The organism is Allobosea sp. OAE752 (assembly GCF_050433265.1).
Taxonomy (GTDB): domain Bacteria; phylum Pseudomonadota; class Alphaproteobacteria; order Rhizobiales; family Beijerinckiaceae; genus Allobosea; species Allobosea spartocytisi.
Map to the genome: position 1 here is coordinate 1 of NZ_JBNPXO010000001.1, position 56,593 is coordinate 56,593.

The 56,593-nt window shown below is 66.1% G+C and carries 53 protein-coding genes (1 of these 53 cut by a window edge); 36 read left to right on the forward strand and 17 right to left on the reverse strand.

Features of this window, described 5'->3' with window-relative positions:
- Both GGC47_RS00005 and GGC47_RS00010 read right to left on the reverse strand, forming a co-directional pair.
- Positions 1–560, reverse strand: a 560-nt coding sequence (locus GGC47_RS00005) for a Crp/Fnr family transcriptional regulator (protein WP_429066353.1), incomplete at its 3' end; no start/stop codon positions are given.
- An 87-nt stretch (positions 561–647) separates the two neighbouring features.
- On the reverse strand, positions 648–815 hold the full coding sequence (locus GGC47_RS00010; RefSeq protein ID WP_185748087.1) for a hypothetical protein: 168 nt from the start codon (positions 813–815) through the stop codon (positions 648–650).
- 108 nt (positions 816–923) lie between these two features.
- On the opposite strand from GGC47_RS00010, the gene GGC47_RS00015 reads away from it, so the two are divergent.
- The 3 genes from GGC47_RS00015 (at position 924) to GGC47_RS00025 (ending at position 3,186) form a co-directional block, all read left to right on the forward strand.
- Positions 924–1,844 (forward strand): DUF72 domain-containing protein, encoded by a 921-nt coding sequence (locus tag GGC47_RS00015; protein ID WP_429066357.1) that lies wholly within the window; start codon positions 924–926, stop codon positions 1,842–1,844.
- A 295-nt stretch (positions 1,845–2,139) separates the two neighbouring features.
- Positions 2,140–2,442, forward strand: coding sequence for a DUF1236 domain-containing protein (locus GGC47_RS00020; RefSeq protein ID WP_142023489.1), 303 nt, complete (start codon positions 2,140–2,142; stop codon positions 2,440–2,442).
- A gap of 135 nt (positions 2,443–2,577) precedes the next feature.
- A complete protein-coding gene (locus GGC47_RS00025) occupies positions 2,578–3,186 on the forward strand; it encodes a cysteine hydrolase family protein (protein WP_191123340.1) in 609 nt (202 codons plus the stop codon).
- Between the two features lie 199 nt (positions 3,187–3,385).
- On the opposite strand, the gene GGC47_RS00030 is transcribed toward GGC47_RS00025, so the two are convergent.
- On the reverse strand, positions 3,386–5,203 hold the full coding sequence (locus tag GGC47_RS00030; RefSeq protein ID WP_113252409.1) for an ABC transporter ATP-binding protein/permease: 1,818 nt from the start codon (positions 5,201–5,203) through the stop codon (positions 3,386–3,388).
- A 280-nt stretch (positions 5,204–5,483) separates the two neighbouring features.
- Positions 5,484–5,783: a hypothetical protein gene (locus GGC47_RS00035; protein WP_142020529.1), complete on the reverse strand. Its 300-nt coding sequence runs from the start codon at positions 5,781–5,783 to the stop codon at positions 5,484–5,486.
- A 231-nt stretch (positions 5,784–6,014) separates the two neighbouring features.
- Here GGC47_RS00035 and GGC47_RS00040 point away from each other — a divergent pair, with 231 nt between their 5' ends.
- Positions 6,015–6,281: a hypothetical protein gene (locus GGC47_RS00040; RefSeq protein ID WP_142020528.1), complete on the forward strand. Its 267-nt coding sequence runs from the start codon at positions 6,015–6,017 to the stop codon at positions 6,279–6,281.
- A 639-nt stretch (positions 6,282–6,920) separates the two neighbouring features.
- Here GGC47_RS00040 and GGC47_RS00045 read toward each other — a convergent pair.
- Entirely contained in the window at positions 6,921–7,394 is a 474-nt protein-coding gene (locus GGC47_RS00045; protein WP_142020527.1) for a DUF3558 domain-containing protein, read from the reverse strand.
- Positions 7,395–8,058: 664 nt separating this feature from the next.
- On the opposite strand from GGC47_RS00045, the gene GGC47_RS00050 reads away from it, so the two are divergent.
- Both GGC47_RS00050 and GGC47_RS00055 read left to right on the forward strand, forming a co-directional pair.
- Positions 8,059–9,045 carry a PAS domain S-box protein gene (locus GGC47_RS00050; protein WP_185747803.1) on the forward strand — a complete coding sequence of 329 codons (987 nt, stop codon included), beginning with the start codon at positions 8,059–8,061 and terminating at the stop codon, positions 9,043–9,045.
- Between the two features lie 232 nt (positions 9,046–9,277).
- Complete coding sequence (locus GGC47_RS00055) at positions 9,278–9,526, forward strand: LysR family transcriptional regulator (protein WP_142020571.1); 249 nt, start codon at positions 9,278–9,280, stop codon at positions 9,524–9,526.
- Positions 9,527–9,559: 33 nt separating this feature from the next.
- Here the strand turns inward: GGC47_RS00055 and GGC47_RS00060 are convergent, their stop codons facing one another.
- Complete coding sequence (locus tag GGC47_RS00060) at positions 9,560–10,600, reverse strand: glycosyltransferase family 2 protein (protein ID WP_142020525.1); 1,041 nt, start codon at positions 10,598–10,600, stop codon at positions 9,560–9,562.
- A gap of 148 nt (positions 10,601–10,748) precedes the next feature.
- On the opposite strand from GGC47_RS00060, the gene GGC47_RS00065 reads away from it, so the two are divergent.
- Positions 10,749–11,918 (forward strand): glycosyltransferase, encoded by a 1,170-nt coding sequence (locus tag GGC47_RS00065; RefSeq protein ID WP_142020524.1) that lies wholly within the window; start codon positions 10,749–10,751, stop codon positions 11,916–11,918.
- 110 nt (positions 11,919–12,028) lie between these two features.
- Here GGC47_RS00065 and GGC47_RS00070 read toward each other — a convergent pair whose 3' ends face one another.
- Together GGC47_RS00070 and GGC47_RS00075 are read right to left on the reverse strand one after the other, a co-directional pair.
- Entirely contained in the window at positions 12,029–12,793 is a 765-nt protein-coding gene (locus tag GGC47_RS00070) for a hypothetical protein (protein ID WP_142020523.1), read from the reverse strand.
- 131 nt (positions 12,794–12,924) lie between these two features.
- Positions 12,925–13,152, reverse strand: coding sequence for a hypothetical protein (locus GGC47_RS00075; protein ID WP_142020522.1), 228 nt, complete (start codon positions 13,150–13,152; stop codon positions 12,925–12,927).
- Positions 13,153–13,343: 191 nt separating this feature from the next.
- Between GGC47_RS00075 and GGC47_RS00080 the strand changes: the two genes are divergently transcribed.
- The 8 genes from GGC47_RS00080 to GGC47_RS00115 all read left to right on the forward strand — a co-directional run bounded on the left by GGC47_RS00080 (position 13,344) and on the right by GGC47_RS00115 (position 23,453).
- Positions 13,344–14,681 carry a polysaccharide biosynthesis/export family protein gene (locus tag GGC47_RS00080; protein WP_185747802.1) on the forward strand — a complete coding sequence of 446 codons (1,338 nt, stop codon included), beginning with the start codon at positions 13,344–13,346 and terminating at the stop codon, positions 14,679–14,681.
- A 70-nt stretch (positions 14,682–14,751) separates the two neighbouring features.
- Complete coding sequence (locus GGC47_RS00085; RefSeq protein ID WP_185747801.1) at positions 14,752–15,384, forward strand: LuxR C-terminal-related transcriptional regulator; 633 nt, start codon at positions 14,752–14,754, stop codon at positions 15,382–15,384.
- Between the two features lie 285 nt (positions 15,385–15,669).
- Positions 15,670–16,362 carry a sugar transferase gene (locus tag GGC47_RS00090; RefSeq protein WP_142020519.1) on the forward strand — a complete coding sequence of 231 codons (693 nt, stop codon included), beginning with the start codon at positions 15,670–15,672 and terminating at the stop codon, positions 16,360–16,362.
- 71 nt (positions 16,363–16,433) lie between these two features.
- Positions 16,434–17,591 carry a glycosyltransferase gene (locus GGC47_RS00095; RefSeq protein ID WP_051987807.1) on the forward strand — a complete coding sequence of 386 codons (1,158 nt, stop codon included), beginning with the start codon at positions 16,434–16,436 and terminating at the stop codon, positions 17,589–17,591.
- A 37-nt stretch (positions 17,592–17,628) separates the two neighbouring features.
- Complete coding sequence (locus GGC47_RS00100) at positions 17,629–18,321, forward strand: class I SAM-dependent methyltransferase (protein WP_112764196.1); 693 nt, start codon at positions 17,629–17,631, stop codon at positions 18,319–18,321.
- Positions 18,322–18,385: 64 nt separating this feature from the next.
- Positions 18,386–19,789: a hypothetical protein gene (locus tag GGC47_RS00105; protein ID WP_051987805.1), complete on the forward strand. Its 1,404-nt coding sequence runs from the start codon at positions 18,386–18,388 to the stop codon at positions 19,787–19,789.
- Positions 19,786–21,789 (forward strand): glycosyltransferase, encoded by a 2,004-nt coding sequence (locus GGC47_RS00110; RefSeq protein WP_038362099.1) that lies wholly within the window; start codon positions 19,786–19,788, stop codon positions 21,787–21,789. The genes GGC47_RS00105 and GGC47_RS00110 overlap by 4 nt, the downstream gene beginning before the upstream one ends.
- Entirely contained in the window at positions 21,786–23,453 is a 1,668-nt protein-coding gene (locus GGC47_RS00115; RefSeq protein ID WP_142020518.1) for an exopolysaccharide biosynthesis protein, read from the forward strand. The genes GGC47_RS00110 and GGC47_RS00115 overlap by 4 nt, the downstream gene beginning before the upstream one ends.
- Positions 23,454–23,458: 5 nt before the next feature.
- Here the strand turns inward: GGC47_RS00115 and GGC47_RS00120 are convergent, their stop codons facing one another.
- The 3 genes from GGC47_RS00120 to GGC47_RS00130 all read right to left on the reverse strand — a co-directional run bounded on the left by GGC47_RS00120 (position 23,459) and on the right by GGC47_RS00130 (position 28,144).
- Positions 23,459–24,601, reverse strand: coding sequence for an acyltransferase family protein (locus tag GGC47_RS00120; protein WP_429066369.1), 1,143 nt, complete (start codon positions 24,599–24,601; stop codon positions 23,459–23,461).
- Positions 24,598–26,079 (reverse strand): lipopolysaccharide biosynthesis protein, encoded by a 1,482-nt coding sequence (locus GGC47_RS00125; protein WP_429066372.1) that lies wholly within the window; start codon positions 26,077–26,079, stop codon positions 24,598–24,600. Before GGC47_RS00125 ends, GGC47_RS00120 begins: the two co-directional genes overlap by 4 nt.
- A gap of 88 nt (positions 26,080–26,167) precedes the next feature.
- The gene (locus tag GGC47_RS00130; RefSeq protein ID WP_429066375.1) at positions 26,168–28,144 is read right to left on the reverse strand and encodes a hydrolase; all 1,977 of its coding nucleotides are present in this window, start codon (positions 28,142–28,144) and stop codon (positions 26,168–26,170) included.
- 263 nt (positions 28,145–28,407) lie between these two features.
- Between GGC47_RS00130 and GGC47_RS00135 the strand changes: the two genes are divergently transcribed.
- The 7 genes from GGC47_RS00135 to GGC47_RS00165 all read left to right on the forward strand — a co-directional run bounded on the left by GGC47_RS00135 (position 28,408) and on the right by GGC47_RS00165 (position 36,788).
- Positions 28,408–29,757 carry an FAD-dependent oxidoreductase gene (locus tag GGC47_RS00135; protein ID WP_429066378.1) on the forward strand — a complete coding sequence of 450 codons (1,350 nt, stop codon included), beginning with the start codon at positions 28,408–28,410 and terminating at the stop codon, positions 29,755–29,757.
- 77 nt (positions 29,758–29,834) lie between these two features.
- Positions 29,835–30,929, forward strand: a complete 1,095-nt coding sequence (locus GGC47_RS00140) for a glycosyltransferase family 4 protein (protein ID WP_142020513.1) — start codon at positions 29,835–29,837, stop codon at positions 30,927–30,929.
- Between the two features lie 37 nt (positions 30,930–30,966).
- A complete protein-coding gene (locus GGC47_RS00145; protein ID WP_113254974.1) occupies positions 30,967–31,899 on the forward strand; it encodes a LamG domain-containing protein in 933 nt (310 codons plus the stop codon).
- 185 nt (positions 31,900–32,084) lie between these two features.
- Complete coding sequence (locus GGC47_RS00150) at positions 32,085–33,605, forward strand: ABC transporter substrate-binding protein (RefSeq protein ID WP_142020512.1); 1,521 nt, start codon at positions 32,085–32,087, stop codon at positions 33,603–33,605.
- Positions 33,602–34,519, forward strand: a complete 918-nt coding sequence (locus GGC47_RS00155) for an ABC transporter permease (protein ID WP_133561518.1) — start codon at positions 33,602–33,604, stop codon at positions 34,517–34,519. Before GGC47_RS00150 ends, GGC47_RS00155 begins: the two co-directional genes overlap by 4 nt.
- Before the next feature lie 15 nt (positions 34,520–34,534).
- The gene (locus GGC47_RS00160; protein ID WP_142020511.1) at positions 34,535–35,419 is read left to right on the forward strand and encodes an ABC transporter permease; all 885 of its coding nucleotides are present in this window, start codon (positions 34,535–34,537) and stop codon (positions 35,417–35,419) included.
- 40 nt (positions 35,420–35,459) lie between these two features.
- Positions 35,460–36,788: an LLM class flavin-dependent oxidoreductase gene (locus GGC47_RS00165; protein ID WP_142020510.1), complete on the forward strand. Its 1,329-nt coding sequence runs from the start codon at positions 35,460–35,462 to the stop codon at positions 36,786–36,788.
- Positions 36,789–36,823: 35 nt separating this feature from the next.
- Here GGC47_RS00165 and GGC47_RS00170 read toward each other — a convergent pair whose 3' ends face one another.
- Genes GGC47_RS00170 through GGC47_RS00180 form a run of 3 tightly spaced genes read right to left on the reverse strand, consistent with a single transcriptional unit; the run spans position 36,824 to position 39,778 of the window.
- Positions 36,824–38,116 (reverse strand): LLM class flavin-dependent oxidoreductase, encoded by a 1,293-nt coding sequence (locus GGC47_RS00170; RefSeq protein ID WP_429066384.1) that lies wholly within the window; start codon positions 38,114–38,116, stop codon positions 36,824–36,826.
- A gap of 15 nt (positions 38,117–38,131) precedes the next feature.
- Entirely contained in the window at positions 38,132–39,127 is a 996-nt protein-coding gene (locus GGC47_RS00175) for an LLM class flavin-dependent oxidoreductase (protein WP_142020508.1), read from the reverse strand.
- 24 nt (positions 39,128–39,151) lie between these two features.
- On the reverse strand, positions 39,152–39,778 hold the full coding sequence (locus GGC47_RS00180; protein ID WP_113254968.1) for a GNAT family N-acetyltransferase: 627 nt from the start codon (positions 39,776–39,778) through the stop codon (positions 39,152–39,154).
- A gap of 113 nt (positions 39,779–39,891) precedes the next feature.
- Between GGC47_RS00180 and GGC47_RS00185 the strand changes: the two genes are divergently transcribed.
- From GGC47_RS00185 to GGC47_RS00245, 14 genes are all read left to right on the forward strand, one after another.
- A complete protein-coding gene (locus GGC47_RS00185; RefSeq protein WP_142020507.1) occupies positions 39,892–40,896 on the forward strand; it encodes an MsnO8 family LLM class oxidoreductase in 1,005 nt (334 codons plus the stop codon).
- Between the two features lie 129 nt (positions 40,897–41,025).
- Positions 41,026–41,142, forward strand: coding sequence for an ABC transporter ATP-binding protein (locus GGC47_RS27565; RefSeq protein WP_465247161.1), 117 nt, complete (start codon positions 41,026–41,028; stop codon positions 41,140–41,142).
- A 66-nt stretch (positions 41,143–41,208) separates the two neighbouring features.
- Positions 41,209–42,525, forward strand: a complete 1,317-nt coding sequence (locus GGC47_RS00190) for an NtaA/DmoA family FMN-dependent monooxygenase (protein ID WP_142020506.1) — start codon at positions 41,209–41,211, stop codon at positions 42,523–42,525.
- Positions 42,526–42,673: 148 nt separating this feature from the next.
- Entirely contained in the window at positions 42,674–43,126 is a 453-nt protein-coding gene (locus GGC47_RS00195; protein ID WP_142020505.1) for an RrF2 family transcriptional regulator, read from the forward strand.
- An 86-nt stretch (positions 43,127–43,212) separates the two neighbouring features.
- On the forward strand, positions 43,213–43,752 hold the full coding sequence (locus tag GGC47_RS00200; protein WP_133561532.1) for a flavin reductase family protein: 540 nt from the start codon (positions 43,213–43,215) through the stop codon (positions 43,750–43,752).
- 169 nt (positions 43,753–43,921) lie between these two features.
- Positions 43,922–44,509: an RBBP9/YdeN family alpha/beta hydrolase gene (locus GGC47_RS00205; protein WP_185747799.1), complete on the forward strand. Its 588-nt coding sequence runs from the start codon at positions 43,922–43,924 to the stop codon at positions 44,507–44,509.
- A gap of 201 nt (positions 44,510–44,710) precedes the next feature.
- Positions 44,711–46,042 carry an LLM class flavin-dependent oxidoreductase gene (locus GGC47_RS00210; RefSeq protein ID WP_142020503.1) on the forward strand — a complete coding sequence of 444 codons (1,332 nt, stop codon included), beginning with the start codon at positions 44,711–44,713 and terminating at the stop codon, positions 46,040–46,042.
- A gap of 610 nt (positions 46,043–46,652) precedes the next feature.
- Complete coding sequence (locus GGC47_RS00215; RefSeq protein WP_429066392.1) at positions 46,653–48,233, forward strand: ABC transporter substrate-binding protein; 1,581 nt, start codon at positions 46,653–46,655, stop codon at positions 48,231–48,233.
- On the forward strand, positions 48,214–49,164 hold the full coding sequence (locus tag GGC47_RS00220) for an ABC transporter permease (protein ID WP_142020501.1): 951 nt from the start codon (positions 48,214–48,216) through the stop codon (positions 49,162–49,164). The genes GGC47_RS00215 and GGC47_RS00220 overlap by 20 nt, the downstream gene beginning before the upstream one ends.
- A complete protein-coding gene (locus tag GGC47_RS00225; RefSeq protein WP_051987794.1) occupies positions 49,161–50,027 on the forward strand; it encodes an ABC transporter permease in 867 nt (288 codons plus the stop codon). Before GGC47_RS00220 ends, GGC47_RS00225 begins: the two co-directional genes overlap by 4 nt.
- The gene (locus GGC47_RS00230; protein ID WP_429066396.1) at positions 50,024–51,703 is read left to right on the forward strand and encodes a dipeptide ABC transporter ATP-binding protein; all 1,680 of its coding nucleotides are present in this window, start codon (positions 50,024–50,026) and stop codon (positions 51,701–51,703) included. Before GGC47_RS00225 ends, GGC47_RS00230 begins: the two co-directional genes overlap by 4 nt.
- Positions 51,704–51,983: 280 nt before the next feature.
- Positions 51,984–52,946, forward strand: a complete 963-nt coding sequence (locus GGC47_RS00235; protein ID WP_370954049.1) for an ABC transporter substrate-binding protein — start codon at positions 51,984–51,986, stop codon at positions 52,944–52,946.
- Between the two features lie 6 nt (positions 52,947–52,952).
- Positions 52,953–53,849 carry an ABC transporter ATP-binding protein gene (locus tag GGC47_RS00240; RefSeq protein WP_142020498.1) on the forward strand — a complete coding sequence of 299 codons (897 nt, stop codon included), beginning with the start codon at positions 52,953–52,955 and terminating at the stop codon, positions 53,847–53,849.
- The gene (locus tag GGC47_RS00245) at positions 53,846–54,715 is read left to right on the forward strand and encodes an ABC transporter permease (RefSeq protein WP_142020497.1); all 870 of its coding nucleotides are present in this window, start codon (positions 53,846–53,848) and stop codon (positions 54,713–54,715) included. The genes GGC47_RS00240 and GGC47_RS00245 overlap by 4 nt, the downstream gene beginning before the upstream one ends.
- Before the next feature lie 100 nt (positions 54,716–54,815).
- Here the strand turns inward: GGC47_RS00245 and GGC47_RS00250 are convergent, their stop codons facing one another.
- The 3 genes in view from GGC47_RS00250 to GGC47_RS00260 are tightly spaced (at most 16 nt apart) and all read right to left on the reverse strand, a layout consistent with a single transcriptional unit that may run on beyond the window.
- On the reverse strand, positions 54,816–55,418 hold the full coding sequence (locus GGC47_RS00250) for an alkylhydroperoxidase domain protein (RefSeq protein ID WP_112764168.1): 603 nt from the start codon (positions 55,416–55,418) through the stop codon (positions 54,816–54,818).
- 16 nt (positions 55,419–55,434) lie between these two features.
- On the reverse strand, positions 55,435–56,046 hold the full coding sequence (locus tag GGC47_RS00255; RefSeq protein ID WP_142020496.1) for a CMD domain protein: 612 nt from the start codon (positions 56,044–56,046) through the stop codon (positions 55,435–55,437).
- A gap of 10 nt (positions 56,047–56,056) precedes the next feature.
- Positions 56,057–56,593 carry the 3' portion of a putative FMN-dependent luciferase-like monooxygenase gene (locus GGC47_RS00260; RefSeq protein WP_038362052.1) on the reverse strand. 510 nt of this gene lie beyond the right edge of the window, so 537 of the gene's 1,047 nt are visible here — the last part of the coding sequence; its start codon lies off the right edge, out of view; the stop codon is at positions 56,057–56,059.

Sequence of the window (56,593 nt, forward strand, 5' to 3'; positions counted from 1 at the left end):
AGCGCGACCGTCACACCGGACCGGCGCACGCCCAGCGTATGGGCGAGATCGTGATGAGTGATCGGAATGATGTCGCTGGCCAGGGTCTCGCCGCAGCGGTTGATCCAATGCGCCACGCGCCGCTCCAGCGACAGCGCCACCGTGCGAGCCGCTTCGTCGAGGTAACGGCCAGCGGCGCGCAGGGCATGAAACATCAACCGTGCGCGTAACCCGCCATCCTCGCGCAGGAGACGCCGCAAGGTCTGGGGAGCCACACAGATGAAGTTGCCGGATTTCAGGACCTTCGCGGACATATCCGCGAACTCCGGAACGAACAGCCTCTGGATGCCGATAGCATCGCCGCGGCTGCCGAAGCCGATCTGAAATCTCGTCTGCCCGCGCTGAAGCATCAGGGTCGTGATGCCGTCGATCGGGAAATAGATGGCATCGTCGAGCGGAAGCTCAGCACCAGCCTCGAAGCGGACACGTCGCGCCACCGGCGCCAGCAGAACATCCAGGCTTCGTTGCCGCGTCTCATCGATCTCGGCGCTTCGGGAGCTTTCCCGATCGCGGGCATTCATAGGCGCCTCCGTTGGGAAGCGGCAGCGTCACCGGAACGAGACCCGATGGCACTCACATGGGTTAGGTAGCAAAACCGGTTCGGCCGCTCATCCCGGCGGCTTCGCGATGCAGAATAAACGCGGCGCGAAACGAATAGGTTCAATCGTCCGGTCTAAGCTTTCGGACAGGCCCAGGCGAAGCGCATAGACAGTCTTTCCGTGCGGGTTGCGGACCGAGACGCCGATCGGCCGGCTGCCGCCATCATCCCGGATCATGTCGCGAACCGCCTTCACAGGGTGCCGGCATCCAGTCCCTGATTGGCCGCGAACGAAACCGTCGCCGCGACGTTGGCTGGAAACCAGCACCAGCGGGAGCAGCGTTCGATGCGGAAGAAGGACCGGCAGGAGAAGTATATCCGGATCGGGCTATCCGGCTGGACCTATGCTCCCTGGCGCGGGCATTTCTATCCGAAGGGACTGGTGCAGAAGCGGGAGCTGTCCTTCGCGGCCGATCGGTTTCCGGCGCTGGAGGTCAACGGCACCTTCTACGGTCTGCAGAAGCCTGAGGTGTTCGAGCGTTGGGCGCAGGCCGTACCGGACGATTTCCTGTTCGCGATCAAAGGCTCACGCTACATCACCCATGTCCTGCGCCTGAGACAGATCGCAACGCCGCTGAGCAACTTCATGGCATCCGGCCTGCTTCGTCTCGGCCCCAAACTCGGGCCGCTACTCTGGCAATTCCCGCCAAGCTTTGGTTTCGACGCCGCAGTCATGGAGGATTTCCTGCAGCTGCTCCCGAAGAACACACAGGAAGCAGCCGCGCTCGCCCGTCGGCACGACACGCATCTCGATGGCCGAGCCTGGGTCGAAACCGATGCGAAACGTCCGCTGCGACATGCGATCGAGATCAGGCATGACAGCTTTCGCGATCCCGCCTTCGTCGATCTGTTGCGCCGCTACGGGGTTGCGCTGGTCTGCGCGGACACGGCCGACTGGCCGCGCCTCATGGATCTGACCGCTGATTTCGTCTATTGCCGACTGCACGGCTCCAAGGAACTCTATCGATCCCGTTACGACGAACCTGACCTTGAGCGCTGGGCTGCGCGCATTCGGGCCTGGCGTTCAGGACAAGCGATGCGAGACGGTGATTTCGTGGGCGATCCGAAAAACGCCACCGATGAGCCGCGCGACGTCTTTCTGTTCTTCGACAACACCGACAAACGTCATGCGCCGCAGGACGCCGCCACTTTGATGCACATGCTGAAGCTCACCTGGCCGGAAGGGGCAAAACGCGATGCGGCGTGACAGCGATGAGCTGCCCGCCGCTTATAGAATCGCAGCACTCCCGACGCGGCTACCGCCTTGGACGGAATATGCTCTGGCAACCAGATCGACGATGTTGCCGGGCTGGCGGTTGCTCCGAGGGGTTTCCTGCCGCGGCACGCCGGCTTCGCAGATTCAATCGCGACCTTCCCAACGCGCAGCGCGGCGATCCGTACGGGTGAATTCCCGACCTGGCCAAGCCTGTCACAGCGAGCCGGAACAAGTGAGACGCAGCGAGGTTAGCGGACCAGCGGGGGGACCAAAGGGGAGAACCTCAATGCGCACTCTTATCGCAACATCGCTCGCTGCATGCCTCGTCTGCTCAACGGCAATTGCGCAGACGTCGACCACCACCATCACGACGGACCAGCAGAGCAAAGTGAAGACCTACGTGATGAAGGAAAAGCCGGCTTCAGTGAAAGTGACTGAAACTGTCGCCGTCGGCGCGGCTCTGCCGTCATCGGTGACGTTGCATACGCTCCCGGCAGATGTCGGCGTCCAGTACCGCTATGCCATCGTCAACGACAAGACGGTCCTGGTGGAGCCGACCTCGCGCAAGATCATCCAAGTGATCGAGTGAGCCTGCCAAAGCGCCCGATCTCCTCTGAGGGAATCGGGCGCTACGGAAAACAGGACGGTGGACGATCCACCCAGCGCAATGATCCGTTCGATCCACAAGACCTGATCGCTGGAGATTTTCTTGAAGGGATGAGTAATGGCGGCCCATGGGCTGGTGCATGGCGAGCTCGGCCTGAACTGCATTCACCTTTGCGTCGACATGCAGCGACTTTTCGGGCCGGGTTACCCTTGGGCCTTCCCTTGGCTCCAGAAGGTTCTGCCGGCGGTCGAGGAATTATGCGGATCTCACCCGGAACGGACTCTCTTCACCCGCTTCATCCCGGCCGAGCGCGAGGGTGACGGGCGCGGCACATGGCAGCGCTATTATCGGAGATGGCCGGAGGTCACCTTGGAAAGGGCTGGCGTCGAAGCCGTCCAGCTCCTGCCCTCTCTGGAGCGGTTCGTTCCGCCCGCCCATGTGCTGGACAAGAAGGTTTACTCACCCTGGAGCGAAGGCCGCCTCGATCACTTCATGGCGGAGCGTGAAATCGATACGGTCATCGTCACCGGTGGCGAGACCGATGTCTGTGTTCTCGCGACCGTGCTCGGAGCCGTCGATCGAGGCCTGCGGGTCGTGCTGGTCACCGACGCCTTGTGCAGCTCATCTGACGCAACCCACGACGCACTGATGGAACTGTACCTTTCCCGCTTCAGCCAGCAAATCGAGGCCGCCACCACCAGCGAGGTCCTGGCACAGTGGCGGTAGCGGGTGGTTCGACGCGGGAGCGGATCGGCCATTGGCCCGCCGCCATGACCGATACTTGGGCCACCTCGCCAACCGCCTGGAGCGAGAGCGGCTCGACGACGCGCCATTCGAAGTCGGTCAGATCATATCGGCTCGTCTCAATGCTGCGCGCGCCGGCTGACAACTTCGACCTTGCCAGCGATCATGAAGACCAAGCGATTTAGTTTGGGTCCGTGGTCGAAGTCCGATCGTCATTGCCAGCTTTTCGGCCACGCAACAGTCGCCACAGGGATTTCGATATGCGCCGCGTCGTCACGCGGGCGCCGGCCTCCCGTCGCTCAAGCAGCACCTTGCGATCGTGAAATTCCTCGAGCTCTGCGCGATGGCCCACGCTGATGATGGTGGCATAAGCAAGTTCGCTCTCGAACAGCGCGAGTAGCGAGTCCTGGCTCTCATCGTCGAGCGCGGAGGTGGCTTCATCCATCACGATGATGTCCGGCTTCTGGATCAGAAGGCGCGCGAAGGCTATCCGCTGGCGTTCGCCGCCGGACAGGATCCGGTCCCAATCTTCGACCGCTCCAAGCCTGCGAGCGAGATGTGGCAAGCCGCATCGTTCGAGCGCTGCCAGGATGACACTGTCCTCGATCGACGCGTCGGCGGCGGGATAGAGCAGGACCGACCGCAATGAGCCCTTCGGCAGATATGGCTTCTGCGGCAGAAACGCGATTGATTTGTCAGGAGGCACCGCGATCGAGCCAGCGCCCCACGGCCACAGCCCTGCCAGCGCCCGGATGAGGGTGCTCTTCCCGGATCCGCTTTCGCCGGCGATGAGCACCTTGTCGCCCGGGGCGATGGCGACCGTTGCATCGGCGATGACGATCCGCCCATTGCTATGTGCCACCGACAGATTTTCGATGTGAATGCTGTCATCGCCGCTTTCGGTGATGGAGATGTGCTTTCCATCCTCCATTTCCGCCCCGACATCGAGGCCCTGCAACTCCTCGACCAGTTCGTCCACCCGAGTCACGGAGGCAAACCATTCGGCGAGTCGCACGATGTTGTCGACGAACCAGATGAGCGCCGCCTGAACCGCGCTGAACGCGGCAACGACCTGCACGACGGCCCCCAGCGACACTGAACCAGACAGGTATTTCGGTGCGATCAACAGCAGGGGAACGACCGGAAAAAGCGCGCTGTTCGTATTCAGCACCAGCGCGATCAGCCCCTGCTGCCTCACGATCCTCAGCCAGGTTCGGACGACCCGCCCATAACCCTTGTGAATCGCCGTCAGCTCGTCAGCATCTCCCCCGATCAAGGCGATACTTTCGGCATTCTCGCGAAGCCGCGTCATATCGGCTCGAAAGCGGGCTTCCATCTCGTTCTTTGCCGCAACCCGCCGCACCAGCGGGTGGCCCGCGACATAGGCTGCGAGCGTTGCAAGCCCCGCATAGAGGATTGCAGCCAGGGCCATGTAGAACGGCACGAAAACGGTATGGCCCATGATCGTCAATTCGGCAGAGCCCGCGACTTGCCAGAGCACGGTTGCAAAAGTAGCGGCGGTGACGAATGCCGTGAGCAAACCGATCGTCATCTCGACGAGTGGCTCTATCGCGAGGCGCACATCCTCGGCGATCCGGTATTCCGGTGCGGATTTGATCTGGCTGAGGAGGCTGAGCCGATAATAGCGCTGGTCGGCGATCCACCAGCCTGAAATGAGCCGTGTCAGATGCTCGCGCCACCGGACCTGCAGCAACATGCGACTGACGACCAGCGCTGACATCGACAGGGACGTCGCGGCAAGAAGCACGGGCAGCCAGGCTGCGGTGCTCCACACCAGCGCGACGTCGCGCTGGCCCAGCGCGTCGAAGAACCAACGATTCCACAGGTTCATCGCGAACGCTGCAGCCGTCTGCGCTGCCACGAACGCTAACACGGCTATGGTCAGTATCCATGCCCGCCCGCGGGTCTCGCCGGTCCAGAACCGGAACGCGACGGAGAAGAACTCCCTGAAACGGGATCTCACGGGCACATCGGCCATAATCTGGGAACTCTCCCCCTCGCGCCCCAAGATCCTGCCCAAGGCATGGCTGAAACGACCAGGCTCGATTTACGTTCCAAGGGGCAGGACCGGGGCGCGCTCGCAAGCTGGCGAGAAAGGTCCCTGCGGAAGTGATGCCAGGGATGTCGACCCCGAAGGCGGACGTCGCCGCCTGGTAAAATCGCCAGCAAGGCCGGCGTGCTTGGCAGATCTTACCCGCTGCCCGGCGAAAAGCGCGCCGATGGGGAGGCTCGCCCTGGCGGTACCAGGCCTTTTTGTTTCAGGCGACGTCGTGGCAGTGCCGCGCCAGCTCCTCGACATATTGCCGGCGCATCTCGGCAGTGTTGGGAAGGGCTCGCTCTTCGAGCCAGGCGAGAAAATCATCGGGTCGAATGGTGACGATCTCCAGAGCCCTGCCGCGAGCCAGCCAGGCATTCATCACGGCAACAGCATTGCGGTGCCATTCCTCGTAATCGGCTGGCATTTGATCGCGGTCATGTGCCAAGTCCCAGAGGCGATGGAAGTCCTCTCGCTCATACCAGGGCAATGCAACCGTGTAGGCCTCAAATGTCGGTTTCATGTCCCCTCCAAGCTCCGGGATCGGTCTCCGCGTGACTCACGTGCAGGAAGTCAATGCCAGCAGGCTACCTCGCCCGTCGGGCGTGATCCAGGAAAAACGAGATTAATCAGCATGTTAACCCGCTCAATTGGCGCTGTTCGAGACAGAGCCGCGAAACAAGGTCTTTGAAACAAAATGGCAGGTTGTGCATTTTACCCATATCGCGACGGTTGAGGTGAATGAGTAACCGCCATGACGGAGACCACGAGCAAGGGCAATGAACTGACGCGCGGCGAGCGCCTTCAGATCATGATCGATCAGGAAGAGCTGCAGGCTCTGGAGGATTTCCGCTTTGACAATCGGATGCCCAGCCGTGCCGCGGCGATCAGGGAACTCCTGCGCCGGGGTTTGGCCGCGACGGGCTACGACCTCGATGGCCAGCGAAGAGCTTCGAGCGAATATGGCGTGACCCGCAGCTCCTCGAAAAGCCAAGGCGAGGCCGGCCAGCCCGAGGATTGAAGCCCGCAGCTGTCAAAAGGCACATCAACCGACATCGATAGGAGGTCGAGACGCCGGGACGATTGCCGGTGTCATGGCGGCATAGGCTGCCAAAATGACCACAATCCCGATGACGGCAAGCCATATCCAGAACTCGAGAGGGGGGCGACGGCGGCGCTGCATGTCCTGGTAATCTGTCTTCAGCTCGATTGTTCCGCGCCTTCTAAACCCCAGCCTTCAGCGCAGCGTGCCGATCGATCTGAGCGCGCAGGCGTGCCGGCCGGAGGACGGAACAGGTTTTGAAGCGCTCGCGTTGCCTGTCCATTCGATCCACGCGATGCGAGGTCAAGATGAAACTCCCGCTTCTCGCCCTTGGCGTGTTTGCGATCCTTGGGCCGGGACCGCTCGAGGCTGATGCGCAAACCCGCCCGAGCCCGCCGAAAGAAGAGCCAGGCCCGGGATCCGTCACGCAAGAAGGCACGGGGTCCAGCCCGACAGGTCGCTCCCCCTCGATAGACCGAGACAGGTCGGTGCCATCGACGACTGAGAGCCAGGACAACAAGAGCTACGGACGGGAAACCGATGCAGCGGGACAAGCTTTGGAACAGGGCAAACCCCGTCCGTCGCCCTAAGGCGTCTTATCCAAATGCGGCGACAGATTTAGCGTCGCCGTCCGATCGCGTCCTTCAAGACGCTCTGCACAGCGTCGGCGTTGGCTTTTGGTCCCTTCATTCCAACGGCGATATAGTCGTTTCCCACTATCGCTCCGGCTTGCCACTCGCCGCCCATCTTCCTTCCCATGATCTCCATGACCGGTGAGCGAGCGACATAGGCCTTAGCACCGATTCCGGGGACTGATCGAAATCCTTCCCAGCTTTCGAAGCCCCAGGCCTTTAGCTGGAGGGCGTTACCCGCTGGGAAAACACTGACGCTCATCTTATCAGCGTCTTCATTGGACCAAGAACAGCCAGAAGCACCGGGAACGAGGCTGCTTTCGCCCTCCCCTACAGTTGCGCCCACGTAAGCCGAGGCCTCTTTCTGTGTGAACAATTTGCAGAGGGGGTTCTCCGCCGCTTGCGCCGGAGCGACCGCAGCAGAGGCAATCAGCAATGCGAAAAGGGCGAGCCAGCGCATGATTGAGCCTCCCAATCCTCTGCAATCGAGGCTAGCGCCTTCGCCTTGTCGCGTCTTACTGCATATGGAGGATGGCGCGGTCCTTCATGCTGCGATCCCCTCGCAGCGCCCTGCGGTGACAACAATCGGCCGGCTGACAAGCGTCGCATAAGGAACCGCCGCCGACTTTCAGCGTTCGTAGTCGTCCGATTTGGAAAACGATAATGGCGCAAAATTGACTGTGCTTCGTATCGACGCCGAGTGGGGCTTTCGCGATGTAACGGTCAGGCTTACGGCCTCTAGGCTGGCATTGAAGAGGTCGTCGAGATGGCGCGACGTATGGCACGCCGCATCGGTAGCCAGCTTGTCCTTGGCAGAGAGGCCGAAGAGCATTTGAGGGCGGCATCGGCTGCGCCATCGCTTGACTTGCCACAGCAGAACAGACCCAATCGGCGGAGCAGCCTTCGCGCCTCAGTGGCGCGCTTGGCGCGCGCGGGGGACAGGATATAGAGCCAAAGGCGACGCACTCTGCGAAGCAGATGGCGGTTTGAGAGAGGCTGAGCGCATGGCCGGCTTGGGCGAGCTTCAAAAATGCGGCGCTGGAACTTCACCTTCGTCGACAACTGAAAGAAACCCGGAAGATAGGCCCAGGTCAGAAGCGAGCCGGGCACACCTGATGCAGGGGATGCCCGACATCGCAAATGCGCCGGATCCTCGCGATTGGCTCGCGGCCATCATCGACGGTTCCGAAGACGCTATCGTCAGCAAGAATCTCAACGGGATCATCCAGAGCTGGAATCCGGGCGCAACACGGCTCTTCGGCTATGCGGCCGAGGAGGTCATCGGCAAGTCGATCACGATTCTGATCCCGCAGGATCGCCTGGATGAGGAGCCGTTGATCCTTGCCCAAATCCAGAGCGGCAAGCGCGTGGAGCATTTCGAAACCAAGCGCCGCCGGAAGGATGGCTCGCTGGTGGACATTTCGCTGACCATCTCGCCCATTCGCAACGAGAACGGCGTCATCGTCGGCGCATCCAAAATTGCGCGCGACATCACCGAGAAGCGCGCGGCACAGGAGCAGCAGCAGCTTCTGATGGGTGAGATGCGCCATCGGGTGAAGAACCTGTTCGCACTGGCCAAGGCCATCGTTGCGATCAGCGCGAAGACGTCGGCGAACCAGGGCGACATCATCGCGGACGTGCAAGCCAGGTTGTCCTCGTTAGCGCGCGCGCATGATCTGATCATGTCGGACCGATTGCTCGGTCCGGAAAACGAGCAGCATGTGGGGCTGCTGACACTCGTCCGGACGATCCTCGAACCCTATGCCACGGACGACCGCATCAGCGTTCGCGGCGACGATTGCGATGTCGACGGAAAGTCAGTCACCAATCTGGCGTTGCTGCTGCACGAGTTGGCGACGAACGCTGCCAAGCACGGATCGCTTTCAACCGAGACGGGCCGGCTTGAGGTTGAGGTCTCCGCCGACGATGATCGGACACGCATCCTTTGGCGAGAAACAGGTGGTCCCCCGCCCGCGCCTGGCAGGGCCGGGTTCGGCAGTCGCCTCGAAGGAGGACTTGCCAGCGCGCTGAACGCGACGGTGGAGCGTGATTGGCAACCGACAGGGCTGGTAGCGTCAATTGCCATCTCTCGGGCTGCGATGAGCGCCTGACCCGGAAAGTCGGTGTTTGCCATCCAATGGCACCCGCATGATTATTCTCGGGTGACGCGCCAGGCTTGCTGTTCGCTTATGGCGCAACGCACCCAGACCGGCCTCCGGCGCTTGCCACCCCGGTCGTCATTTTGAGTGTCCGCTTGAGGAAGCTATGCAGTAGCAGCGACGCATCGGTGCGCGGGGCGAACCCAACTTGAACAGCCGTCAAATCGAAGTGTTCGCCGCTGTCATGAAAGCTGGAACGGTTTCTCGGGCGGCAGAAATCCTTGGGGTGACGCAGCCTGGCGTCAGCCGCCTGATCGCGGAGCTCGACTGTCGTGACCAAGGACAAGTTCGGTCGGCATGTCGGCGGATCGTTACCAGTATACGCCCGCGATTGGCCCATTGCCGACTCTCATACCGTCCGCATTCTGGGAGGCTGATCGAAAGCGGCATGATGGCTGGCCGCGGGGCTTCGTTGAGCTGCGGTATCCAATAGCTGTTCCACAACGCAAGGGCTGTCGATCGCGGATCACAGCGACCGGGGCCGAACATCGCCTCCGTTACCGATCAGCGCCTTGGCCAGCGCGATCGGCGTGCGTTGCTCGGACCGGTAACGGAACTCGATGAGACGGCGCGATATCCCGATCGGCAGGAAGGCGATCAGGATATGGAACAGCGAAAGGGCGAGCTTCCGCTTCGCGGAAAAATAGTCCTCGCTGATGACCCTGATCAGCATGGGAAGTTGCCGAAAGCGATCCATGCGCCGGTCGATCGACGCAAGGACCGACTTCTTCTCGAGGTAGAAGAAGGTCTGTTCGGCATCGAGCTGCGGCCTCGCGCTCCCCGCCGGCATGACCCGATTGAGATGGCCTATGAGGTTTCGGAAGCGCTGCATGTGCTGCTCGATCCTGGCACCGTCGATGGCCCGACCGACGCCGGAGATGTTGCGATCGTGAACGCGATAGAGCCCGAGCTCCTGTGGCAGGGAGACGACCTCGCCAAAGAAGGGGGCCGCGAGGACGATGATCCCGTCGACCGCGTCGTCATAATCGGCGTCGCGCAGCAATTCGCAGAGGTCGCGCCTGAACACGTTCCCGGAGGTCGGCGGGCTGACATAGACGCCGGTCCGGCGGACACGCTCGCTCAGATCGCTCGTCATCCGAATCTGGTCGGGCTCGGGAACGGCCGAGCCCAGCCTGTTGCCGTCGCGGTCGATGCGGCTGAGGCAGAATTGCAGCTTGGCGACCGACGGATCGAGCCGCGGGATGATCACATCGAGTGCGCCGGGGGCGAGTTCGTCATCGGCATCGAGGAACAGCACGAAGGGCGCCGTGGTCCGGTCGAGGCCGAAGATGCAGGCGCGGCGCTGGCCGCCGTTCTCGGTCCGGTGGGCCGTTACTCCCGTCCTGCCGATGACGTCCCAGGAGGCGTCGGTCGAGCCGTCGTCGACGACAATCAATTCACAGTCGTCGCGGCCCTGTGCGAGCACGCTGCGGATCGCGCGCGCGACATATTCCGCATAATTGAAGCAGTTGATGATTACCGCGAGCCTGGGAGTCGAACCGGTCATGCGCCGCTCCGCTGAAATCTAAAGCCTGCGGCGCATCCACCATGGCGCAGGGCCCGCGCCAGCGGCGACGAAGCGCCCCATTTGGCGCGGACATTGCAAGAGCCGTACCGGGCCGATCGGCGGCTCCGGAGCGATGGTCGAGCGCGCGATGCCGGACGGGAAGACCAGGGTCCTCTACATCGTGCCGCCGACGCGGTCGTTTGCCGGCATCGAGCGCGTCACCGATTCGATCTGCTCGGCGCTGGCGAGCGAGTACAGAGGCGATCTCGAGATCTCCGTCCTCTACACGTCGCCCTTCGAGCAGATCGTCGGCCAGCCGCGGCCATACGACGTCCTTCTCAGCTTCTCGAACGGGCAGCTGGACCTGCTGCGGCGGGTTCGGAAGACGATTGCCGGAGGCCGGTTCGACCTCGTCGTGGTGCCGCAGGTCGAGCCGACGGCGGTGTTCTGGCTCGCCTGCCTCGGCATCAGGCGCCGCTTCATCCTCTACCTTCACGGCAATCCCAGGCTCGAGCGGCGCTCATTCAAGGCAACCGTCCTGTTCGAGGCCATGCGGTTTCTGGTCCTGCCGCGGCTGGCGCGCGTCTTCGGGACGTCGCCGCGCCAGCTCGACGCCTTCCGATACGATTATCCCAGCAAGGTCGAACATGTCTGGGTGCCAAATCCCGTGCGCTCCTTCGATACGCCCGTGCCTATGCCGGCGCCCGCGATCGACCGTCCGATCCGCTTCGTCACGGTGGGTCGCTTCGCCTATCAGAAGGGCTACGACGTCCTTCTGCGCGCCTTTGCCGCCTTCTGCGAGACGCGCAGGGGTGCCGAGCTTGCGCTCGTCGGCTATGGGGAGGAGGAGGCGGCGATCCGCGCCCTGATCGATGAACTCGGCCTCGCCGACCGGGTCAGGATCGAGCACTATCCTGACAGCCCGGCCATTCCGCTGTCGAACAGCGACGTCTACCTGTCGGGCGCACGCTGGGAAGGCTGGTCTCTGGCCATCTGCGAGGCGCTGCGCTTCGGCCTGCCGGTGATCGCCTTCGATTGCGAATTCGGACCCAGCGACATCCTTGTCGACAACCGGCTCGGCCGGCTCGTGCCGCTGGGCGACATGGCCGGTTTCGTCGAGGCGATGGTGCATTATCACGACCATGTCGTGTCGCAGCGCCGCGATGCGCAATACCGCATCGACTACATCGATCGTTTCAGCCTCGACAAGGTCGTGCATGCCCATGCACAGGCCCTGCTCGCCGCCGATGGGCGCGCCCAGCCACGGTCAGCCGTCGCCGGAGGCAGCCTGACAGCCGCGCCAGCCGGCGCATCCTGAGCCCATGGCGGCCGCGCTCATGCCCGGCGATCAACGTTTTCGTAGCGGGCGGTGTCATCCTCGCCCGGATGGGAGCCGTATCGTCGAAGCCCGCGTCACCGGGTCGATCTTCACCAGCTCCTCGCCGCTGGTTTGAGCCGCTCCATGCCCCACACCAGCGCAAAGCCCAGCCCAAGGCCGGCGGCCTTGATCCAGACGTCGTGGATCGTGCCGTGCCGCGTCGGCGACCAGCTCTGGGCGAGTTCGAGCGAGATCACCGCGGCAAGGCCAGCGGCAAAGATGAGAAAGCGCTGCCGAGGATAGCCGATCGCGAAGGCGGCGGCCGCGGCGAGGAAAGCGAGGCCTCGCTCGAAATCCGGCATCAGCCAGGCGACGGACGGCCGCTGCTCGATGCCGGACAATGTCGCATGGACGATCACGAGCATCAGCGCCCAGCCGAAGAAGCGGGCGAGGCGGCGGATGGCGGCCATCCGCGCCCGCACCCAGCGCAGGAGGCGGGCGGCCCAACGGTTCGATCTGGGCCCGCTGCGCAGCATGCGCCCGAGATCGGTATCGTCGATCTCCGTGCGCCAGGCGGCGATCATCGATTGCTGCTCCCGCAACTGTTCGAGCCGACGGAAGGCCGCCATCATCTGCGCCTCCGCCTCGACCAGCCTGGCCTCGTCGGTCGGCTCGCGCTCGAAATAGATGCCGTCCTCATTGCCGAGCAGCGCTGCCGCGCGGGTGCGAGCCTCGTCGAGCCGGCGCGACAGCCCGGAACTTTCGCGCTCGATCGCGGCGAGCGCCTGCTCGAGCTGCCCGTAGAGCGGTCCCAGCCTGTCGAGATCCGTGTCGCGGTCTCGATCCGAACTCCGAAACCGGACAGGCAACGTCATCGCCCCCTCTCCCATCGCAATGGCAGGCCGCGACAAGAGGCGCGATCGCGCAAGCCGCTGTCGCGGGGAGCATCAGCAATTCATGTGCCAGAAGAGCAATTCATGTGCCAGAAGGCCCGCGGCGCAAGCGCTCAGCGGGGCTGGCGCGGCCCGAGGAGATCGAGGACGCCACGCGGACGCGGCTCATCGCCGGTCGCGCTGCGCGACCTGAGGACGGCGACGAGCACGGCGCAAACGGCGACGATCGCACTGGCGACCACGGCGGTGGCGATGGACGCGACCAGCAGGCCATGCGGCCACATCAGCCAGAGGGTCAGCGCACCGCTGGCGATGGCAGCCAGGAAGAAGACGATCAGCATCGCTCGTGCTTTCGCGGCTCGCTATCGGCCAGTGACTATAGCTTTGCTCGCCGTCCCGAGAAAGGCTTCGGGCGCGCGTGGGATTTCCACCAGCCTGGACCCTCATGGTTAAGGGCACGCTAACGGCCCTCGAGGGACTGGCAACGGATTTGCTTGGGGGTTTGCCAGAGTGGTCTGCCGTGGAGTGTTTTGTGAGATACCTCACTCTCTCTGCCTGCCTTGTCCCGCAATGCGCCTGGGCCGCGGCCCGCATGCTTGCGCTGCTTGTCGCGGCGCTGACAACGGTCCTTGCCGACGGCACGCGAGCGGGCGCAAACGAGTTCGAATACCGTGTCGCCGCGCAGGATCGGCTGAAGATCAAGGTATCGGAATGGCGGCCGAACTCGCGCGAGCTCTTCGAATGGTCGGCTCTCAGCGGCGAGTTCGCCGTCAGCTCCACCGGCATGCTCTCGCTGCCGGTGGTCGGCACCTTCTCGGTTGACGGCAAAGCGCCGGCCGAGATCGCGGCGCTGATTTCGGAGCGGCTGAAGGAGACCGCCGGGCTGGTCAATGCGCCGGCTGCGGCCGTCGAGATCGCGCAATATCGGCCGATCTACGTGGTCGGCGCCGTCGAAAAACCCGGCGAATATGCCTTCCGGCCGACGATGACCACCTTGCAGGCGGTCGCGATCGCAGGCGGGCTCCAGCGCATGGAGCTGGCGCTGGGCCGTTTCGAGCGCGAGACGATCGTCGCCGAGGGTGAGATTCGTGTTCAGCAGACGCAGTTGCTGGCCCTGCAGATGCGTCGCGACAGGTTGCTGGCCGAAACGCGACAGGCAGAAACGATCACGTTCTCCGAGGATGTGCGCGGGAACCTCGATGAGGGAGCCGCCCAGGCGATGCGCGAGGAGAGCGCATTGTTCGCCTCGCGTCGCAATGCCGTCCGCTCGCAACTCGACCTCCTGCAGCAATCGCGCGGCCTGATCGAGGAGGAGCTGCGTACGCTCGGCGCCAAGGCGGTGACCCAGCAGCGCCAGCAGGATCTGATCCGGCGCGAACTCGACAACATCAACAGCTTGATGAGCAAAGGGCTGGCCGTGAGTCCGCGCCAGCTCGCGGTCGAGCAAAACCTGGCGCAATCCGAGAGCCAGGGCCTCGATCTGATGCTTGCGACGGCGCGTGCGAAACAGGAGATCAGCCGCATCGACCGCATGCGCGCCGATGTGCAGAACCAGCGCGAGATCGATATCGGGCGCGAGTTGCGCGAGACCCAGCTCTCGCTCAAACAGTCGGAAGACCGGATCGCGTCGCTGCGCGCGCTCATCCATGAATCGACCGCGCTCGCGCCAAGGCTGCAGAGCCAGCAGGACAAGCAGCTCGCCCGCATGCGCTTCAGCGTCCAGAGGCGCCAGGGCGACACGGTCAACGAGATCGCGGTCGAGGAGACCTCGCCAATCCTGCCCGGGGATATCGTCAGGGTCGAGCGAGCCTCGTTGCAATCGATCATCTCGGCGCTGCCCCCTGCCGGACCGGCCGGGGCGCAGAACTAGCTATCGCTGGCACATCCGAGCCGATTTGCGATCGGCTCAACCAGGCTCCCGTCCATGCGGAGGCAAGCCTATGCTGTCATCCGAGCGCCCCGCTCGCATTTTCCTCGCAGACGAACACCCGATCTTCCTGGCGGGACTGCGGTTCTGCCTGGCCGAGCAACCGAACATCGCTTTTGTCGGCGAGGCCCATTCCTCCGCCGACCTCGCGAAAGTCATCGAGAGGGCAGCTCCCGACGTCGCGGTCGTCGGCGATGATTTCAACGGGATTTCAGTCGTCGAAAGCCTGCTGAACGATCTGCCATCGCAGCGGATCCTCGTCGTGGCCGAGGAACTCGACAATGCCCGCGCCCACCGCCTGCTCGCTTTCGGCGTGCGCGGCTACGTCCTCAAGCAGTCGCCCGTTTCAGTCGTGTGCAAGGCGATCGCCACGGTCCTCCGCGGCGGCTCCTTCCTCGATTCCCCCCACTCCCTTCTGACGGTCGGGGGAACGCGGCGCGGCTCGGTCCTGACCGAGAGGGAGAAAGAAATCCTCCGCCTGATCGCTCTCGGATTCAGTATTCGCGAGGCGGCCGCGCGGATCGGGATCACCAAGAAATCGGCGGAAACCTACAAGGCGCGCGCCAGCAGCAAGCTGAGCATCGAGAGCCGCCAGCAGATCGTTCAATACGCGATTACCCAGGGATGGTTTCAGTCCCACGACTAAAGAATTTAGACTGCCATCGAGCGAACCCGACATCGATGGCGCTGCCTTCCAGCTGCGTCACCGCCGCCCGGCGAAGGCTCGCATGCCATGACGGCCGGCTCGCCGTTGGCGCAGAAAGCGGCGGAATTGCATCAAATCTGTCAGGCATTTTACTGACAACGTTCAGTTTGTAGCCAGCCCGCAATCGGCCTGAGCAAATATGCTGCAACGCACAAAATCCTATTGCGATGTATTCGATGCTCGTTAATAATCTGTTAATATGCAGATTATGAGTAGGGTGCTGCAATGAGCCGCTTTCCGGACTCGCAAAATTTGCCGGCGTCCTTAGCTTTGCACATGCGTGCATCGCGAAGCGAATACAGCTCGATGCGGAGCATAGTAAAAAGAGCCATCGACATTGCGGCAGGTGTTGCTCTCGTTCTCCTGCTTGCGCCGCTGATGCTGCTCATCGCCGCCTTGATCCGGGCGGGCGACGGCGGCCCGGCCCTCTTCAAGCAGCCGAGGATCGGCCGCAGCGGTAAGGGTTTCCGCTGCTTGAAGTTCCGCACCATGGCCATCAATGCCGATGAGGCGCTGCAGCATCTGCTGGCCTCCGATGCGGTCGCCGCGCAGGAATGGGCCGAAAGCCAGAAACTCACATACGATCCACGGATTACACCGGTCGGCGCCTTCCTCCGTCGCTCGAGCCTGGACGAGCTGCCGCAGCTCTTCAACATCATAGCCGGCGAGATGAGCTTCGTCGGGCCGCGCCCGATCGTGGCAGCCGAGCGCGAACGCTATGGCGAGGCCTTCAGCCACTGTTTCTCGGTTCCGCCCGGGCTGACAGGCCTCTGGCAGATCAGCGGCCGCAGCGATTGCTCCTATGCCACCCGCGTCTCGCTCGACAGCCAGTACGCCTCGGAATGGCACCTCCTGCTCGACGCCAAGATCCTGGTGAAGACGGTGCCGGCGGTGCTGATGCAGCGCGGCAGCCGCTAAGGCAGCCGCAGGACGACGGTGCCGGACGTGCCACGCCCGGACCACGAGAGTTCCATGGAGTTCCTCGGCCCATGAAAATAGCGATCGTCCACTACTGGCTTGTCGGCATGCGCGGCGGCGAGAAGGTCATCGAGGCGCTGTGCCGGATGTATCCCGACGCGGATGTCTTCACCCATGTCTATGTGCCCGACGCGGTCTCCGACGAGATCCGCCGCCACAAGGTCACGACGAGTTTCGTCGGCAGGCTGCCGCGCGCTGCGAAGTTCTACCAGCGCTATCTCCCGCTGATGCCGCTGGCGCTCGAACAGCTCGACTTGCGCGGCTATGACCTTGTCATCTCCAGCGAGTCCGGGCCGGCCAAGGGAATCGTGCCGCCGCCCGGCGCGATGCACATCTGCTATTGCCATTCGCCGATGCGCTATATCTGGAACATGTTCCACGAATACAGGGAACGTGCCGGGCCGATCACGCGCCTGATGATGCCGGCCTTGGCCCATTACATCCGCAACTGGGACAGCGTCACGGCCAATCGCGTCGATCACTTCGTCGCCAACTCCGAGACGGTCGCCACGCGGCTGCACCGCTATTATCGCCGCGCCTCGACGGTGATCCATCCGCCGGTCGATGTCGACGCTTTCGAGGTGCTGCCGAACGATCTCGTCGAGGATTACTGCCTGATGGTCGGCGAGCTCGTCGGCTACAAACGGCCCGAGCTCGCCGTCGAAGCCTTCAATCGCACCGGCCGACGCCTGGTCGTGATCGGCGGGGGCGAAATGCTCGCCGAGCTGCGCCGGATCGCCAAGCCGAACGTCCAGGTGCTCGGGCCGCAGCCCTTCAGCGCCCTGCGCCATCATTACTCGCGCTGCCGCGCCCTGATCTTCCCGGGTGAGGAGGATTTCGGGATCGTGCCCGTCGAGGCCATGGCGAGCGGGCGGCCGGTGATCGCGTTCCGCCGCGGCGGTGCGACCGAGACCGTGATCGACGGCATGAGCGGCGTCTTCTTCGACGAGCAGAGCGTCGATGCGCTCATCGCCGCCGAGGAGCGGGCCAGGGCGATCACCTGGCAGCCGCGCGAGATCGCGGCCTATGCCCGCAATTTCTCGACCGCCGTCTTCGAGAAGCAGATGGCCCTTCACATCAACCAGCTGCTCAAGCCGCTCGCCGGGACATTCTCGATGGCCATGCCGCCGGCTCAGCCTCGCCCGGCCTTGGTCCAGAGCCTGGCCTGAACGAGGCCGGCCGTTCGCGATATCGAGGAAGAACCTGATGCAGACGATCTACCAGAGCGAAGTCTATGCCGATTTGAACCCGACCTGGCATGAGGAGGATTCGCCCTGGAAGGCGCGGCAGGTCGAGGCCATCCTGCGCAAGAACGCGATCGTCTTCGACAAGGCCTGCGAGGTCGGCTGCGGCACCGGCGAGATCCTGTTCAACCTGGCAAAGGCGTTCCCGGCGGCGCGCTTCCATGGCTACGAGATTTCGCCGCACGCCTATCAGCGCGCCAAATACAAGGAGACCGACACGGTCACGTTCTCGCTTGGCGATTTCACGACCGAGGGCCCGTCGGACTATGACCTGCTCGTCATCGCCGACGTGATCGAGCATGTCGAGGACTACATCGCCTTCATCAAGGCGCTGCGCGGCAAGGGCCGCTACAAGGTCTTCCACATCCCGCTCGATCTTTCCGTCCAGTCGCTGCTGCGCGGCTGGCCGATCACCAAGCTGCGCGAGAACGTCGGCCACCTGCATTATTTCTTCAAGGAGACGGCGCTCGCGACCCTGGCGGATTGCGGCTACCGGGTCATCGATCACGCCTACACCGCGAGTCGGCTGGAGCTGCCCAACCAGGCGCTGAGCAGCCGGCTGATGCGCCTGCCGCGCCGGCTCTGCTTCTCGCTCAATCCGGACCTGGCGGTCCGGGTGCTGGGCGGCTACTCGCTGATGGTGCTGGCCGAATGACCATGGCGTGCGGGCACGATCAGGCTGGAGGCGCGCCGTCGCCATCGCGGAAGGCTCGGCTGCGATGAGCATCGAGCCGATCGGCGTGCTGACGATCCTGATCGGCCTGGTCTGCCTGATGCTCGGCACGGGCGCGCTCGTCCATGGGCTCGCGATCATGGCGGTCCTCGGTGCGGCCGCGGCCATGCTGATCGGCGCCGCCAACATCCAGCCCGGACATGTGATGCTGGTTTTCCTGGTCTGCGGCGTGCTGAGCCGCCGCCGCGAGGCCGCGGCCGCCATTCGGACCCTGCATCCGGACGAGCCCGCATTCTGGTTCACCTGCCTCGTCGTCTATGGCGTCGCCAGCGCCTTCCTGATGCCGCGCGTGTTCGCGGGCCTCACCGAGATCATCCCGCTCGGGACCACGGCCTTCGATGATACCGGCTCGACGGTGCCGCTGGCGCCGGTCTCGAGCAATGTCACGCAGAGCCTCTATCTTTCGACCACCCTGCTCTGCCTGATCACGCTGACCGCCATTGCCGCGACGCGCGAGGGCTTCTCGGCCGTCTTCAACGGGCTGCTCGCCTGCTGCATCGCCAACACCGTCTTCGCCATCCTCGACATCGCGACCTACTCCACCGGCACGCAAGAGCTGCTCGGCTTCATCCGCAATGCCCGCTACACGCTGCACACCGATTCCGAGATCGCCGGGATGAAGCGGATCGTCGGCTCGTATACGGAGGCTTCGGTCTTCGCGCGCTCGACGCTCGGCGTCCTCGGCTTCACCGGCACCTTGTGGCTCTGCGGCGTGCGCCCGCGGCTCACCGGCATCCTCGCCGGGCTCTCGCTCGTCCTGATCGTGCTGTCGACGTCCTCGACCGGATTGGTCGGCGCGCCGGTGATGCTCCTCCTGCTCTATGCCTTCGCCATCGCCCGGCTCGTGCTGGGCAATGGGGTGCGGCTGACAGCCATCTTCGCACTCGGTGCGCCGGTCGTCGGGCTGGCGGTCGTCCTGCTTCTCCTGCTCGATCCCGACGCGGTGGCGAAAATCTACGGCTATGTCGACCTCGTCGTGCTCAACAAGGCGAGTTCCGATTCCGGGGTCGAACGCAGCTCCTGGAACGTCATCTCATTCCAGAACTTCCTCGACAGCTGGGGGCTCGGGGTTGGGGTGGGAACCGCGCGCGCCTCGAGCTTTGCCGTCGCGCTGCTCGCGAGCGTCGGGGTTCCCGGCGCCCTCTTCTATGCGGTCTTCGTCTTCGAATGCTTCCTGCGCCCGCGCGGCCGGCCGGGCAGCCTGGAGGCGGACATCGCCGTCGCCACGCGCAATGGCTATGTCGGCCTGCTGGTCGGCGACCTGCTCGTCGGCCCGGTCATCGATCAGGGCTTCTTCTTCTGCATGCTGGCTGCGCTCGCGGCCGCGATCAGGCCGCGAACCTCCCGCGTTCCAGGACCTGTCCCCTTCGCCACCGGAGCGAGGATATGACCGAGACCTTCGCGGTGAACGGCCGCTTCCTGTCGCAGGCCATGACCGGCGTGCAGCGCTATGCGCGCAACGTCGTCTCGGCCCTCGACGAGGGCCTGGCAGCGGCAAGCCGGAAAGCCATCCTGGTCGCGCCGCGCGGCGCCGACGCCATGGCGCTGCAGGCGATCGACACACTCCAGGGCGGGCGACTGGCAGGGCATGGCTGGGAGCAGCTGGAACTGCCGCGGCTCTGGGGCGGGCGGCTCCTCAATCTCTGCAACACGGCACCGGCGCTCAAGGGCGACCAGATCGTCTGCATCCACGACGCCAATGTCTTCGCCGCGCCCGAGAGCTACAGCCGCGGCTTTCGCACCGCATACAGGACGCTGCAGCCATTGCTGGCACGCCGCAGCGCCCGGATCGCCACCGTCTCGCAGGCCTCGGCCCGGCAGCTGGCACGGCACCTGCCGCTGCGTGCCGCCGATATCGCCGTGCTTCCGAACGGCCATGAACATGCGCTGGCCTGGGATCCGGCCAGGGCGGAGCGGGCTCCGACGCTGCTGGCGGCTCGGCCCGATGTCGAGCGCCCGTTCGTCCTGGCGCTCGGCTCGCAGGCGCGCCACAAGAATCTCTCTCTTCTCGTCGAGATCGCGCCGAGCCTGGCGGAGCTCGGCATCGACGTCGTCATCGCCGGGGGCGGCAACGGCATCTTCGCGCCGGATCAGCTGGCGCAAGCCGCCAATGTCAGCCTGCTCGGGCGGGTCAGTGACGACGACCTCGCCTTTCTGCTCGAGCGGGCGCTCTGTCTGGCTTTTCCGTCATGGACCGAAGGGTTCGGCCTGCCGATCATCGAGGCGATGGCACGGGGCTGCCCGGTCGTCTCCTCGAACTGCGCCAGCATGCCGGAGGTCTGCGGCGATGCCGCGCTGCTCGCATCGCCGGCGGACCCGGCGCTTTGGGTCGAACACATCAGAGCCTTGGCGGGTTCGGCGACGCTGCGGCAGGAGCTGAGCGGGCGCGGCCGCGGGCGCCTGCCGCTGTTTTCCTGGCGCAGCACCGCCGCGGGCTATCTCGAGCTGGCGCAGTCGCCGAAAGCACGGCGCGCTGCGCAGATCGCGCCCCTCCTCAAGCCGCCGCGCATCGCCGTCGTCGTCGCCACCCGTGGCCGGCCGGAGGTGGTGTCGCAGACCGTCCTGCACCTTCTCGCCCAGCAGAGCCTGAAACCCGACAGCGTCATCGTCTCCTGCATCGATCCGGCCGATGCCGGCGATCTGCAAGGGCGCAACGATGTCGTGGTGCTGACCGGGCCGCCCGGGCTTGCGGCCCAGCGCAACACGGCGCTCGCGCATCTTCCGCCCGGGACCGAGATCGTCGCCTTCTTCGACGACGATTTCGTCGCCCATGAGGATTGGCTGGCCACCGCTGCCCGAACCTTCCGCGACGAGGCGAGTATCGTCGCCTTCACCGGCCGGGTCCTGGCCGACGGCGTGGGCGGTCCCGGCATCGCGCTTGCAGAGGCGATGAGGCTGGTCGCGGCGCCGCCGGCGAGCGACTGGTCCTGGATCGAGCCCTACAGCCCTTACGGGTGCAACATGGCCTTTCGCCTCGCCAGCATCGGCGACCTGCGCTTCGACGAGCGGCTCGTGCTCTATGGCTGGCTCGAGGATCGCGACTTCGCGGCTGGGCTGGCGCGCCGCGGCGGGCGCCTGGTCAAATCCGCCGATGCGATCGGCGTCCATATGGGCGTCAAGGGCGGCCGCATGGCCGGCGAGCGCTTCGGCTACTCGCAGATCGTCAATCCGCTCTACATGCTGCGCAAGGGCACGATGACGCTTGGCCAGGCCGCCGATCATCTCTTCCGCAACATGTCCGCCAATCTCGGTCGCTCGCTCCGGCCCGAGCCGTTCATCGATCGACGCGGCCGCCTCTGGGGCAATCTGCTCGGGATCGCCGATGTACTGCGCGGGCGCATGCAGCCCGAGCGCGCCGCCGCCTTACAGCCGAGGGGGAAGTTCCGATGATGCTGGGAAAGCCGGACGCATCCGGCGCGCCATTCCGTATCCTGCCGCTGCCCGAGCCGGCCATGGCGCCGGCGAGCGACGGCCCGGTCGCCCTGCTGCGGACGATCGGCGCCGCCGGGCTGCGGCACAGGGGCAAGCTGGCCATCTGGGTCGCGATCTGCCTGGCGGCAGCCTTGGCCTATGTCCGAACCACGCCGCCGACCTACAGCGCGGTTGCGACCGTACTGCTGGAGCCGCGGCGGCAGGCCCCGAGCTCGGCGCGCGAGATCGCGGCGCCGAACTCGCTCGATCTGAATGCCGCCGACAGCGAATTGCAGGTGATCCGTTCCGAGCGGCTGCTCAGCACCATTTTCGATTCCCTGGCCTTGGGCAGCCATCCTGAACTCGGGCCTCAGCCGCCGGGCCTGCTGCAGGCGCTGAGCGGACGTGTCACCGCCGCGCTACACGGCGCCTTCGCTGCAGTTGGAGCTTCCTATTCGTCGAGCCAGGGCAGCGAGGCTTCGCTTCACGCCGATCCGCGCCGCAGCGCGTTCGAGAATTTCGCGCGGCGTTTCTCGGCGCGCCGGGTCGGCCAGTCCTATGTCCTGGAGGTCGCCTATTCCTCGACCGATCCGGCCCTGCCGGCGCGGGTCGCGAATGCAGCAGCCTCCGCCTATCTGCTGCAATCCGTCGCCTTCAAGGCCGATGCCGCCCGTAGCGGCGCGGAGTTCCTGCAAGGCAGGGTGGACGCGCTCGCGGCCCAGGTTCGAACCGCGGAGGCGGCTGTCCGCAGCGGCGCGCTGCCCGCACAACCGATCCCGGACGCGGATGCGAGGATCATCGGTGCGGCCCAGACCCCGCTCGGCCCTTCGGCGCCGCGCAGCAGCCTGATCATGGCCTTCGCCGGCGTCTTCAGCCTGCTCAGCGGCCTGTTCGTCGCCGCGCTCGCCTCGGCTTTCGATCGCCGTGTTCGCCTCCCGCAGGACCTCGTGCGTGAAACCGGCCTGCCCTGCCTCGCCGTCGTCCCCCAGGTCGGTGGCCGGCGGCAGGCGCCTGCCTCGGACCCGGACAAGTCGATGCTGGTGACGCGCGCGGATGCCGGGTCCTTCGCGGCGGCAATCCGCGACCTGCAGACGGCGATCGAGATCGCCTGGGCCGCAAGCCGCTTCCAGGGCAGCCCGGTCGTCGCGATCGGATCCTGGCGGGCCGGCGCGGGCGCGACGCTGCTGACGATGAATCTCGCGCAACTGATCAACCATCGCGGCCGCCAGGTCAGTGTCATCAGCCAAGATGGCGTGCACGCCGAGCAGGGCAAGGAGGGAGCATCGCTGACAGATGTGATCGCCTCGGGCGACACGGCGCAGGCGGAGTATGTCGATGTCGAGGGGGTTCACCTGCTGCCGATCCGCTCGGCGACGCCGCAACTCAACCGGTTCGTCGACTTCAGGGATCCCAGCGCGGCCCTGGTCTTCGCCGAGGCGAGGCAGCGCGGCGAGGTGCTGATCGACCTGCCGCCACTCGGTGAATCCTCCGATGCCGTCGCGCTCGCGACCCATGCCGACATCGTCGTCCTCGTCGCGGCCGAAGGCGTGACCACCCATGACGAGCTCAACGAGGCCCTCGGCGCTCTCCGGCGGGCCGGTGCCACCGTCGTCGGCGCCGTGATCAACCGCAGCAGATCCTGACCGGCTCAGCCGGCGGCGCCGCGCATGTCGCGGCGCCCGATCCGGATCGCCCGCAGACGCCGGCGCAAGCGCCCGAGCAGGCCGAGGAACGGCCGCTCGAGCCAGCGTTCCGCGGCATAGGCGATGGCGACCATCAGCAGCAGGCTCCCGGCGACGAGACAGACAAGCGCCAGCGCATGCTGGTTCGCGCGCAGATACGCTTCCGCCACGACCGTATCGATCAATGGAACATGGATCAGGTAGAGCGGGAACGAGACCGCACCGAGAAAGCGCCCGGCCCGGCCGGAGAGCCAGGTGACGAGCAGGCCGGACCGCAGGCAGCCATAGACGACGAGCATCGCCCCGAGCGGATAGAGCAACCCACCCTTTTTCTCCGGATTCAAGGCCTCGGGCAGCCAGTCGAGACCGAGCTGGCGCGCCGCATCGCCGCTCTGCGAGCCGATCAGGAGGCCGAGGAGCAGCGCGGAGATCGGCAGGGCCGACGGCAGCCGCCTTGCCGCCCAGGCCTCGCGCAGGACGATGCCGAGCGGGAAGCAGACATAGTCATAGCGCCGCAGAGCGATGAAGATCACGGCGCCGCCGAGCGCCACTGCCAGCCTGGAGCGGGGCCTTGTGAAAGCGCAGACGGCGAAGCAGAGGATCGAGCCGAGCAGCTCGGGCCGCATCGTCCACAGGACGTTGTTGAAGAACGAGCCGCCGGTGAGGAAGATCCCGGCCATGCCGTTGTAGATCGCGGCCGCCGGATTGGGGATCGGTCCCTGATAGGTCCAGCCGAGCCAGGGGCTGCCGGTGAGCGCAGCGAGGTCCGTGGCAGAGGTCGGAAACAGGCTCAGCAGCGACCAGGCCGCGAGCGTGCTGGCGGTTGCCGGGATCGCCAGCCGCAAATAGCGGATGACGACGTCGATCCAGATCGGATCGGATTTGCGCAGCGTCGCGTTGGTCACGACGAAGCCGCTCAGCACGAAGAAGACCGAGACCGCGAAGGTCCCGTTCCAGAGCACGGCGAAGGGCGTATAGGCGACCCAATGCGCGCCTGGCTGCTGTTCCGGTACGAGCCATGGCGTCAGGGCCGACATCAGGTGGAAGATCACGACCGCGACCGCCGCGACGCCGCGAAGCCCGTCGAGATGGTCGAGTCTCTCGCTCACCAGCCTTCCCCGGTCCTGGAAGCGCCGATCCGCGGCCGCCACCAGCGATCGGAGAGATCGAGGCGCCCGGCGCCGATGGCGAGCCGCATCCCGCAGGCGAGAAGGCCGAACCCGTAAAGCAGAGCGCCAAGCGCCGCGATCGCGATCAGCTCCGCCAGGGCCGGCAGGTGCCATGCGGCGATAGCGCCGCGCAAGCCGAGCACCCCGGCCGTCATGACCGCGCCGGCGACGGCGATCTTCCAGAGATTGGCCAGTTGCTCGGCGATGCCGACCATCAGCAGGTTGCGGAGCCAACGCAGGAAGAAGACCGCCATGATCCCTGCCGCGATCACGCGGCCAGCCGCCATGCCGACGGCGCCCCATTGCAGGAAGCCGACGAGGACGGCAGGGGCACGAACGGCAAGGTCGTAGAGATTGAGCCGGAAGATGACCTCGGGGCGGCCGAGCGCCAGGCTCAGCGAATACAGCGTCTGGAAATAGGGCGTCGCCATCACCGAAAGCGAGAGCAGGCTGAGCAGCCAGTCGGCGCCATGCCATTTCGGGCCGAGCAGGACCTCGACGATCAAGTCCGAGGTCAGGGCGATCCCCAGGCTGCACGGCACCGAAACCAGCATGCTGAAGCGCGCCGCCTTGAGGAAAGCGAGCCGCAGCCGCTGATCTTCTTCCTTTATCCGGGCGAAGGCGGCCATGATCGGCTGCAGCGCCGGCCCGATCAGGCTCTGGGTCGGCATCACCGAAAGATCGGCCGCGACCGCATAGCGCCCGAGCACCTCCTTGCTGCCGCCGAGCCCGAGCAGGATGCGATCGAACTGCCAGTTCACCGCCGAGACCAGCTGCGCGCAGGTGAACCAGCCGACGAAGCCGGCGAAATCCGGCAGGCGGGCCAGCGACAGAGCCGGACGGTAGGGGGCGAGGCGATAGGAGATGGCGCAGCCGAAGATCGGAGCGGCGACGAAATTGACGACGAGTGCCCAGTAGCCGCCGCCGAGCAGCAGCGTCGCGATGGCCAGGCAGAAGGCCGCGAGCTTGCCGCCGGTCTCCAGCAGGAAATTGCGCAGGAAGCCGAGCTCGCGGATGAACAGGACGAGGCCGGGGCTGGCGAGGCCGCGCGCGATCGGCGCGAAGGCGAGCGCGAGGATCACCGGCACGAGCTGCGGATCGCCGTTGAGCCAGGAGAACGGCCAGGCGACGGCGAGCAGCAACAGCCCGATTGCGAGACCGCGCAGGGCGCCGAGAGTGAAGCCGGTATCGAGATGGGTCTTGTCGACCTGCGGCAGGCGGACCAGCGCCTGCGTCACCGGGATCTCGAGCACCATGTCGACGATCGCGACGCAGGACATGGCGAGCGCCGTCAGGCCGAAATCGGCCGGCGTCAGCATCCGCGCCATGATCAGCAGCGTGAAGAAATCGATGAACCGGCCGAGGAAGCGCGAGGCGACCAGCCAGCCGGCGCCCTGGAGGGCTTTCATCGCCAGCATGGCAATCCGTCCCTGCGATCCGTCGGCGCGTGCGGGCGCGAGGCTCGCGCGGTCGCAGCCCTCATCGCCTGGGCCACATCGCCGCGCATCAGCGACGGAAACCGGCTGAGAGCCCACGCAGGGCGTAGGCGGCCTCGAGCGCCGTGAGCAGCGGCAGGCGCGCGTGCGGGAAGGCGCGCGCGATCGCGCCTTCCCGCCAGAGCTGGCTGCGGATCGACGCGAGGCGGGACAGCGCGCTGCCGGACAATGCCTCGGCGTCCCCGACGATGTCGGGCCGACCGAAATCGATGGAGCGCCGGCCGATCGCCAGCGCTGACAGATCGGCCTCGACCGGGCGGGTGACGGCCTGCCTCAGCCGTGGCCAGGCACGGGCCACATCGGCCATGATCGCCGCTCCGCTGGCGACGTCGTCGATGTAAGCGAGCGCACCCGCCAGCAGCGGGTTGCCGATGCTCGGGTCGACGGCGCCGAAGGCGATGTCGCCGGCATTGCAGGAGACCTTGCCGTTCTCGTCTTCCTTGAAGGAGCGCACCGAGGGGATCGCCGGCTCGAACAGGCTTTCGATCAGCTGCCAATAGCGCAGCACCGTCGAGCGGATCGCGAGGGGGCTGTAGCGGTTGCGTTCGACGGCGAGGCCGACGACGCGCGGGAAGTGGTCCTCGCTGAAGCCCTTGTAGTTGCAGCGCGCCAGCTGGATGGTCTCGAAGCTCAGATCGGGCAGGCCGGCGGCGAGCAGGCGCTGCGTGCTGCCGTAGAGCCCCGTATCGCACAGGACGACCCGCCTCGCGCCGGCGCTGGCAGCGGAAAGATGGCGCCGGAAGAGCGTGTTCTGCCGCTCGATGTCGGCAAGGATGTCTTCGCCCGCCGGCCGCTGGAGCATGGCGAAGAAGCGATCGGGCGCGAACGGCTCGTTCCATGGCTGGGGCAGGTCGTAGCGCCTGCCGCCCAGGGTGGCTGCGACGTCGGAGAAGCTGCTGCCGGGGAATTCGCGGCCGAGCTCGTCGAGTGCCGCTCCGCTGCGGGCCATGATGGCGGTCCTGGCCGCGACCAGCCGCGACACCATCAGGTTCTCGCGCGGCACCGCAAGCGGCAGGTTCAGGCGTTCGGCGAGACGCTCGAACGCCGCCCGGATGCCCAGGCCTCCGCGCGCGCAGAACAGCAGGGCCGTGTCGCCGCGCTTGCCCGCTTCGTCGGCGTAAAGCCAGATCGCCAGGCAGAACTCGGCCACGATCGGCCCGAGCACCTCGCGCCCGAAGCCTTGGGGATCTTTGGCCTGCTCCGCCGGCATGCGTCCATGCGCCCGGCTTCGGCTGAGGAGGCGGCCAAGCTCGCTCGCGGCGCCGTGCAGGCGGGACAGGCGGCGGCGCAGCCTGGGGCGCGGGAGATGGAGCGTGCGCAGGCCGAGTTCCGACGGGACGATGTGGTCGGCGAGCCGGTCGTCGCCGACATGCAAGGCTTGACGGGCATCGATCCCTTCCGCGGCGAGGACCGCATGAAAGAGATCGCCGCGCCGCTTGGTCAGGCCGAGATCGGCACTGGAATAGATCCTGTCGAGCAGGCCGGGGCCGTGGAGATGCGTGACCAGCGCATCGAGCGTCGTGGTCGGCAGTCCTATGTCGCTGATCGCGACGACGCGCCGGCCTTCGCCGCGGCAGCGGCGCAGCAGCGCCGCTAGCGCATGGTTCGGCCGCAGCGACTCCTTTTCGACCGCGAACTCGATCGCGAGACGCGTCTCGCAGAGTGTCTCCACCCGGGGGCCTGGCAGTCCGAGCATGACGAGCTGGCGTCGGATGACGTCTCGCAGCGCGACCTCGCCGTCCTGCATGGCCATGTCGAGCGCCCGATAGGCGAGGCGCTGCGCCTCCAGGCGCGCCTCGACCAGTGCGCCCTCCGCAAGCTGCAGGCCCTGTTCGGCCAGCTTGCGGGCGAAGCGGCGCTCGCCGGCGATGATGCGGGCCCGCTCGGAGCGGAGGGTGCGCAGCAGCAAGGTGTCGAACAGGTCGGTCGAGACCAGCTCGACCCCGTCCAGCAGCGCCGCCTCGTTCGGATGTGGCCAGCCCGGCATCATACGCTCCGTGCTCAGACGCAAAGATCGGGATCGCCGTTACAACGACGGCGGCATGCGCAAACGCATGCCTTACGCAGATGAAAGCAGGGACCGTGCCAGTCCTGGCCGGGCGCTCCGTCGAATCTTCGGCCGGTTTGCTCATTCGAATCGCAATCGCCGCGCGAATGAGCAGGAAAAGAATGGCTGTGATGACGAGTCTTGCTTTCAGCTGATCTTGCCGGGGACTAGCCTCGTTTCATGTCCGGTCGATGAGGTTCGGGATGGAAGAGACGGTCCAGCGGATCGACGATGCCGTCAGCATGGCCGCCCAGCATTGCGATGCGATCGTCCTCGGCGCGGGCGTATCCGGTCTCGTCTCGGCCTCGGTGCTGGCCGAGCAGGGCTGCAGGCGGATCGTCGTCATCGACGAATACGCGCATCTCGGGGGGAACCATATCGACTGGTCGTCCGGCGACTACACCTTCGACATCGGCAGCCTGATCTTCCAGGACGACTCGCCGCTTCTGCAGCATTTCCCGGAGCTGCTGCCGCTCTACGTGCCGATCCAGCCGCGCTGGGCGAGGCTGAACCCGCAAGGGCTGATCACCGCCTACCCGATCTCGGTGAAGGACGACATCCTGCGCGCCGGGCCGGTGGAGACCGCCCGGATCCTGGCATCGGCGGCCTATGCCCGCCTGTTCAAGCGGCGCATGCGCAACGCCCGCGAATTTGCCCGCCACTGGATCGGGGCCAGGCTGCTGCAGCGCTCGGGCCTCGATGCCTACATGACCCGGTTCTACGGCATCGCTTCCGACCGGATCAGCATCGAACTGGCCCGCAAGCGGATGCAATGGATCAGCGAGCACGCCTCGCTGCGCACCGTCCTCGGCCGCCTGCGCCGGACGAAGCCGGCAGCCCCGACCAACCGCCAATTGGCGCGGCCGCGCGAAGGCTTCGCCACGCTCTATGCCGCCGCAGCCGCATCGCTCAGCGCGCGAGCCGCCAGCTTCCTCCTGGGCGCGAAGATCGACCGGATCGAGAAACTCGGCAATCGCTTCGTCCTCTTTCGCGAGGGACAGGCGATCGTCGCCGACCGCATCGTTTCGACCATCCCGATCCCGCGCTTGCAGGCGCTCTGCAACCTGCCGGTCTCGCAGGAGCTGGAGACGATCACGCTGCTGGCGCTCTATTTCAGCTTCCACGGCAAACGCGGCTTCGACGAGGAGATCATCTACAATTTCTCCTATGACGGGGCCTGGAAGCGCCTGACGATGTATTCCGATTTCTATGGTCGCGCGCAAGGACGCGAATATTTCGGCGTCGAGGTGATCGCCAACCATGTCGGCAAGTCGATCGCCCGGGGCGAGGCGGATTTTCGGGCCCATGTCGCGGCGAATGGGCTCTTCCGCGGCGACCTCAGGCTCGAAGGCAGCCAGTTCCTCGACAACGCCTATCCAATCTATCGCAACGGCGCCGAAGAGAGCGCCGCCGAAGCGGTCAAGGCACTGAAGGCCTTCGGCATCGAATCCTTCGGGCGCCAGGGCGGTTTCAACTACCAGCCGACGGCGCGGGTCTCGACGATCGAGGCCGAAGCGGCCCTGCGTGACGCCGCCTCGATTCCGGCACGGTAAATGCAAGACAGGTTGCGCCCAGCGGCGTAGAGGCGCGAGCGCAGGCGAGTTGGCGGTCCGAGCATCATGATGGGCCCATGCGTATTCTGCACCTGCTGAATCACACGACGCAGTCGAACGGCCATGTCCACGCCGCCGTCGATCTGGCCTGCGAGCAGAGCCGGCTCGGCCATGTCGTCGCCGTCGCCAGCGGAGGCGGCGATTTCGATCGGTTGCTCGTCGGGAACGGCGTCAAACTCTTCAGGATCGACCATCGCCGAAAGGCCACGACGCTCCTGGGGTCAGCCTGGGCGCTGCGCCAGGTGGTCGGCAGCTTCGGCGCCGACGTCCTCCACGCCCATATGATGACGAGCGCGGTGCTGGCTTGGCCGGTGTGCAAACTCGCCGGCATCCCGCTGGTCACGACGGTTCACAACGAGTTCGAGAAGAGCGCCATTCTGATGGGCCTCGGCACGCGGGTCATCGCGGTCAGCACCGCGGTCGGCGCCTCGATGCGCCGGCGCGGCGTCCCGGCCCGCAAGCTCCGCGTCATCCTCAACGGCACCATCGGTTCGGCCCGCTTCGCGAACCGTGAGACCACGCCGGTGGCGCTGGCGTCACCGAGCCTTCTGTTCGTCGGCGGCCTGCATCCCCGCAAGGGCTTGGTCGATCTCTTCACCGCCTTTGATCTGGTTCACCGCCAGCACCCGCAGGCGCGCCTGCACATCGTCGGCGACGGGCCTTTCGCCCAGACGTATCGCGAGATGGTCGCCGGCCTGTCATGCCGTGAGGCCGTGCGCTTCGAAGGCAGCAAGGCCGACCCCTTTCCCTGGATGCGCGGCGCCGACATCTTCGTGCTGCCCTCCCATGCCGACCCTGCGCCGCTCGTCCTGCCAGAGGCGCGGGAGGCGGGCTGCGCCGTCGTCGCGACCCGTGTCGACGGCATTCCCGAACTGCTCGAAGGCGGCGAGGCCGGCGTGCTCGTCCCGCCCCGCGACCCCGATGCGCTTGCCGCCGCTTTGTCCGGATTGCTCGCGGAGCCCGATGCGATCAGCCATTGGCGGCGGCGGAGCCAGTACCGGGTCGACCATCTCAGGATCGCGCGCGTCGCCCGCGAGACGCTCGATCTCTACGACGAGGCGGCCCTGCAGCTGGGCCGCAAGGTCGGATCGGTTCTGCCCCATACGGGGTGAACAGGTCGCAGTCCCTGACACCAGATGGAGATGAGCGATGCCGATCACGCCATCCCGCCGGGCGCTGCTGCGCGCGGCAGCGGCCTTCGCGACAGCGGCGAGCGCGCGCCCGACATCGGCGAGGGCACAGCAGGATGCGGGAGACCCGACGCTCGGCCGCAGCCTCGTCTTCGACGAATCCTTCGCGACGATCGATCCGGCGATCTGGCAGGCCGGTCCGAAGGCGACGACCCATGAGCCCGGCTTCTACGGCCGCGCGGCCTTCAGCCGCCGCGGCGGCGAGGAGGGCTTCGACCCCTACGCCATCGTCGCTGACCCGCTGGCCTCGGGCGGTCACGCCCTCGAGATATCGGCCCGCTATCTCGGCCGGCAGATGAACGTGCCCGCCTATTACGGCAATGCCCTCCCGGAGTTTCAGTGGATCTCCGGCAATCTCCAGACTGCGCGCCGGGACGGCACGATCCTGAGAGGCTGGCGCAACGGCTATTTCGAGGCGCGGATGCGGTTCCCGGCCCATCCGCTCAGCTTCCCTGCCTTCTGGCTGATGAATGGCCGCAGCATCCTGTTTCCCAAGACCAGCGTCGAGATCGACATCGTCGAGCACAAGGGCTGGGAGCATCGTCTCTACGGCGCATATCTGCATGAATGGGGGCAACCGGGCGAGCGTCACGAAGGTATCGGCGTTCCCACGGAGGTCGACCTGACCAGCGGCTATTTCCGTTATGGCGGGCTGATCGAGGGCGATCGCTGCGTGCTCTATTTCGAGCGCAGGCCGATCCGCGATCCGAAGACCGGCCGCGCGATCGACTGGCGCATCGGCCGCGCCGGCGAACTCGATGCGCAGAACGACGTCTTCTGGCCCCTGATCACGCTCGCCTTGCGGTCCGACGTGCCCTTTCCGCAACCGCTCAGACCGGAGGACCGTGAGGCGCGGCTAAGGGTCGATTATGTCCGGGTCTACGGCAGCTAGCCGGAAACCCGGATTGTCGGTTGGCGTCGGCTGGCTATGGCTATGCCCCGGAGCAAAAATTACTCTCACGCCGTCCTCGGAAAGGGCGTCCACATCCAAAAGACTGAGTATTTGAAGGCCTTTTCCATCCTGCCCGCGATAATTTGGCGCCAATCCTGATATTCGACAGATAGGGCGCTCCTTTCATGGGTATTTCCGGCCTGCTGCGTTGGCCCGCTTTGGCTATTGCGGCTGCATTGAGCTTCTCCAGCCTTCAGGCATCCTCTGCTGAAACGCTGACCATCGCGCAGGGCAACGATATCCTGTCGCTCGACCCGGCAAACCATGGAAACAACAGCACCGAATCGGCGCTGGTGAACATCTACGACTATCTGGTCGACAAGGATTTCAGCCAGGGTCAGCTGCGCTTCACGCCGCGCCTTGCGGTGTCCTGGAGCACCGAAGACAATATCCACTGGACGTTCAAGCTGCGCGACGACGTCTACTGGCACAACGGCGACAAGTTCACGGCGCAGGACGTGAAGTTCACGATCGAGCGGTCCCAGCAGGACAGGAAGCTGATCAGCTCGGCCAAGTTCCGCCGCATCAAGACGGTCGAGGCACCGGACGAGACCACGCTCAGGATCGAAACCGATGGGCCGGACACGCTGCTGCTCCATGCCTTCGTCGGCAACGGAGCCGGCATCCTGCCCAAGGCGGCGTTCGAGAAAGCCGGCGGGCGCGAAGAGTTCTTCAAGCAACCGGTCGGCACTGGCCCCTATGTCTTCAAGCGCTGGGTCAAGTCTGATCGTCTCGTCCTGGCGAAGAATCCGCGCTGGTGGGGCGGCACGCCGAAATGGGACGACGTCGTCATCCGCTCGATCCCCGAGACGACGACGCGCGTCGCCGAGCTCCTGACCGGCGGCGTCGACATCGCCGTCAACATCCCGCCGGAGGACATCGCGCGCCTGAACGACAACAAGGGTACGCGCGCCATCACCTTCGACATCGCGCGCAACCTTGCCCTGCATGTCCGCACCGGCAAGGACCGCGTCACCGGCGATCCGCGGATTCGCGAGGCGATCGACCTCGCGATCGACCGCGACGCGATCGTCAAGCAGGTTCTGGAAGGGCATGGCGCGCCGACGCGCGGCTTCTTCCCGCCGGCGATCCCCGGCTTCGCGCCAGAGCTCAGTCGCGCGATCCGCTTCGACCCCGAGCGGGCAAAGGCCCTGCTGCGCGAGGCCGGCTTCAGCGACAGCAAGCGGCCCGCGCTCAAGATCAGCACGCCGAGCGGCCGCTATGTGAAGGATCGCGAGATCGTCGAGGCCGTGGCCGGCTACCTGGAGGATGTCGGCTTCCGCGCGCAGGTCGAGGTGCTCGACTGGACCGTCTACAACAACAAGTTGGTCGGGGACGGTTTCGGCGAGATCTATCTCTGGGGCATGGGCTCCTACACGGACGCCTCGACCCTGTTCGTCGACAATTTCAAGCGTCACTACGAGTGGTCGGACCCGGCCTTCGACGCGCTTGCTGCTTCCGTCCGCCAGGCGAAGAGCGAGGCCGAGCGCATCGCGATCTCGCAGAAGGGCCAGGAGATCGTCGCCGAGCAGCGCGTGCGCATCGGCCTGCTCTTCCCGCAATCGATCTACGGCGTCAGCGACCGCGTCGTTTATAACGGGCGCTTCGACGAGATGATCGCGGCCGAGGACGTCTCACGTCCATGAACGGTCGCTCTCCCCTGCGCGCGCTGCTGCAGTTCCTGCCGGTTCTCTACATCGTCTCGGTGATCGTCTTCGTCCTGGTCTACCTGACGGGGGACCCGTCCGCCCTGCTGATCCCGGAGGATGCCAGCGAGGAGGATAGGCTCGCGCTCGTCGCGGCATGGGGGCTCGATCAGCCCTGGTACGTCCAGTACCTGCGCTATATGGGCAATATCCTGACCGGGGATTTCGGCGTGTCCTATCGCTACGGGACGGATGCGCTGCCGGTCGTGCTCGAACGGATTCCGGCGACGCTCCAGCTCACGGCCGGCGGCCTCGTCGTCGCGATCCTGATCGCGCTGCCGACCGGAATTTTCGCCGCGCTCAGGCGCAACAGCCTGCCTGATTTCGCGATTTCGGCGGTGACCGTGCTGGGCAAGGCCATGCCGAATTTCTGGGTCGGGATCATGCTGATCCTGGTCTTCGGCGTGTGGCTGCGGCTGGTTCCCGTCTCGGGCAGCGGCGGCTTCTCCCATCTCATCCTGCCGGCGATCACGCTGGGTACCGGCTTCGCCGCGGAACTGACCAAGCTCATCCGCTCCAGCCTGCTCGAAGTCATGGGGCAGGACTATGTCCGCACCGCCCGCGCCAAGGGCCTATCCGAGACGCGCGTGGTGCTGCGCCACGGCCTGAGAAACGCCCTGATCCCGGCGGTGACGATGACCTCCCTGCATGCCATCGCGCTGCTCGGCGGCGCGCTCGTCACCGAGACCGTGTTCTCCTGGCCGGGCCTCGGCCAGCTCGTGGTGCAGGCGATCTATACGAAGGACATGGCGGTCATCCAGATCGCGGTCTTCGTCATCACCATCATGGCCCTGACGATCAACCTCGCGACCGATGCCCTCTACCGGCTGATCGATCCGCGCCTTGCTCGATAGGCCCAGCAGCATCGCATGTCCGAAATCTCGCTCATCAGCAGCCCTCCGCCGCAGCGCCGCCGCTTGCTGCCTTCGCTCCTGCGCAACAAGGCAGGCCTCGCCGGCATCGTCATCGTCGCCCTGATCGTCTTCACGGCGCTGGCTGCCGACCAGCTCGCACCGCTCGATCCGCTCCGGCGCAACCTGTCGCTGAAGTTGCTGCCTCCCGCCTGGCTGGAAGGCGGAAACCCGCGCTACTTGCTGGGCACCGACAGCCAGGGGCGCGATCTGCTGAGCCGCATCATCTTCGGGGCGCGGACATCGCTCTCGGTCGGCCTTGCGGCCGTCGCCCTGTCCAGCCTGATCGGGCTGGCGCTCGGCCTGCTCGCCGGCATGGCGGGAGGCCGGGTCGACCTGCTGATCATGCGCGTGATCGACGCCATGCTGGCGATCCCGACCATGCTGTTCATGCTGGTCGTCGCCCTTGTCGCCGGCTCCGGCCTGCTGCCGCTCGTCGTCGTCATCGCTGCGACCAACTGGGTCGGCTGCGCCCGGATCGTGCGGGCCGACGTGCTCGGCATCAAGGAGATGGACTATGTCGCGGCTGCGCGAGCCAGCGGCGCAGGCCCGCTCGCTCTCATCCTGCGGCATATCCTGCCGAACATCCTGTCCTCCTTCGTCGTGGTGTCCACCCTGAATGTCGGCACCGTCATCCTCGCCGAATCCTCGCTGAGCTTCCTCGGCTTCGGTATCCAGCCGCCGGAGATTTCATGGGGCCAGATGCTCAGCGAAGGCCGGCAATACCTCGCCACAAGCTGGTGGGTTGCGACCTTCCCCGGCATCGCGATCACGCTGACCGTACTCGGCGTCATCCTGCTCGGTGACTGGCTGCGCGACCACCTCGATCCGCGACTGGCGTAAACCCTTTACGCCGCGCCCCACTCCCTTCAGGACAGACCCGATGTCGGCCGTTTCACAGACGCAGAAGTCCCGGACAATCCATCTGGGGCTGTTCCACCAACCACTCGGCCGCCATCCCGCCGCCTGGCGGCAGGAGGCCGCGCAAGGTCATCCGGAAGATATCGACTGGGTCATCCGCATCGCGCGGAAGGCCGAGGAAGGACTGTTCGACATGTTCTTCATGGCCGACAACCTCGCCGGCCCAGAGCCCGGCGCGCAGGGCAAGGCCGGCGGGCTGGAGCCGGTGACGCTGCTCTCGGCGCTGGCGGTCGCGACCTCGAAGATCGGGCTCGTCGGCACGATCTCGACCAGCTTCTCCGAGCCGTACAATGTCGCGCGTGCCCTGGCCTCGCTCGACCATATCAGCCGTGGCCGGGCGGGCTGGAACGTGGTCACCACGCAATCCGACCGCGCTGCGGAAAATTTCAGCCTGAGCGCCCTGCCCGATCATGCCGCTCGCTATGCCCGCGCCGACGAGTTCGTCCGGGTCGTGCGCGGCTTGTGGGATAGCTGGGCCGACGACGCACTCGTCATGGACAAGCGATCCGGCAGATTCCTCGATACGGACCGTGTTCGCCTGCTCGACCACAAGGGCGAGCATTTCTCCGTCCGGGGGCCGCTCAACGTCTCCCGGCCGCCGCAGGGCCATCCCGTGATCGTGCAGGCAGGCTCCTCGCGCGACGGCATCGGGCTTGCCGCGACGCAGGCCGATCTCGCCTTCACCGCACAGGACACGATCGAGGATTCGCTCGCCTATCGCGCCGCGCTCAAGGAGGCGGCCGAGGCCGGCGGCCGCTCCGGCTATCTCAAGGTGCTGCCCGGCATCATGCCGATCGTGGGTCGGACCGACGTCGAGGCGCGCGAGAAATTCGCGGCGCTGCAGGAGCATACCGATATCGCAGCCGGCATCCGGCAGCTCTCGGGCCGCTGGGGCTACGATCTCTCGACCCATCCGCTCGACGGGCCGGTGCCGGAGCCTGGCGAGCGCATCCATGGCGAAAGCCGGGTGCGGCTGCTGCTCAACAAGGCGCGCGCCGAGAACTACACGCTGGGCGAGCTTGCCGCACTCGCCATCGCCTCCCATGGCCACCGCATCATCATCGGCTCTCCGGAGACGATCGCCGACGACCTGCAATTCTGGTTCGAACAGGGCGCGGCCGACGGCTTCAACCTGATCCCCGCCTCGATGCCGGACGGGCTCGACGATTTCGTCGACCGCGTGATCCCCGTCCTCCAGGATCGTGGCCTGTTCCGCCGGAGCTATGCCGAGACCACCCTGCGCGAGCGCTTTGGCCTCGGCATTCCGCGGCTCGGGGCTTTCGCGAGCTGAGCACCAGGCGGCGCCGGCACTGAATTGGAAGCCGCCTATACGGCCTTGGCGACCGGCTGCCAGGCCTCGGGAAGAGCGAGGTTTCCACGCAGGGTGGGCGCGGCATAGTCCTGCCGGAAGACCTTGCGCTCCTGCAGGATCGGGATGACCTTCTCGACGAACTCGTCGAAGCCGCCGGGCGTGAGATGCGGCGCGAAGACGAAACCGTCCGCCGCATCCGACTGGATATAGCGATCGATCTCCTCGGCGACCTGTGCGGGCGTCCCGACGAACTGCTTGCGTCCGGTCACCTTGATGATGAGCTCGCGGATGCTGAGCTTTTCGCGCTCGGCCAGTTCGCGCCAGGCGCGCGCGGTTTCCAGGCGGTTGTCGTAGCGGGCGGCGCGCCCCTGGGCGAGCTGCTCGACGGCGACATCGGGATCGACCTCCGGCAGCGGGCCGTCCGGGTCGTAGGCCGTGAGATCGCGGTTCCAGACGTGCTCGAGAAAGACGATGGCGTTCTTCGGGCTGACCTGCTGCAGGCGGATGGCCCTCTGCTTTTCCAGCGCGTCTTCAAGCGTCTCGCCCAGGACGAAATTGGCTCCCGGGAGGATTTTCAGGGCATCGCGGCTGCGTCCGTATTTGGCAAGACGCTGCTTCACATCGGCATAGAAGGCCTGTCCCTCCTCAAGGGTCCCATGCCGCGAATAGATCAGGTCGGCATGGCTGGCGGCGAGTTCCCTGCCCTCCTCGGAATCGCCGGCCTGCGCGATGACGGGGGTCCCTTGCGGCAGTGGGCCGGCACCGGTGCGGCCTGCGATGTCGAAATAGGGAGAGCGGACATGGAAATCGCCGCCCTGCCAGATCGAGCGCGCGGTTTCGAGGAAGTCCCGCGCGCGCTCGTAGCGTTCGCGGAACGGCAGATGATCGCCGCGGCGGAAATTGGCTCCGGTGAAGGCACCGGGCGACGTCACCACGTTCCAGCCGGCCCTCCCGCCGGACAGGATATCGAGCGTCGCGAGCTGGCGTGCCAGCGGGTAAGGCTCGTTGAACGTCGTCGTCAGCGTCCCGATCAAACCAACATGGTTGGTGATCGAAGCCAATGCCGTGAGGATAGCCAGGGTGTTCGGGCGGCCGACGACATCCAGCTCGTGGAAGCGCCCCTTCTGCTCCCGGACTCTCAGGCCTTCGGCCAGGAAGATGAAGTCGAACTTGCCGCGCTCGACGGTCTCGGCGAAGTGCCGGAAGGACGAGAATGCGATCTGGCTGCCGGCGGCCGGATCGCTCCAGACCGTGAAATTGTTCACGCCCGGAAACTGCGCCCCGAGGATGATCTGCTTCTTGGACATGATATTCCTCCGAGCTCAGGCGGCCGCGGCGTAGCGATTGCGGGCGGCGGGCAGACCGAAGCGACTGCGCAGATCTCCCCCCGAGGGCTGTGCGACGAGCCCCGCGGTGCGAAGAGCAGGCACAAGCGTGTCGACAACAGGCGCGATCTGCCGGTGCGGGTCGGTCAAGATCAGGCGGACGCCGTGGGCTCCCTGAGTCTCGGAGGTCTTGGCGGCAGCGATCAGGTCGGCGACATCAGCCACATCGGGCTTCACATGCAGATCGGCGATGACCTTCGGCCCCGTGCCGGGGCCATCGACCCTCAGCTTCGCCGCCGTTCCGGGAAGGTCGCCCTCCGCCGGCACGAAAACCACGTCGGCAGCGCGGGCAAGCGCCAGATCCGCTTCCGCCGTCCAGCTGGTCGCGACCAAAGGCTGGCCCTGAGGAGGTCTTGGCGTGATGGAGGGCCCCAGCACGCGGAAATCGGCGCCCTGGAAGTCGATATAGTGAAGCTTCTCGCCATCGACATAGCGCTGGCTCACGACGTCGCGGATGACCGCATCATCCTCCCAACTGTCCCAGAGCCGCCTCACCACCTCGGCCGCAGCGAGCGCATCGCGGTCGAGAGACGGCGGATCGACCGCCGGAAAGCCCTTCAGCGCGCCGATGGCACGGCCGGCGTCAAGGCTCCGCTGCTGGTCGAGGCGCTGGGCCAGGAGGCCAGCCCTGCCCCCGCTGACATAGTCCAGGGTGGCGATGGCGGTCGAGACATGGAAGGGCTCGAGGACGTTGAGGGGCGCGCCGGCGATGATGCCGATGTCGCGGCTGCGCGGCGCGAGCCAATTGGCCAGAAGGATCGCATCGAGCCCGTCCCGGCCGGGATCGGCGAAGCGATCTTCCAGGGTCAGGAATTCGGCCGCGCCGTCGAGCCGGCCGATCAGGCCACCCCAGAAGCCGCGCCAGTCGGGATCGTCTCCATGGGAACCGGCATGCAGCCCAAAGCCTACTAGGAAAGTCGATTTCTGCGTCATCGTTCGATCCGATCGGGTCAGTGCTCAGGCGGCCGAGGCCAGATAGCTCGCCAGCCGGGCGGAGACCTTCGCCTCCTGCTCGGCCTTGATCGCAGCGACGCGCTTGGTGGCGTCCTCCAGTGACGCAGCCGGCGCGAAGACCGGATAGGTGCCGACCTGCCCCGCCTTTGCCCCGATATGTTTCTCGAACGGCAAGGAGCGGTAGAGGGTGGGATCGACGCTCGTGTCGAAGAGCGGCCGATAGCCCAGGGCGAGGTACAAGGCCGACGCTTCGGGCTGGCGGAAACCGGTGGTCAGATAAGCCCGGGTATAGCCCAGCTCGGCCGCCGCCTCTTCGAGTGCAAGCACGATTTGCCGGGCAAGCCCCTGTCGGCGCAGATCCGGGCGCGTCCAGATGCGCTTGAACTCCGCCGTCTCATCGTCGTGGCTCATGAATGCCCCGCCCGCGATCGTCTCCCTGTCGCGCTGCAAGAGCAGGAAGATGCCGAGCGGCGGCGTAAACGCTTCAGCCGGATAGCGCATGATCTCGGAGCGGGCCCCGCCGGGGCGGCTCGCCGCGCCGTAGCGCCCGTCATATTCCGAGATCAGCCCCTCAAGCAGCGGCTCCGCCGCCGGGTCGAGAGGCGAAGACCGCACAAAGACGTCAGCCATAACATTCTCCGAAATCGCAGCGGCTTGGCTTGCCCGCGACCGCTTGATCAAGCATTCTATTAATTCTATAGACTATTCGAACAATATTCTCTGTCAATGCCTGGCGAGGCCGAATGCCCTATCGACTGAGCTTCCTCGACAAGAGCCCCCTGCAGGCGAACGAGGCCGCCGCCGACGCGCTCGCACGGACGCTCTCGCTGGCAAAAGCGGCGGAAGAGCTCGGTTTCGCGCGGTTCTGGGTCGCCGAGCACCACAACGCGGCGAAGCTGGCGAGCTCGTCGCCCGAGGTGCTGATCAGCTTCCTGCTGGCGCACACCAGCCGCATCAGAATCGGCTCCGGCGGCGTGATGCTCCAGCACTACAGCGCCTATAAAGTCGCCGAGAACTTCAACCTGTTGGCGGCACTCGCGCCGGGGCGCGTGGATATCGGCATCGGCAAGGCGCCGGGCGGGATGCCGCTGTCGACCCATGCCCTGCAGGGAGCCTATGATCCCGCCCGCAAGCCGAGCTTCGACACGCAGCTCGTGGAGCTCGACGGCTTCCTGCGCGAGCACCATGACGGCAGCGACGCCGGCAATCGGCTCGCGGCCTTCCCGGCGCCGGCGCAGCCCCCGGACCGCTTCCTGCTCGGCGCCAGCATCGAGAGCGCGCGGCTCGCCGCCGGTCTCGGCTGGGGTTTCGTCTATCCCGGCCATATCCATGGCGACGAGGCCGCCATGGGTGAAGCCCTGTCGGCCTATCGTGCCGCCGGCGGCACCTCGGCGCTGCTCGCCTTGGGCGTCGTCACCGCCGAGACCGATGATCTGGCCCGCAGCCTCGCGCCCGATACGCGCCGCTTCCGCGTGGATATCGAGAACGGCCAGGGCGTCAACGTCACCAGCCGCGAGCAGGCCCTCGAATACATCCGGCAGACCGGTTCGCGCGAATACCGCATCGAGGAGCGCAGCTCGCTGCTCCTGCGCGGCACGCCGGCACGGATCCATGCCGAGCTCAAGCGGCTGCACCGGGCATTCGGAATCGACGAATTCATCGTCGACTGCCCCGTGAATGAAGGCGCGTGGCGCCTGAGAACGATCGAGCTTCTCGCGGCCGAGGCTCGCGCCTCGCTGGCCGCCTGAGCCGGCCAAAGGGGTTCGACATCATGATCACGCGAAGAACGCTTCTGGGCGGAGCTCCAGGCAGCCTCCGGCACGGCCCTGCCGTTCATCTCCCGCGATCTCGGCGTCATCCATCACCTGACCGACCGCGTGCTCGTGATGAAGGACGGACGCGTCGTGGAGACCGGCGCGGTCGAGACGGTCTTCGCCGCCCCCACGCATAGCTACACCCGCGCTCTGCTCGATGCCGTGCCCGCCCTGCCCTGAGCAGCGCTGGCTACCGCGTCGGATCGCCACCCTCCGTCGATCAACGATCAGGATAAGGACGCTGAGATGTCGCCACCCACCCGCCGCCGCCTCAAGACCCTGATGGGCGCCTCCAACGTCATCGCGGCATCGAACGATGCCGATCCGGCCACCGGGGCGAAGCGCGCCACCGCATTCGCCCGCAGAGCCGAAGCCGAGAAGATCACCGGCCTCTTCACCGCCGACCTGCTGCAGATCGATCCGGCCGGCCTCGCCGGCACCGCCGGGGTGCAGGATCCGTTGATCGCGCTCGCCGCACTGAGCCAGGTCACCTCGCATATCGGCCTCGTGGCGACGGTCTCGACGACGTTCCACCATCCCTACAATCTGGCGCGCCTGATCGGTACGCTCGACCATGCCAGCGGCGGCCGCGCCGCCTGGAATGCGGTCACCTCCTCGGTCGGCGAGGAGAATTTCGGCTTGGACCTGCTCAGCCCCGAGGAGCGCTATGCCCGTGCCGCGGAATTCATCGAGGTCGTGAACGCTCTGTATGATGCGAACGAGAGCGATGCGGTGACGCGCAAGGCTTCCGGCGGGCTTGCTCTCGACCCAGCCAAGTTCCATCGCGTCGATTATCGCGGCCGGCACTTCACCGTTCAGGGGCCGCTCAACGTGCCGCCGCTGCCGCAGGGCCGTCCCGTGCAATTTCAGGCCGGCCAGTCTGAAGCCGGCATCAATGTGGGCGCCCGCTATGCCGAGGTTGTCTACACGTCGCAGCCGAAGCTGGAGGGCGCGCTCGCCTTCGTGACCGAGCTGCGGCGGCGCGCCAAAGGCTTCGGGCGCGGCGACAACCTGCCCTTCGTGATGAACTCGTTCCATTCGGTGATCGGGGAATCCGATGCGGATGTCGCCCGGCGCCTGAAGGAGAAGCACGAGCGCATCGATTACGAGCTTGGGCGCCTCAAGCTCGCCGACATGCTGGGCGGCGACATCGATCTCTCGGGCCTGCCGCTCGACAAGCCCCTGCCCGACAGCCTGCTGCCCGAGGTCACCAGCACCAACCGGCGCCGCGGGCGCGTCGAGATCTTCAGTCGCTACGCGAAGCAGGGCCTGACGCTCCGTGAACTGATCATCGAGGCGCAGGAGACCGGGCACTGGTCCGTCGCGGGCACGCCGGAGCAATTGGTCGATGCGATCGAGGAGCGCTTCCGCGCCGGGGTGCTGGACGTCCTGACGCTCCACGGGCTCGGCAATCCCGACCAGGAGGACCTGCTCCTGAACGGCCTGCTGCCGGAGCTGCGCCGGCGCGGGCTCATCGACACCGACTATGTCGGAGACGATTTCCGCTCGAACCTGGAGCTGCCCGCCCTGACGCCGGCTGTCTCATTGGCCCGCAGCGCCTGAGTTCTTCGACGGAGCGGCTCCCCAGCCGCTCCGTCACCCCGGTGCCGAGATTGCTTTTCTCTGCACGCGGCCCCGAAGAGAACGTTCATATTGAAATTATGATAAAACTTGATAGGAAAACTATACATTCAACGCATGGGTGAATCCGGTGCTGACCAACAAGGGGAAATACGGCCTCAAGGCGATCGTGCATCTTGCCCGGCTCGAAGCTGGCGAGACCGCGCAGGTCGCCGACGTGGCGCAGCGGAACAACATTCCGAAGAAATTCCTCGACGCCATCCTGCTCGATCTGCGCAATGCCGGCATGCTGCGCAGCAAGAAGGGGCCGGGCGGCGGCTATGCCCTGGCCAAACCGGCGCGATCTATCAAAGTGGGTGCCGTGATCCGGGCCCTGGAAGGCCCGATCGCACCGATCGCTTGCGCCAGCCGCTCCGCCTTTCGAGCCTGCGAGGATTGCGGCGATATCGACACCTGTCCGGTGCGCTCGGTGATGAGCGACGTGCGCGATGCCATCGCGGGGATCGTCGACAATACGACGGTGGCAGATCTGGTCCAGCGCTCGATCGCGCACGCGTCGCTTCATGCGGATTACGCAATCTAATTATCTACTAATTATATAGACAATAAAACTGCCGCCGCCTAAAACGCGCCGGCGGCATCCGGAGCCGCACGAGGATGCGGTCACGAATGAATCAACAGTCTTCCCTTGCCGTGCGCGACATTCACGCTGACGCGTTCAAGGCGGTGATGAGAAACGTCGCGGGTGCCGTGAGCGTCATCACCGCGACCCATGCACAGCGCCGAGCGGGACTGACTGCGACCTCGCTGACGGCGCTTTCCGCGGATCCGCCGACCGTCATCGTCTGCGTCAACCGCAATGCCTCGGCCTGGCCGACGATCGAGGCTGCGGGCCACTTTGCGATCAACGTCCTCGCCGCCCGGCACCAGAGCATCGCGGATCGCTTCGCCGGGCGCGGCGGCTTCAAGGGCGAAGCACGCTTTGATGAAGGCGACTGGGCACATCTGGCGACCGGTGCACCGACGCTCGACGGCGCCCTTGCCGTGCTCGATTGCGAGACCGAGGAGGCGATCGAACGTCATTCGCACACGATCCTGATCGGCCGCATCAAGGCGATCCGGCACGCGCAGGACGAAGGCGCCCTGCTCTACTGGCGCGGCGTCTACGGCAAGCTGGACGAGAGCCTGCAATACGGTGCCGGCATCTAGATCGGCCGCTTCTGCAAGCGCGCGACATTCGAACCGGCGAGATAACCGTCCTTGAACCAGGGAGATGGCAGGCAACCGTCCTCTAAACCGGTCCAAATTTGCCAATCCGTTTCATTGACCGAACGCATCGGCCGGGTCGATGATCGACGCAGCACGAGGGAGCTGCGCCATGTCCGTCCTCATCGTCCCCGGCCTCCACGATTCCGAGCCCGCACATTGGCAGAGCCGATGGGCCGCCGAGATCGACCAAGCCGAACGCGTCCAGCAGAAGAACTGGCACCAGCCGGACCTCGAATCCTGGCTCGACGCACTCCATCGGCACGTGCTGCGACGCCCCGGTACGGTTCTGGTCGGGCATAGCCTCGGCGCCACGCTCATCGCGCATCTGGCAGCCCGCTTTCCCGAACTGCCGATCGGCGGCGCCCTGCTGGTGGCGCCGGCCGATCCCGAGCTGAGAATTTCGAAAGTTCACGGCATCGCCTCGTTCGGTCCGTTGCCGGACGTGCCCTTCCAGTTCCCTGCGATCGTGGTCGCCAGCCGCACCGACCCGTACATGGCAATCGAGCGCGCGCGGATCATCGCCAACATGTGGGACGCCGCCTTCGTCGACCTCGGCGATGCCGGGCACATCAATGTCGCCAGCGGCCATGGCAGCTGGGCCGAAGGGCTGCGTCTGCTCGACCAGCTCCTCTGGCGGCGGAGCGCCGGGCGAGAGCATCAGGCCGTCCGGCCAAGCGCCCTATCCCGGCTGCATTGAAGTCGCTTGTTCACGTCCGTGCCGGACCGGGCTCCGCCGCGGGCAGCGGCCTTCTCCCGGAAGCCGGTTTCGAAGACGGTCCTTCTTCCAACGGCACCCGGTCGATGCGGAATATCGTTTTCTGGGCGCCGGGCATGGCACGCGGCCCTGCCCTTCCCTAGCTGAGCAAGACCCTCCCCAGACTTGCCAGCAGGTCCTCCCATGCCATCGCCCCGACAGCTCCATCTCGGCGCCTTCATGCGCCCGGTCAGCATCCATACCGGCGCCTGGCGCTATCCCGGCGCCTATCCGGACGCCAATTTCAACTTCGCCCATCTCAAGCGCTTCGCGCGGAAGCTGGAAGCCGGGAAATTCGACGCCTTCTTCATGGCCGACCACCTGGCCGTACTGAACATGCCGGTCGAGGCCCTGAAGCGCAGCCATACCGTCACGTCGTTCGAGCCGTTCACGCTTCTGTCGGCCCTGGCCGGCGCGACCGAGCGAATCGGCCTCGTCGCCACCGCCTCGACCACCTTCGACGCGCCCTATCATGTCGCCCGGCGCTTCGCCTCGCTCGACCATATCAGCGGCGGGCGCGCCGGCTGGAACATCGTCACCACCTCGAACCCCGACGCCGCCCTCAATTTCGGCCTGACCGAGCACAAGGAGCATGGCGAGCGTTACGACCGGGCACGCGAATTCTACGATGTCGTCACCGGCCTGTGGGATTCCTTCGCCGACGACGCCTTCACCCGCGATCGCGAAAGCGGGCTCTATTTCGACCCCGACAAGATGCATGTGCTCGATCACAAGGGCGAGCATCTCTCGGTGCGCGGTCCGCTCAACATCGCCCGGCCCGTGCAGGGCTGGCCGGTCATCGTTCAGGCGGGAGCATCGGAGGCCGGTCGCCAGCTCGCAGCCGAGACGGCGGAGGCCGTCTTCGCCGCCCACCGCACGCTTGCCGAGGGCCAGGCCTTCTATGCCGACATCAAGGGGCGGATGGCCGGGTTCGGCCGCGACCCCGATCACCTCAAGATCCTTCCCGGCGTGCTCGTCGTCGTCGGTGACAGCGTCGAGGAAGCCCGCGAAAAGCGCGCCCTGCTCGATTCTTTCGTCCATTACGACAGCGCCATCGCCTCGCTGTCGATCGCGCTGGGCCATGATGCCTCGGGCTTCGACCCGGACGGGCCGCTGCCCGACATCCCCGACACCAATGCCAGCAAGAGCGGGCGCGAGCGCACCATCGCGCTGGCGCGCGACGAGAACCTGACCGTGCGCCAGCTCGCCCAGCGGCTCGGCGGCTATGGCGGGCTCGCCTTCGTCGGTACGCCCGCGACCATCGCAGACGCCATGGAGCAGTGGCTCGTCGAACGCGGCAGCGACGGCTTCAACGTGATGTTCCCGTACCTGCCGGAAGGGCTCGACGATTTCGTCGACAAGGTCGTGCCGGAACTGCAGCGGCGCGGGCTGTTCCGGACGGACTATGCCGGTACCACGCTGCGCGACCATCTCGGCCTGCCGCGCCCGGCCAATCGCTTCTTCCCTGGGTCTTAAGAGTTCGAAGCTGGCACCATCCTGGGGCGACGCGGCCGGGCCCCAGCGCCGTTCCCAGCACACTGCCAGACCGTGAAGGGCGAATTATCCCTTCAGGCTGGCAGCGAAAGCGAATCCTTGCTCCCAGGCGCATGTATTTGAAAATACATTCGATTGACTGAGGGCATGTAGAAAACAATGATTACTCACATCGTCATGGTTGAAATCAGGGCGATCGCGGGATTTGTTGGAGCAGCTTGCACCGCGTCACCAATGCTAAAAGCACCACGCGCATTGCCGTGGGCTCCTTTGCTTGAGGAAGGCCCATGATTATCCCGTTCAACATCGTCATTCACGCCCTGCTACGCCTGTCGGCATTCCTGCACTGGACACGCACCGGCGAGACCCGCCGCCGCAGCAACAAGTAGCCGGTCGTCGCGCAGCGCGACCGAACACCGATTTTCCGACGCCCAAGGAGCTTCAGGTTGCGGCCATCGCTGGCCCGCGCCGCCGCTCTCATTGATCCGAAGGCATGACCATGAGCCCGTCCGATTTCCACACACCTCACCGTGGATGGCTGCCGCACCATCGCGGCTCTGCCCCGGCTCGCGGACGTCATCTGCGTGCGGCCGTGACAGCCATCGCCCTTCTGGCTGCCGGCTATTCCGCCTCCGCCGCCGACAACCAGGCGGCAGGCAAGCCCGTAGCCGGAGGCACGCTGACCTTCGGCCTCGCGAGCGACACCGCCATCATCGACCCGTCGGTCACCGGCAATTCGATCACGGCGCTGATCACCCGCAACCTCGTCGATTCCCTCGTCGGCCAGGCGGAGGACAACAGGTTCACGCCATGGCTCGCCGAACGCTGGGAGGTGAATGCCGACAACACGGTCTACACCTTCCACCTGCGCCGCGGCGTGACCTTCAGCGATGGCACGCCGCTCGACGCCGCCGCGGTCAAGTTCAACTTCGACCGGATTCTCGATCCCAAGACGACATCGAGCTATTCCAAGTCCCTGCTCGGTCCGGTCGCCGGCATCGCCGCGCCCGACGCCACGACGGTGGTGATCTCCTACAAGCAATCCTTCGCGCCGCTGCTGCAGGGCCTGAGCCTGCCCTATCTCGGCATCCAGTCGCCGACCTATCTGCGCGATGCGAAGAGCACGACCAACACGGTCGTTGGCTCCGGCCCCTTCGTGCTCGAAAGCTTCACCAAGGGCAGCGGCAGCCGGCTGACCAAGCGCGCCGATTACAACTGGGGACCGGGCTATGCCGCGCATCAAGGCCCCGCCCATCTCGACGCGATCGTGTTCCGCTATCTGCCGGAATCCTCGGTTCGCCTCGGCGCGCTGAGCAGCGGACAGGTGCAGGCAATCGACGAGGTGCCGCCGGCCAATTTCCGTTCCGTCCAGGCCGATAATCGCCTCCAGGTGGTGACGCGCGAAAACCCCGGCGTGAACCGCTCGCTGTTCCTGAACACGAGCAAGGGCCCCTTCGCCGACGCCCGCGTTCGTCAGGCTTTCCAGAGCGCCGTCGACGCGCCCGGCGCCGTCAAGGCCGCCTTCTTCGGCAGCCTCAAGGCGGCCGACAACATCCTCGGCCCCTCGACGCTGTATTACGACCCGACAATCGCGAAGACTTGGGGCTTCGATCCGCAGAAAGCCGCGAAACTGCTCGATGACGCCGGCTGGACCACGAAGGACGGCGACGGCATCCGCTCGAAAGGCGGCGAACGCCTGAGTGTCCGCTTCGTCTACGACGCTGCGGCATGGGGCGCCTCGGACCTGACCGTGGCCCAGGCCGTGCAGTTCTCCGTCAAGAAAGCAGGCTTCGATCTGCAGCTCGACCCCGTCGATGCCGGGGGCTACACCGCCCGCACGGCCGCGAACGACTACGACCTCGTCTCGCTCTACTATGTCCGCGCCGAACCCGACATCCTGCGGACCGTCTTCCATTCGGCCTATATCCCGCCGAACGGCGCCAATAATGCGCGGGTGAAGAGCCTCGACGAGATCCTGACCAAGGCGATCGGCGCCTCCGGTGACGAGCGGCAGCGCCTCTACGGCCAGGCCCAGGCCGAGATCATCGGCCAAGCCTATGCCGTGCCGCTCTATGTCGCCGCCTATCAACTCGGCGCCTCGAAGAAGCTGCAAGGCATCAGCTGGGCGACGAATGCGAAGCCGAATCTCTACGATGCCTGGCTGGCTCGGTAGCGCCCTCCCCGCGGCGCTCCGGCGCCTCGGCGTGATCGTGGCCGTGCTCTGGGGCGCGGCCACGATCACCTTCGTTGCGGTCAAGGCGATTCCGGGCGATCCCGTCGCGGTTCTCACCGGGGGCGAGAACATCGTCGACGCCGCCGAGCGCGAGGCTCTCGTCCGGCAGTTCGGCCTCGACCAGCCTTTGCCCGTGCAATATCTGCGCTATATCGGCCAGGCCCTGCTCGGCGATTTCGGCGACAGCTATCAATACCGGCAACCGGTCATCGAGGTCATCGGCGAGGCGGCCGGGCCTACGCTCCAGCTCGCCGGCACGGCGATGGCGCTGGCTCTCAGCCTCGCCTTCGTCAACGCGCTGGCCACGGCCGGGCGGCGCAAGGGCTTGCGGACCGTCCTCGCCGGGCTGGAGCTCGCCGTGCTGAGCACCCCGGTCTACTGGGTCGGGCTCCTGCTGCTGACGGTCTTCAGCTTCTATCTCGGCTGGTTCCCGATCATCGGTGGCGAGGGCCTCCCCGCGCTCGTGCTGCCCGCCACTGCTTTGAGCCTCCCGCTCGCGGCCTTGCTGGGGCAGGTCCTGCGTGACGGGCTCGAAGAGGCGCTGCTTCAGCCCTTCGCCCTGACCGTACGGACGCGCGGCGTCAGCGAGACGCAGCTGCGCCTGCGCCACGCCCTGCGCCATGCCGCGCTCGCGGTCTCGACATTGACCGGCACGCTCTTCGCCGGCGTCCTGGCCGGATCGATCCTCACGGAAACCGTGTTCGGAAGAGCCGGCATCGGCCAGATCACCCTGCAGGCGATCAAGACCCGCGACATGCCCTTGCTGCTGGGTCTCGTGATGCTGTCGGCGCTGGTCTCGGTGCTGATCAACCTGGCCGTCGATGCGCTCTACCTGCTGATCGATCCGCGGCTGCGGAGGACGGCGCGATGAGCCAGGCCCTCGACGTCATCGCGCGTGTCCGCAACGGCAACCGGGCCGGGAATCCATGGCGCGCGCCTGGGCTCATCATCCCGCTCGCCTTCGTCCTGCTCCTCCTGGCCGCGGCCGCGATGCCGCAATGGTTCACGGCGCTGGCACCCGACGCGGTCGATACCGATGCGATCTTGCTGCCGCCCGGCCCAGGCCATTGGTTCGGAGCCGACCAGCTCGGCCGCGACGTCTTCACACGCGTCATCTACGGAACCTCGCAATCCCTGGGCATCGGCATCGGCGCGACGCTGATCGGCTGCGCCGGCGGCGTGCTGCTCGGCACAGCCGCCGGACTGGCTCCGCCGGTCCTGCAGCGCCTGCTCGTGCGACTGATCGACATCCTGCTGGCGTTCCCCGAAATCCTGCTCGCCCTGTTGATCATCGCCGTGCTCGGCCGGGGGCCGACGAACACGCTGCTTGCCGTCGGGCTTTCCAGCATCGCGGGCTATGCCCGGCTGGTACGCTCGCAGGTGCTCCGCGTCTGGCAATCCGGCTATGTCGAGCATGCCGTGTCGCTCGGCGAGTCCACGCCAGCAATCATCGCCCGCCATGTCGTGCCCAATGCCGTCCGGCCGCTCGTCGTCCTGGCCACGATCGGCGTCGGCAATGCCGTGCTGTCGGCCTCTGCCCTGAGCTTCATCGGACTTGGCGTCGTGCCTCCCGCCGCGGAATGGGGAGCCCTTCTGGCCGATGGGCGCAACTTCCTGGATACCGCGCCCTGGATCAGCTTCCTGCCGGCGACCGTCGTTGCGATCTCGGTCATCGCCATCACCATCCTCGGGCGGCGTCTGCAGCTTCTGCTCTCACAGGGAGGCGAGCCATGAACGTCCAGCTCGTGGGGCGGCATGACGTGGTCTCGGCTGCGCCGGCCGCCCGCCCCGCCATCCTCGAGGTCGAGGATCTGCACATCGCCTTCCCGAGCCGGCTCGGACCACGGGAGGTCGTGCGCGGCATCTCCTTCACCATCGGCGCCGGCGAAATCCTCGCCATCGTCGGCGAATCCGGCTCTGGAAAGTCGGTGACCGCCCGCGCGCTCGTCGGGCTGGCGGGGTCTGGCGCAGAGCTGCGCGCGCGGTCGTTGCGCCTGTCGGGCCACGATGGCGAGGCCCGCTCGCTGACCGAGCTCTCGGAGCGGCAATGGTCGAAGATCCGGGGGCGAGAGATCGGCTTCGTGCTGCAGGACGCTCTCGTCTCGCTCGATCCCCTGCGCAGGATCGGCCGGGAAGTCGGCGAGCCGCTCCTGACCCACGGACTGGTTCCGCGCGCGGAGATCGGCAAGGAGGTCGAAACTCTGCTCGCCCGCGTCGGCATTCCCGATCCGGTGGTCCGGGCCGCACAATACCCCCACGAACTGTCGGGCGGGCTGCGGCAACGGGCGCTCATCGCCTCGGCGCTGGCCGCACGCCCTCGCCTGCTCATCGCCGACGAGCCGACCACGGCGCTCGATGTCACCGTCCAGCAGCAGATCCTCAGCGTCTTCCAGGCGCTCGCCAAGGCTGGGCACGGCATCCTGCTGATCACGCATGACCTGGCCGTCGCAGCCCAGCTCGCTGACCGGATCGCCGTCATGCAGAACGGCGAGCTGGTCGAAACAGGCCCGGCGCGGGAGGTCCTGCGGAAACCGCGCCATGCTTATACGCAGCGCCTGCTGTCGGCCGTGCCGAGCGCGGCGACGCGGGGACGCTGGCTGTCCACATCCGGCGCGCGGCCGGTCAAGGCGCAGCCCGAGCGCAGCCAGCCGATCCTCGCGCTGCGCGACATCGCGGTACGCTTCACCAGACCGGATCGCAGCGTGACCCATGCCGCGAACGGCGTCTCGCTCCACGTCTATCCCGGCGAGACCCTCGGCATCGTCGGGGAATCCGGCTCCGGCAAGACCACGATCGGCAAGGTCGCGCTTGCGCTGCGCCCCCCCGACGCAGGCGAGGTCCTCTTCCGTGGCCAGGCTTGGAGCCAGCTCTCCGAACGCCAGCGCCGGCCACTGCGCCGGCATGTCCAGACGATCGTTCAGGACCCGCTGAATTCCTTCGATCCGCGCTATGCCGTGGAGCGGATCATCGAGCAGCCGCTGCTCCTGCACACCGATCTCGGCAAAGCCGCACGGTCAGCGCGCGTGCGGGAGCTGATCCAGCTCGTCAATCTGCCTTCGGATGTGCTCGACCGGCGGCCGACCGCCCTGTCGGGAGGCCAGCGGCAGCGCGTCTCGATCGCCCAGGCGCTCGCCAGCGAGCCCGATCTCCTGATCTGCGACGAGCCCGTCTCCGCGCTCGATGTCACCACACAGGCGCAGGTGCTCGATCTGCTGATCGCGCTCCAGAACCGGCTTGGGTTGGCGATGCTCTTCATCTCCCACGACCTCGGCGTGATCCGCCACATGAGCGATCGCATCGCCGTGATGAAGGATGGCGTGATCGTCGAAACAGGCGCGGCCGAGGAGGTGTTCGACGCTCCGAAACACGACTATACGCGCCGCCTGCTCGAAGCCGTGCCGAGGCTTTAGCGGCCTGGCCTGCTGCCCCCGGAGCCGCGCGCCGCTACCACCGCAGACAGATGCAATTCCAATCTCAAAGATTTATGATCCGGCCTGAACTATAAAACCAGAATATCTATCCCCATACTTCGCATTATTCGAAATATCGTTTGATTGACCTCAATATACCGACACCACAGACTCACGCACTCGATGTAACCCCTATCCCGAAGGTGTCGCGATGACGAATTCTCCAGTCCGATGGACACGCAGGCAAGCAGCGGCTGCGCTTGGCGGGCTTGCGATCTCGATGGTGACCCTGGGGAACGCGCATGCGGCCGAAGGCCAATTGCGCATCGCCAAGCAGTTCGGCGTCGTCTATCTGCTGCTCGACGTCGCCGCCGAGCAGAAGCTGATCGAGAAGCACGGCAAGGCGGCCGGCATCGATATCAAGGTCGACTTCGTCCAGCTCTCCGGCGGTGCCGCGGTGAACGATGCCCTGCTGTCGGGCAGCATCGAGATCGCCGGGGCCGGCGTCGGCCCGTTGTTCACGCTCTGGGATCGCACCAAGGGCAAGCAGAACGTCAAAGGCGTCGCGTCGCTCGGCAACTTTCCCTATTATCTCGTCACGAACAATCCGAACGTGAAGACGATCGCGGATTTCACGGAGAAGGACCGCATCGCTCTGCCGGCAGTCGGTGTGTCCGTGCAGTCGCGCATCCTGCAATGGGCCTCGGCCAAGCTCTGGGGCGACACCGAATTCGCGAAGCTGGACAAGATCAGCGTCGCGCTGCCGCATCCGGAAGCCGCCGCCGCGATCATCAAGGGCGGCACCGAGATCACCGGGCATTTCGGCAACCCGCCCTTCCAGGAGCAGGAACTGGCCGAGAACCCGAAGGCCCGCATCGTGCTCAATTCCTACGACGTGCAGGGCGGGCCGGCCTCGTCGACGGTGCTCTACGCCACCGAGAAGTTCTACGCGGAGGCGCCGAAGACCTACCGCGCCTTCCTCGACGCGTTGGACGAGGCCGCGAAATTCGTCGCCGCCCATCCCGAGCAGGCGGCCGACATCTATCTCAAGGCCAATGGCGGCAAGGGCGACCGAAAGCTGGTGCTCGACATCATCAAGAGCCCGCAGGTGACCTTCAAGGTCGAACCTCAGAATACGCTCGGGCTCGGCCAGTTCCTGCAGCGCGTCGGCGCGATCAAGAACCAGCCGAAGGCGCTCTCCGATTATTTCTTCGCCGATCCACGGATCGCGGCGGGCAGCTGACGTTCGATGATTGTCGCTGCGCAGAATGAGCGGCAGCGCGCTGTGTCGCAGCGCTCGGCCGTCGACGCCGTGTCGCCGGCCTCATCCACGCTCGCCGCGCCGCTGCCGCCTCCCCTGCTCCGCGTCGCGGATGTCAGCCTCGAATACCGCAGCGACGACAGGATCGTTCGTGCGACCCATCAGGTCGGCTTCGATGTCTACGAGGCCGATCGCTTCGTGCTGCTCGGGCCCTCCGGCTGCGGCAAGTCCACCTTGCTCAAGGCGATCGCCGGCTTCATCGCACCCGTCGAGGGCGATATTTCCCTCGCCGGCGCGCCGATCCGCGGCCCGGGTCCGGACCGCATCGTCGTCTTTCAGGAGTTCGATCAACTCCCTCCCTGGAAGACGGTGTTGCAGAACGTCGCCTTTCCGCTGATCGCCTCGCGCAGCCTGTCGCGCCGGGAAGCGACGGAGCGGGCGCGTCACTATGTCGAGAAGGTCGGCCTCGCGAAGTTCGCGAGCAGCTATCCGCACGAATTGTCGGGCGGCATGAAGCAGCGGGCCGCCATCGCGCGGGCCCTCGCAATGCAGCCGCGGATCCTGCTGATGGACGAACCCTTCGCCGCACTCGACGCCCTGACGCGGCGCAAGATGCAGGAGGAGCTGCTCGGGCTCTGGGAGGAGGCGCGCTTCACCCTGCTCTTCGTCACGCATTCGATCGAGGAAGCGCTGATCCTCGGCAATCGCATCGCCGTACTCTCGCCCCATCCCGGCCGGCTGCGGGCCGAGTTCAACAGCCATGAATTCGATCTCGGCAGCATCGGCAGCGCGTCTTTCCAGCAAGCGGTCCGGCGGCTCCATGCCCGGCTCTTCGAAGGCGAGCCTGAACCGGACGCCGGCGCCCGCGACACCTCTCAGTCATGAAGCTCGCCGCCCCACCGATCCGGCCGGAATTCGACCGGCCGCTGCCGCCCTTCGTCGCCGTCGCGGTCGAGCGTCCACGCCCGCTGCTCGAGCGGCTCGTACGGCAAGGCTGGCTACGAAAGCTCCTGATCCTGCTCGTGCTGGCGGGGCTCTGGGAGGCGGCAGCGCGCTGGCAGGATAACGATCTGCTGCTGCCGAGCTTCACCGCCACGCTGCGAGCCCTTTTGGAGGGGCTGGCCAGTGGCGAACTCGTCGAGCGGGCGAGGCTGTCGCTGATCGTGCTGGCCCAGGGCTATGCGGCTGGCGTCGTGCTCGCCTTCGTCCTGACGACGCTCGCGGTCTCGACCCAGCTCGGCCGCGACCTGCTCTCGACCCTGACGGCGATGTTCAACCCGCTGCCGGCGATCGCGCTGCTGCCGCTCGCGCTCCTCTGGTTCGGGCTGGGTGCGGGCAGCCTGGTCTTCGTGCTGATCCATTCGGTGCTGTGGCCGCTCGCGCTCAACACCTTCGCCGGCTTCCAGGGCGTATCGGAGGCGCTGCGCATGGCCGGGCGCAACTACGGCCTGACCGGGCTGCGCTACGTCTTCGGCATCCTCGTCCCCGCCGCGCTGCCGGCGATCCTGTCGGGCCTCAAGATCGGTTGGGCCTTCGCCTGGCGCACCCTGATCGCCGCGGAGCTCGTCTTCGGTGCCTCCTCCGGCCGCGGCGGTCTGGGCTGGTACATCTTCCAGAACCGCAATGAGCTCTACACCGACAAGGTCTTCGCCGGCCTGCTGCTGGTCATCCTGATCGGGCTCGTCGTCGAGAACCTGATCTTCGCTGCGATCGAGCGCGTCACCATCAGGCGCTGGGGCATGGCGCGCTGATGGTTTTCTCGTTCCGGATGGCCCGTGTCCTTTTCGACGCGGCCGACACCGTTCCGCACGCGCTCAAGCCATCCCCGAGGGGCCTGCCTCGTGCGCCGGCTCAGTCGCGCGTCTGTGGCTCACCCAGGGTCAGCATCAGCCGGTTCGCCCAGTTGAAGAAGGAAGCGGCGTGGATCAGGTCGGCGATGGCAAGATCGTCGAGGCCGAGGCTGCGTAGCTTGCGGACATGCTCGGGACCGAAAGCGACCGGCGTCGCGGTCAGCGCGACCGAGGCCTCGACAATGGCGTTCCAGAGCGGATCGAGATCGGCCTGGACACCGTCGTCCAGCAGGCGCTGAACGTCCTCGCGGCGCTTCGAGAAGGTGCTCGCGAAGCGGGCGTGGACCGAAGCGCAATAGATGCAGCCATTGCTGCGCGAGACGGCGGCGGCGGCAAGCTCGCGCTCGGCCCGCGGCAGGCCAGCCTTGGTGTTGTAGAAGATGTCCTTGTCGGCCAGCGTCCGCGCCTTAAGGATGTCCGGGTCATGCGCCAGCAGCCGAAAATACGGGCTCTTGGCGCGGGCGATGTCGACCAGGCCCTGCTTCTGGCGCTCGGTCAGCGCCTCTTCCGGGACCGGATCGACCCAGGCCGTCCAGTCCAGTTCAGCCTGCGTGAAGCGGGTGGGCGCGCCCGTCGCCGGGTGATCGAGAACGGCGGTGCTCATCGGGATGCTCCTCGGTTCAGGCGGCAGCGCCCAGAACGCGCAGGCCGTGGGCCGCGCGGATCTGGAAGGCGAGATAGGCGATGATCTGCGAAAGGGTGACGATCGCGGCCGTGCTCCAGCCGGCCTGCTGCAGCGCGGCCAAATGCTGCGCCTGGGCATCGCGCGAATGGAAAACGAGCCGGTGCGCATGGACGAATGCGGCCGCGAGACGGCCGCCCAGCGCGTCCCGCTCGGCGGGTTCGAGCGCAAGCTCCGGTCCTGCAAGATCTTCGTTCGAAAGAGGTCCGGGCGGATAGGCGCCATAGGGGCCGGTGGTGCGCGCCCGCTCGGCGATCGCCTGCGTCGCATTCGCCAGAGCCTCCCCGGCCGGCTGCGCCCGCAGCAGCCCGAGGTAATGGACGGATGACGGCCCATCCTCGTGCAGAAGCGCGACGAAGGCGGCCACCGCCAGTCGCTCGTCGAGGGTGACGCTCGCCGTGTCGCCGGCCTCGAACAAGGCCGCGTAGCTCGCCTGCACATTGTCGCGCGTCTGCGATCGCTCGCGGCGAAGCGCGTCGAGATGCGTGCCGCCGGAGACCTTGGCGAGCGTATCGAGGATGTCCGCAGCAGCGGTAGCGTGATCGGTCATGGTCAAAGCCTCATGCGGTCGCAGTGAGCGGGCGCAGCCGGACGGGCTGCTGCGAGGGGGCTTCTTTCCAGCCCAGCGCGGGAGCGACCGCTTCGGCCGTGAGCTCGATGGAGCGCAGCACGAGCGGATGCGGCGGATCGACGGAATGGACCTGGAAGACCACGTCGGTGGCGCGGGGCAGCACCGTATCGGCCTGCAGCGACGCGATCACGTCATCCGGCGCTCCGACATGGGTGTCGAGCGAGCGAATGAGGCCGGCGAGGCTGCGATCGGCGAGTCGGTGGCCGCTGGCAACGAAGCGCTCGAATACGGCGTTCAGGCCGCGTTCCGCCTGTTTCAGCGCCTCGGTGCGGCTGTCGGCGACGAAAAGCGAGCGCGAGGCCATGATCCGAGGTGCGATGCCTGCCGGGAGATTGGCGAGATAGGCGTCGACGATCGGATTCTGGATCTCGGGCAGCGTTGCGTCGGGCCGCTCCGGGCTGCGCGGCTGCGTGCGCGAGAGCATCAGCCCCGCGCCGGCCTTGCCGATCCGCTCGGCGCCGGCAAC

Coding starts and splice junctions, on each gene's coding strand:
- GGC47_RS00185 (WP_142020507.1), top strand. CDS start 39,892: ATGCCCTATCGACTGAGCTTCCTCGACAAGAGCCCCCTGCAGGCGAAC.
- GGC47_RS00170 (WP_429066384.1), bottom strand. CDS start 38,116: ATGTCCAAGAAGCAGATCATCCTCGGGGCGCAGTTTCCGGGCGTGAAC.
- GGC47_RS00205 (WP_185747799.1), top strand. CDS start 43,922: ATGTCCGTCCTCATCGTCCCCGGCCTCCACGATTCCGAGCCCGCACAT.
- GGC47_RS00045 (WP_142020527.1), bottom strand. CDS start 7,394: ATGCGCTGGCTCGCCCTTTTCGCATTGCTGATTGCCTCTGCTGCGGTC.
- GGC47_RS00035 (WP_142020529.1), bottom strand. CDS start 5,783: ATGAAACCGACATTTGAGGCCTACACGGTTGCATTGCCCTGGTATGAG.
- GGC47_RS00085 (WP_185747801.1), top strand. CDS start 14,752: ATGCTGTCATCCGAGCGCCCCGCTCGCATTTTCCTCGCAGACGAACAC.
- GGC47_RS00130 (WP_429066375.1), bottom strand. CDS start 28,144: ATGCCGGGCTGGCCACATCCGAACGAGGCGGCGCTGCTGGACGGGGTC.
- GGC47_RS00240 (WP_142020498.1), top strand. CDS start 52,953: ATGATTGTCGCTGCGCAGAATGAGCGGCAGCGCGCTGTGTCGCAGCGC.
- GGC47_RS00250 (WP_112764168.1), bottom strand. CDS start 55,418: ATGAGCACCGCCGTTCTCGATCACCCGGCGACGGGCGCGCCCACCCGC.
- GGC47_RS00070 (WP_142020523.1), bottom strand. CDS start 12,793: ATGACGTTGCCTGTCCGGTTTCGGAGTTCGGATCGAGACCGCGACACG.
- GGC47_RS00145 (WP_113254974.1), top strand. CDS start 30,967: ATGCCGATCACGCCATCCCGCCGGGCGCTGCTGCGCGCGGCAGCGGCC.
- GGC47_RS00220 (WP_142020501.1), top strand. CDS start 48,214: ATGCCTGGCTGGCTCGGTAGCGCCCTCCCCGCGGCGCTCCGGCGCCTC.
- GGC47_RS00115 (WP_142020518.1), top strand. CDS start 21,786: ATGATGCTGGGAAAGCCGGACGCATCCGGCGCGCCATTCCGTATCCTG.
- GGC47_RS00235 (WP_370954049.1), top strand. CDS start 51,984: ATGGTGACCCTGGGGAACGCGCATGCGGCCGAAGGCCAATTGCGCATC.
- GGC47_RS00095 (WP_051987807.1), top strand. CDS start 16,434: ATGAAAATAGCGATCGTCCACTACTGGCTTGTCGGCATGCGCGGCGGC.
- GGC47_RS00135 (WP_429066378.1), top strand. CDS start 28,408: ATGGAAGAGACGGTCCAGCGGATCGACGATGCCGTCAGCATGGCCGCC.
- GGC47_RS00160 (WP_142020511.1), top strand. CDS start 34,535: ATGTCCGAAATCTCGCTCATCAGCAGCCCTCCGCCGCAGCGCCGCCGC.
- GGC47_RS00010 (WP_185748087.1), bottom strand. CDS start 815: ATGATCCGGGATGATGGCGGCAGCCGGCCGATCGGCGTCTCGGTCCGC.
- GGC47_RS00230 (WP_429066396.1), top strand. CDS start 50,024: ATGAACGTCCAGCTCGTGGGGCGGCATGACGTGGTCTCGGCTGCGCCG.
- GGC47_RS00100 (WP_112764196.1), top strand. CDS start 17,629: ATGCAGACGATCTACCAGAGCGAAGTCTATGCCGATTTGAACCCGACC.
- GGC47_RS00030 (WP_113252409.1), bottom strand. CDS start 5,203: ATGGCCGATGTGCCCGTGAGATCCCGTTTCAGGGAGTTCTTCTCCGTC.
- GGC47_RS00225 (WP_051987794.1), top strand. CDS start 49,161: ATGAGCCAGGCCCTCGACGTCATCGCGCGTGTCCGCAACGGCAACCGG.
- GGC47_RS00055 (WP_142020571.1), top strand. CDS start 9,278: ATGAAAGCTGGAACGGTTTCTCGGGCGGCAGAAATCCTTGGGGTGACG.
- GGC47_RS00025 (WP_191123340.1), top strand. CDS start 2,578: ATGGCGGCCCATGGGCTGGTGCATGGCGAGCTCGGCCTGAACTGCATT.
- GGC47_RS00175 (WP_142020508.1), bottom strand. CDS start 39,127: ATGACGCAGAAATCGACTTTCCTAGTAGGCTTTGGGCTGCATGCCGGT.
- GGC47_RS00155 (WP_133561518.1), top strand. CDS start 33,602: ATGAACGGTCGCTCTCCCCTGCGCGCGCTGCTGCAGTTCCTGCCGGTT.
- GGC47_RS00020 (WP_142023489.1), top strand. CDS start 2,140: ATGCGCACTCTTATCGCAACATCGCTCGCTGCATGCCTCGTCTGCTCA.
- GGC47_RS00200 (WP_133561532.1), top strand. CDS start 43,213: ATGAATCAACAGTCTTCCCTTGCCGTGCGCGACATTCACGCTGACGCG.
- GGC47_RS00190 (WP_142020506.1), top strand. CDS start 41,209: ATGTCGCCACCCACCCGCCGCCGCCTCAAGACCCTGATGGGCGCCTCC.
- GGC47_RS00150 (WP_142020512.1), top strand. CDS start 32,085: ATGGGTATTTCCGGCCTGCTGCGTTGGCCCGCTTTGGCTATTGCGGCT.
- GGC47_RS00090 (WP_142020519.1), top strand. CDS start 15,670: ATGAGCCGCTTTCCGGACTCGCAAAATTTGCCGGCGTCCTTAGCTTTG.
- GGC47_RS00180 (WP_113254968.1), bottom strand. CDS start 39,778: ATGGCTGACGTCTTTGTGCGGTCTTCGCCTCTCGACCCGGCGGCGGAG.
- GGC47_RS00255 (WP_142020496.1), bottom strand. CDS start 56,046: ATGACCGATCACGCTACCGCTGCTGCGGACATCCTCGATACGCTCGCC.
- GGC47_RS00075 (WP_142020522.1), bottom strand. CDS start 13,152: ATGCTGATCGTCTTCTTCCTGGCTGCCATCGCCAGCGGTGCGCTGACC.
- GGC47_RS00125 (WP_429066372.1), bottom strand. CDS start 26,079: ATGCTGGCGATGAAAGCCCTCCAGGGCGCCGGCTGGCTGGTCGCCTCG.
- GGC47_RS00210 (WP_142020503.1), top strand. CDS start 44,711: ATGCCATCGCCCCGACAGCTCCATCTCGGCGCCTTCATGCGCCCGGTC.
- GGC47_RS00060 (WP_142020525.1), bottom strand. CDS start 10,600: ATGACCGGTTCGACTCCCAGGCTCGCGGTAATCATCAACTGCTTCAAT.
- GGC47_RS00140 (WP_142020513.1), top strand. CDS start 29,835: ATGCGTATTCTGCACCTGCTGAATCACACGACGCAGTCGAACGGCCAT.
- GGC47_RS00110 (WP_038362099.1), top strand. CDS start 19,786: ATGACCGAGACCTTCGCGGTGAACGGCCGCTTCCTGTCGCAGGCCATG.
- GGC47_RS00040 (WP_142020528.1), top strand. CDS start 6,015: ATGACGGAGACCACGAGCAAGGGCAATGAACTGACGCGCGGCGAGCGC.
- GGC47_RS00015 (WP_429066357.1), top strand. CDS start 924: ATGCGGAAGAAGGACCGGCAGGAGAAGTATATCCGGATCGGGCTATCC.
- GGC47_RS00050 (WP_185747803.1), top strand. CDS start 8,059: ATGCCCGACATCGCAAATGCGCCGGATCCTCGCGATTGGCTCGCGGCC.
- GGC47_RS00165 (WP_142020510.1), top strand. CDS start 35,460: ATGTCGGCCGTTTCACAGACGCAGAAGTCCCGGACAATCCATCTGGGG.
- GGC47_RS00105 (WP_051987805.1), top strand. CDS start 18,386: ATGAGCATCGAGCCGATCGGCGTGCTGACGATCCTGATCGGCCTGGTC.
- GGC47_RS00245 (WP_142020497.1), top strand. CDS start 53,846: ATGAAGCTCGCCGCCCCACCGATCCGGCCGGAATTCGACCGGCCGCTG.
- GGC47_RS00065 (WP_142020524.1), top strand. CDS start 10,749: ATGCCGGACGGGAAGACCAGGGTCCTCTACATCGTGCCGCCGACGCGG.